The 56,688-nt window shown below is 28.0% G+C and carries 53 protein-coding genes; 44 read left to right on the top strand and 9 right to left on the bottom strand.

The window, feature by feature from the left end; translation table 11 throughout:
* Positions 1–324: 324 nt before the first annotated feature.
* Positions 325–1,686, top strand: coding sequence for an O-antigen ligase family protein (locus G534_RS0104230; RefSeq protein WP_027348022.1), 1,362 nt, complete (start codon positions 325–327; stop codon positions 1,684–1,686).
* A 24-nt stretch (positions 1,687–1,710) separates the two neighbouring features.
* On the opposite strand, the gene G534_RS0104235 is transcribed toward G534_RS0104230, so the two are convergent.
* Positions 1,711–2,487 (bottom strand): DeoR/GlpR family DNA-binding transcription regulator, encoded by a 777-nt coding sequence (locus G534_RS0104235; protein ID WP_027348023.1) that lies wholly within the window; start codon positions 2,485–2,487, stop codon positions 1,711–1,713.
* A gap of 254 nt (positions 2,488–2,741) precedes the next feature.
* Here G534_RS0104235 and G534_RS0104240 point away from each other — a divergent pair, with 254 nt between their 5' ends.
* The 5 genes from G534_RS0104240 to G534_RS0104260 are packed head-to-tail and all read left to right on the top strand — an operon-like array spanning position 2,742 to position 8,215.
* Positions 2,742–4,055 (top strand): Na+/H+ antiporter NhaC family protein, encoded by a 1,314-nt coding sequence (locus G534_RS0104240; protein WP_027348024.1) that lies wholly within the window; start codon positions 2,742–2,744, stop codon positions 4,053–4,055.
* Between the two features lie 15 nt (positions 4,056–4,070).
* Positions 4,071–5,273, top strand: coding sequence for an S-methyl-5-thioribose kinase (gene mtnK / locus G534_RS0104245; protein ID WP_027348025.1), 1,203 nt, complete (start codon positions 4,071–4,073; stop codon positions 5,271–5,273).
* A gap of 4 nt (positions 5,274–5,277) precedes the next feature.
* Positions 5,278–6,324, top strand: a complete 1,047-nt coding sequence (locus G534_RS0104250) for an S-methyl-5-thioribose-1-phosphate isomerase (RefSeq protein WP_027348026.1) — start codon at positions 5,278–5,280, stop codon at positions 6,322–6,324.
* Between the two features lie 30 nt (positions 6,325–6,354).
* Entirely contained in the window at positions 6,355–7,032 is a 678-nt protein-coding gene (locus G534_RS0104255; RefSeq protein ID WP_027348027.1) for a class II aldolase/adducin family protein, read from the top strand.
* A gap of 16 nt (positions 7,033–7,048) precedes the next feature.
* Positions 7,049–8,215: an iron-containing alcohol dehydrogenase gene (locus G534_RS0104260; protein ID WP_027348028.1), complete on the top strand. Its 1,167-nt coding sequence runs from the start codon at positions 7,049–7,051 to the stop codon at positions 8,213–8,215.
* Positions 8,216–8,273: 58 nt separating this feature from the next.
* On the opposite strand, the gene G534_RS08415 is transcribed toward G534_RS0104260, so the two are convergent.
* The gene (locus tag G534_RS08415) at positions 8,274–9,509 is read right to left on the bottom strand and encodes a CapA family protein (protein ID WP_027348029.1); all 1,236 of its coding nucleotides are present in this window, start codon (positions 9,507–9,509) and stop codon (positions 8,274–8,276) included.
* Between the two features lie 141 nt (positions 9,510–9,650).
* Here G534_RS08415 and G534_RS0104270 point away from each other — a divergent pair, with 141 nt between their 5' ends.
* The 14 genes from G534_RS0104270 (at position 9,651) to G534_RS0104335 (ending at position 23,197) form a co-directional block, all read left to right on the top strand.
* On the top strand, positions 9,651–10,691 hold the full coding sequence (locus tag G534_RS0104270; RefSeq protein ID WP_027348030.1) for a threonine aldolase family protein: 1,041 nt from the start codon (positions 9,651–9,653) through the stop codon (positions 10,689–10,691).
* Between the two features lie 117 nt (positions 10,692–10,808).
* Complete coding sequence (rpmE, locus tag G534_RS0104275) at positions 10,809–11,012, top strand: 50S ribosomal protein L31 (protein ID WP_027348031.1); 204 nt, start codon at positions 10,809–10,811, stop codon at positions 11,010–11,012.
* Between the two features lie 158 nt (positions 11,013–11,170).
* On the top strand, positions 11,171–11,737 hold the full coding sequence (ahpC, locus tag G534_RS0104280) for an alkyl hydroperoxide reductase subunit C (RefSeq protein ID WP_027348032.1): 567 nt from the start codon (positions 11,171–11,173) through the stop codon (positions 11,735–11,737).
* Positions 11,737–13,266 (top strand): alkyl hydroperoxide reductase subunit F, encoded by a 1,530-nt coding sequence (gene ahpF, locus G534_RS0104285; RefSeq protein WP_027348033.1) that lies wholly within the window; start codon positions 11,737–11,739, stop codon positions 13,264–13,266. The genes ahpC and ahpF overlap by 1 nt, the downstream gene beginning before the upstream one ends.
* 114 nt (positions 13,267–13,380) lie before the next feature.
* Positions 13,381–14,280: a DUF1385 domain-containing protein gene (locus tag G534_RS0104290; protein WP_051177419.1), complete on the top strand. Its 900-nt coding sequence runs from the start codon at positions 13,381–13,383 to the stop codon at positions 14,278–14,280.
* Positions 14,270–15,067 (top strand): peptide chain release factor N(5)-glutamine methyltransferase, encoded by a 798-nt coding sequence (prmC, locus tag G534_RS0104295; protein ID WP_034595973.1) that lies wholly within the window; start codon positions 14,270–14,272, stop codon positions 15,065–15,067. The genes G534_RS0104290 and prmC overlap by 11 nt, the downstream gene beginning before the upstream one ends.
* A gap of 121 nt (positions 15,068–15,188) precedes the next feature.
* The gene (gene prfA, locus G534_RS0104300; RefSeq protein WP_027348036.1) at positions 15,189–16,268 is read left to right on the top strand and encodes a peptide chain release factor 1; all 1,080 of its coding nucleotides are present in this window, start codon (positions 15,189–15,191) and stop codon (positions 16,266–16,268) included.
* A gap of 29 nt (positions 16,269–16,297) precedes the next feature.
* Complete coding sequence (locus tag G534_RS0104305; RefSeq protein ID WP_027348037.1) at positions 16,298–17,323, top strand: alpha-hydroxy-acid oxidizing protein; 1,026 nt, start codon at positions 16,298–16,300, stop codon at positions 17,321–17,323.
* Positions 17,304–18,110, top strand: coding sequence for an Mrp/NBP35 family ATP-binding protein (locus G534_RS0104310; RefSeq protein WP_027348038.1), 807 nt, complete (start codon positions 17,304–17,306; stop codon positions 18,108–18,110). Before G534_RS0104305 ends, G534_RS0104310 begins: the two co-directional genes overlap by 20 nt.
* Positions 18,100–18,393 carry a hypothetical protein gene (locus G534_RS0104315; protein ID WP_027348039.1) on the top strand — a complete coding sequence of 98 codons (294 nt, stop codon included), beginning with the start codon at positions 18,100–18,102 and terminating at the stop codon, positions 18,391–18,393. The genes G534_RS0104310 and G534_RS0104315 overlap by 11 nt, the downstream gene beginning before the upstream one ends.
* Before the next feature lie 405 nt (positions 18,394–18,798).
* Positions 18,799–19,671: a MurR/RpiR family transcriptional regulator gene (locus G534_RS0104320; protein ID WP_051177420.1), complete on the top strand. Its 873-nt coding sequence runs from the start codon at positions 18,799–18,801 to the stop codon at positions 19,669–19,671.
* On the top strand, positions 19,671–20,561 hold the full coding sequence (gene murQ / locus G534_RS0104325; protein WP_027348041.1) for an N-acetylmuramic acid 6-phosphate etherase: 891 nt from the start codon (positions 19,671–19,673) through the stop codon (positions 20,559–20,561). The genes G534_RS0104320 and murQ overlap by 1 nt, the downstream gene beginning before the upstream one ends.
* A gap of 12 nt (positions 20,562–20,573) precedes the next feature.
* Positions 20,574–21,992 carry a PTS transporter subunit EIIC gene (locus G534_RS0104330; protein ID WP_027348042.1) on the top strand — a complete coding sequence of 473 codons (1,419 nt, stop codon included), beginning with the start codon at positions 20,574–20,576 and terminating at the stop codon, positions 21,990–21,992.
* Between the two features lie 149 nt (positions 21,993–22,141).
* Entirely contained in the window at positions 22,142–23,197 is a 1,056-nt protein-coding gene (locus tag G534_RS0104335) for a MupG family TIM beta-alpha barrel fold protein (protein WP_027348043.1), read from the top strand.
* Between the two features lie 491 nt (positions 23,198–23,688).
* Here G534_RS0104335 and G534_RS0104340 read toward each other — a convergent pair whose 3' ends face one another.
* Entirely contained in the window at positions 23,689–24,009 is a 321-nt protein-coding gene (locus G534_RS0104340; protein ID WP_027348044.1) for an Asp23/Gls24 family envelope stress response protein, read from the bottom strand.
* 191 nt (positions 24,010–24,200) lie between these two features.
* On the opposite strand from G534_RS0104340, the gene G534_RS0104345 reads away from it, so the two are divergent.
* From G534_RS0104345 to G534_RS0104380, 8 genes are read left to right on the top strand one after another with little or no spacing between them, the layout of a single operon-like run.
* A complete protein-coding gene (locus G534_RS0104345; protein WP_027348045.1) occupies positions 24,201–26,162 on the top strand; it encodes an acyltransferase family protein in 1,962 nt (653 codons plus the stop codon).
* Positions 26,163–26,171: 9 nt separating this feature from the next.
* Entirely contained in the window at positions 26,172–26,924 is a 753-nt protein-coding gene (locus tag G534_RS0104350) for a hypothetical protein (protein WP_027348046.1), read from the top strand.
* A 47-nt stretch (positions 26,925–26,971) separates the two neighbouring features.
* Positions 26,972–27,721 carry a Fe-S cluster assembly ATPase SufC gene (gene sufC / locus G534_RS0104355; RefSeq protein ID WP_027348047.1) on the top strand — a complete coding sequence of 250 codons (750 nt, stop codon included), beginning with the start codon at positions 26,972–26,974 and terminating at the stop codon, positions 27,719–27,721.
* Positions 27,714–29,120 (top strand): Fe-S cluster assembly protein SufB, encoded by a 1,407-nt coding sequence (gene sufB, locus G534_RS0104360; protein ID WP_034595976.1) that lies wholly within the window; start codon positions 27,714–27,716, stop codon positions 29,118–29,120. The genes sufC and sufB overlap by 8 nt, the downstream gene beginning before the upstream one ends.
* Positions 29,121–29,128: 8 nt before the next feature.
* Positions 29,129–30,160, top strand: a complete 1,032-nt coding sequence (locus G534_RS08420) for a SufB/SufD family protein (RefSeq protein ID WP_051177421.1) — start codon at positions 29,129–29,131, stop codon at positions 30,158–30,160.
* Between the two features lie 9 nt (positions 30,161–30,169).
* Positions 30,170–31,381: a SufS family cysteine desulfurase gene (locus tag G534_RS0104370; RefSeq protein WP_034595977.1), complete on the top strand. Its 1,212-nt coding sequence runs from the start codon at positions 30,170–30,172 to the stop codon at positions 31,379–31,381.
* A complete protein-coding gene (gene sufU / locus G534_RS0104375; protein ID WP_027348050.1) occupies positions 31,371–31,799 on the top strand; it encodes a Fe-S cluster assembly sulfur transfer protein SufU in 429 nt (142 codons plus the stop codon). Before G534_RS0104370 ends, sufU begins: the two co-directional genes overlap by 11 nt.
* Before the next feature lie 10 nt (positions 31,800–31,809).
* Positions 31,810–34,158, top strand: coding sequence for a glycosyl hydrolase family 95 catalytic domain-containing protein (locus G534_RS0104380; protein ID WP_027348051.1), 2,349 nt, complete (start codon positions 31,810–31,812; stop codon positions 34,156–34,158).
* Between the two features lie 41 nt (positions 34,159–34,199).
* Here G534_RS0104380 and G534_RS0104385 read toward each other — a convergent pair whose 3' ends face one another.
* Together G534_RS0104385 and G534_RS07885 are read right to left on the bottom strand one after the other, a co-directional pair.
* Positions 34,200–34,577: a hypothetical protein gene (locus G534_RS0104385; RefSeq protein ID WP_156896574.1), complete on the bottom strand. Its 378-nt coding sequence runs from the start codon at positions 34,575–34,577 to the stop codon at positions 34,200–34,202.
* Between the two features lie 56 nt (positions 34,578–34,633).
* Positions 34,634–35,668 (bottom strand): polysaccharide deacetylase family protein, encoded by a 1,035-nt coding sequence (locus tag G534_RS07885; RefSeq protein ID WP_051177422.1) that lies wholly within the window; start codon positions 35,666–35,668, stop codon positions 34,634–34,636.
* Between the two features lie 203 nt (positions 35,669–35,871).
* Between G534_RS07885 and G534_RS0104395 the strand changes: the two genes are divergently transcribed.
* Both G534_RS0104395 and G534_RS0104400 read left to right on the top strand, forming a co-directional pair.
* The gene (locus G534_RS0104395) at positions 35,872–37,347 is read left to right on the top strand and encodes a helicase HerA-like domain-containing protein (RefSeq protein WP_034595978.1); all 1,476 of its coding nucleotides are present in this window, start codon (positions 35,872–35,874) and stop codon (positions 37,345–37,347) included.
* Between the two features lie 148 nt (positions 37,348–37,495).
* Complete coding sequence (locus G534_RS0104400) at positions 37,496–38,209, top strand: hypothetical protein (protein ID WP_027348054.1); 714 nt, start codon at positions 37,496–37,498, stop codon at positions 38,207–38,209.
* A gap of 136 nt (positions 38,210–38,345) precedes the next feature.
* Here G534_RS0104400 and G534_RS08805 read toward each other — a convergent pair whose 3' ends face one another.
* Positions 38,346–38,972: a hypothetical protein gene (locus tag G534_RS08805; RefSeq protein WP_051177423.1), complete on the bottom strand. Its 627-nt coding sequence runs from the start codon at positions 38,970–38,972 to the stop codon at positions 38,346–38,348.
* Positions 38,973–39,146: 174 nt separating this feature from the next.
* Positions 39,147–39,581 (bottom strand): hypothetical protein, encoded by a 435-nt coding sequence (locus tag G534_RS0104410; protein WP_027348056.1) that lies wholly within the window; start codon positions 39,579–39,581, stop codon positions 39,147–39,149.
* Between the two features lie 204 nt (positions 39,582–39,785).
* On the opposite strand from G534_RS0104410, the gene G534_RS0104415 reads away from it, so the two are divergent.
* A complete protein-coding gene (locus tag G534_RS0104415) occupies positions 39,786–39,998 on the top strand; it encodes a hypothetical protein (RefSeq protein ID WP_027348057.1) in 213 nt (70 codons plus the stop codon).
* Positions 39,999–40,120: 122 nt separating this feature from the next.
* On the opposite strand, the gene G534_RS0104420 is transcribed toward G534_RS0104415, so the two are convergent.
* Entirely contained in the window at positions 40,121–40,564 is a 444-nt protein-coding gene (locus G534_RS0104420) for a deoxycytidylate deaminase (protein ID WP_027348058.1), read from the bottom strand.
* Between the two features lie 291 nt (positions 40,565–40,855).
* Between G534_RS0104420 and G534_RS0104425 the strand changes: the two genes are divergently transcribed.
* The 5 genes from G534_RS0104425 to G534_RS07890 all read left to right on the top strand — a co-directional run bounded on the left by G534_RS0104425 (position 40,856) and on the right by G534_RS07890 (position 47,539).
* The gene (locus G534_RS0104425; protein WP_027348059.1) at positions 40,856–43,234 is read left to right on the top strand and encodes a glycogen/starch/alpha-glucan phosphorylase; all 2,379 of its coding nucleotides are present in this window, start codon (positions 40,856–40,858) and stop codon (positions 43,232–43,234) included.
* Between the two features lie 127 nt (positions 43,235–43,361).
* Entirely contained in the window at positions 43,362–44,228 is an 867-nt protein-coding gene (fba, locus tag G534_RS0104430; RefSeq protein ID WP_027348060.1) for a class II fructose-1,6-bisphosphate aldolase, read from the top strand.
* Between the two features lie 113 nt (positions 44,229–44,341).
* On the top strand, positions 44,342–45,718 hold the full coding sequence (gene rho / locus G534_RS0104435) for a transcription termination factor Rho (RefSeq protein ID WP_027348061.1): 1,377 nt from the start codon (positions 44,342–44,344) through the stop codon (positions 45,716–45,718).
* Positions 45,719–46,104: 386 nt separating this feature from the next.
* A complete protein-coding gene (locus tag G534_RS0104440) occupies positions 46,105–46,731 on the top strand; it encodes a redoxin family protein (RefSeq protein WP_027348062.1) in 627 nt (208 codons plus the stop codon).
* A gap of 121 nt (positions 46,732–46,852) precedes the next feature.
* Positions 46,853–47,539 (top strand): MgtC/SapB family protein, encoded by a 687-nt coding sequence (locus tag G534_RS07890; protein WP_051177424.1) that lies wholly within the window; start codon positions 46,853–46,855, stop codon positions 47,537–47,539.
* Positions 47,540–47,603: 64 nt separating this feature from the next.
* Here the strand turns inward: G534_RS07890 and G534_RS0104450 are convergent, their stop codons facing one another.
* Complete coding sequence (locus G534_RS0104450; RefSeq protein WP_027348063.1) at positions 47,604–48,248, bottom strand: HAD family hydrolase; 645 nt, start codon at positions 48,246–48,248, stop codon at positions 47,604–47,606.
* Positions 48,249–48,440: 192 nt separating this feature from the next.
* Between G534_RS0104450 and mreB the strand changes: the two genes are divergently transcribed.
* From mreB to G534_RS0104490, 8 genes are all read left to right on the top strand, one after another.
* Positions 48,441–49,490, top strand: coding sequence for a rod shape-determining protein (mreB, locus tag G534_RS0104455; RefSeq protein WP_027348064.1), 1,050 nt, complete (start codon positions 48,441–48,443; stop codon positions 49,488–49,490).
* Between the two features lie 176 nt (positions 49,491–49,666).
* Positions 49,667–50,734, top strand: coding sequence for an ArsR/SmtB family transcription factor (locus tag G534_RS0104460; RefSeq protein ID WP_027348065.1), 1,068 nt, complete (start codon positions 49,667–49,669; stop codon positions 50,732–50,734).
* Entirely contained in the window at positions 50,727–52,532 is a 1,806-nt protein-coding gene (locus G534_RS07895; RefSeq protein ID WP_051177425.1) for an ABC transporter ATP-binding protein, read from the top strand. The genes G534_RS0104460 and G534_RS07895 overlap by 8 nt, the downstream gene beginning before the upstream one ends.
* Positions 52,519–54,279: an ABC transporter ATP-binding protein gene (locus G534_RS0104470; RefSeq protein WP_027348066.1), complete on the top strand. Its 1,761-nt coding sequence runs from the start codon at positions 52,519–52,521 to the stop codon at positions 54,277–54,279. Before G534_RS07895 ends, G534_RS0104470 begins: the two co-directional genes overlap by 14 nt.
* A gap of 181 nt (positions 54,280–54,460) precedes the next feature.
* Positions 54,461–55,024, top strand: a complete 564-nt coding sequence (locus G534_RS0104475; RefSeq protein ID WP_027348067.1) for an RNA polymerase sigma factor — start codon at positions 54,461–54,463, stop codon at positions 55,022–55,024.
* A complete protein-coding gene (locus G534_RS0104480; protein WP_027348068.1) occupies positions 55,021–55,587 on the top strand; it encodes a hypothetical protein in 567 nt (188 codons plus the stop codon). Before G534_RS0104475 ends, G534_RS0104480 begins: the two co-directional genes overlap by 4 nt.
* A gap of 104 nt (positions 55,588–55,691) precedes the next feature.
* Positions 55,692–56,354, top strand: coding sequence for a hypothetical protein (locus G534_RS0104485; protein WP_027348069.1), 663 nt, complete (start codon positions 55,692–55,694; stop codon positions 56,352–56,354).
* Positions 56,355–56,428: 74 nt separating this feature from the next.
* Positions 56,429–56,688 (top strand): transposase (locus G534_RS0104490; protein ID WP_027347661.1); only part of this gene is annotated, 260 nt, incomplete at its 3' end.

A 56,688-nucleotide genomic window follows, 5' to 3' on the forward strand; every position in this document is an offset into this window, starting at 1 on the left:
TAAGCACATTACCCTCAGAATCACAAATAAAACAATCATGCTTATCTTTAGCAACATCGATACCAACAAGAAACATAAAAACCATCCTTTCAAATAAATTGGCTGTGGTTATCCACAAAAATCTATGTATCGTAACCTTGCTCGAGATAAAACGTCATAGCGTTATCTAACTCATAAACAAATAAACATAGAATTGTGGTTGGAGCCTTAATAAAATAGTCAAAGCTATAGGAGTGATAACCAATCCACAAGCCTATACTTATCATATAGTAAAAAGAAAAAAAGAACACTAATTACTATGTGTTCATTATACAAGGAGTATATATGTTAATTTCCATAAGGGAATATTTATCAAAAGTAAACAATGATAAAGAAGAATTATATAAATTATTAGCATGTATTGGATCTGTTTTATTTTTTGCTAATGATTTTAATACTGCATTATTTGTTAGAATTTTTAAGATGATTGGGTTTAACCATGATGCTTCTATAATGCTAAAATCAACTATGCCTCTTCTATTTGCATTACCATTGTCTATAAAGAGAGTAAATAAAATAAAACCATTTTTAATAATATATATATCTATGATAATATATTTTGGAATTACAATGATTTTTAATCCTAATATTATAAAATATTATTTTATAGATATGTATGGTGTAGATAGAGTTTTTCTACCATCAGGGGGAGTGTTTGCTATATTGTTCATAACTCTGCTTTATGATAAAAAAGATAAATCCTATTTGTATTATACTTTTTTATTTACGGCGATATTAATAGGTGGATTAAGCTTATTGCAGTATATAGCTGCATCTATCAGAGGTTATTGGACTACAACAAACTATATTGGGGAAGAAATCAAGATTAACTATAGTTTAACATTTGGATTCAATGTAGCTTTAATGGTAAATATTTTTTCTGCATTTTATATATTTACTAAGAAAAAAATATTTATTATACCAATTGTTCTAGGATATATGGGAATTATAGAGGCTGGGAATAGGATGTCTCTTGTACTACCACTGATGTTTGTATTTTTATATTTTATATATACTTTGATTAATATTATTAAAAATAAATCAAGACACGAAAATATAAAAGATATGAAAAGAGTAAGTTTTTTAGGTTTGATATTAACTCTAACATTTATTATTATATTTGTATTTCATTCTTTATATTATGAAAAATCAGGAGATATAAATATAGGAGGAGAGAATATACAATCTGAAGAGTCAAGAAATCTAAACTTATTTGAAACAGGTAATATTTTAGAAAAGAATGGAAGAGATAGAATAACTAAGGCGTCAATGAGATGCATAAGTTCTAGCCCTATATTAGGTTTGGGAGCATATGGCGACAGACAATGTGTATTTCCAGTTCATCATGTAGGATTTAGTCATAATTTCTTTTTAGAAGTATGGAGTAATCTTGGAATTATATTGGGGATTCCGCTAGCTATATATTTACTAAATACACTTATATTTATGTTAAATCAAAAGAAAAGTTTTATTTTAGTAATTTATTTCTCATTTTTAGCAACAGCAGCATTGCATATGACATCACTTTCGTTTTGGATGGCCTTTTATTTATGGACGTTAATAGGTATTTCAATTGTTTTGATGAATAAAGAAGATTATTGGTTTTATAAATTATATAGAAAATTAAAAAAAATAATGAACTGCTAGTTTTAGCGGTTCATTATTTTTTTTTTATTCATCAATCCATTTGACTTTAATATTTAATGAATTTAAGACATCAATCCACTCTTCATTAGGTTTTTTATTAGTGATTATTTCATTAATTACATTTAGAGGATTAATTATATAATCAGCAATATCATCAAATTTTGTGTGATCTATCAAGAGATAGCGTACTATAGAATGTTTTATAAAATATTTTCTAATTTGAGATTCAGCTTGACTATTATCTAATAATCCATGATTTTTACTAATGGCGGAACAGCTTATAAAGCTTTTGTCTGCTACATAATTAGATATTGCTTGTGTAGATTGATATCCGGTAAATGAGCAAGATCTATTTCTAAAGTCGCCACCTATTGAAATTAATTTGGTATTTGTATTTTTTTCTTCAAAAAGCATCATTATCTTTAGAGAGTTCGTAATTATTGTAATATTAAGGTCCTCTGCTAAGATCATTTTAGCTAGACTAACACAAGTTGTACTAGAATCTAGAATTATTGAATCTTTATCATTGATTAAATTTTTAATTACATATTTTGATATATTATTCTTAGTATTAGATAAGAAAGTTTCTCTAAGTTTAGAAGGCGCTCCTTTGTCCTCTATGTCAGGCAAATAAGCTCCTCCATGAATTCTTTTTAATACGTTTTTTTTCTCCATTTCTTTTAAGTCTCTACGTATAGTTTCCTCTGATACTCCTATTTTCTTACTTACTTCAGAAATTATAATACTTCCATATGTTTTTAATTCATTTTCTAAAAATTTTTGTCTATCTATTTTTAACATACAATATTCTCCTGATAAAATGTAATATTTTAAAATAATTTAACACTTTTTAATTATATATAATAAATAATTGTATTTCAAATAGATGCGGCAATATCAACAAAAAACAACATATTAAAACCACAAAATACAACAATTACTAACTTTTAATCTAAAAAGATATCGTTTTCTTATTGGAAAATGTTGAATAATGTTGTAATATAAACTTGAAACTTAGCTAAGTAAAATACATATAAAAAAATAGGAGAAATGCAATGAAGAAAGATGAAAACATTCAAAAAAAAGGTAGTTTTGTCGGATTTATACCATTATTATCATTTTTATTAATATATTTTGCGATGGGTATAGGAACAGGTAGTTTTGATAATTTTCCGTTATTAATAGGTATGTTTGTCGCCTCAGTAATTTCATTTGTAATTACAAGTCCAGTTGCTGAAAAGAAAACATTTGCAGAAAAGGTAGAAATTTTCTGTACAGGTGGTGGAGATAATACATTAATATTAATGGTTATAATATATATGCTAGCTGGAGCATTCTATGGAATTGCAGGAGCTATGCATGCAACTGATACTGTTACAAATTTAGGTATTTCTATTTTACCAGCACGACTGATTTTACCAGGTCTATTTATAATCGGATGTGTATTAAGTTTTTCAATGGGAACATCAATGGGTACAGTATCTGCGTTGATGCCAATAGCGATAAGTATTTCTCAAAAAACAGGAGTTAGCTTACCTTTAGTTGCAGGTATTGTAGTAGGTGGAGCTATGTTTGGAGACAATTTATCATTTATTTCTGATACAACAATTGCAGCTACAACAACACAAGGAGTTCCAATGAAAGATAAATTTAAAGCTAATATCATAATGGTTCTACCAGCATTTGTTATAACTGTTATCGGATTAATGTTTTGGCCAATTGATGCTGCAGCGATTACTGTTGAGGAATCAATAAATTTAATTAATCTTATTCCATATATTTTAATTATTACATTATCATTATTAGGATTGCATGTATTACCAGCTATGGGAATTTCAATTTTATCTGGAGTTGTGATAGGAATAGCGCATGGAGATTTTACATTTGTAGAATCTTTCGGGAAAATTCATGAAGGTATGACTTGGATGCAAGATATGGCTATAATAGCAATATTTGTAGGTGGTGTAATAGCAATGATGAAATACCTAGGTGGTATTGATTGGCTATTGAACAAATTATCCAAAAATACAAAATCCAAAAAAGGTGCTGAATTGAGTGTAGCAGCATTAGTATCACTTGTAGACGTTGCTACTACAAATAATACGCTAGCTATTATAGCGTCTGGACCAATTGCAAAAGATATATCTGAAAAATATGACATTCAACCAAGAAGAATGGCTAGTATACTAGATATTTTCTCATCAGCATTTAATGGATTAACACCTTATGCAGGGCAATTATTAGTAGCAGGTGCAATGGCTCAAATTTCACCAGTTTCAATAATTCCATATGTATGGTACTCAATTTTAATGATAGTATTTGGTGTATTATTTATAATATTAGGTGTAGGAAGTAAAAGTAAAAAGTAATAGAATGAGGGAAATATGAAAAAATATAGTGAACATTTTCTAATGGATACTAATACTGTTAAGCAATATATAATAGATTCTTTGGATTATTTTGAAGACGAGAATAATTTAGTAGCTGAAGAAATCGGTGATGGAAATATTAATTATGTATTTAAAGTATATGATAAATCGAATAATAAATCATTAGTAGTAAAACAAGCTGATAAGCTTCTAAGATCTTCAGGTAGACCTTTAGACTTGAATAGAAATAAAATAGAGGCCGAAATATTAAAGATAGAATCTGAACTTGCACCAGGTTTTGTTCCAGAAATTTATGACTATAACGAAAATATGTATGCATTAGTTATGGAAGATATTTCTGAATACAAAAATTTAAGAAAAGAGTTAAAGAATTCTAAAATATTTCCTAAATTGGCTGATGATATATCTACATTTTTAGTAAATACTTTATTATTAACTACAGATTTATACTATGATAGACATGAAAAGAAAAATAAGGTTAAAGAATTTGTTAATATAGACTTATGCGATATATCTGAAGACTTAGTATTTACAGAACCATATTATGATTATAAAAATAGAAATATTTTAACAGAAGGGATAGAAGAGTTCGTCAAAGAAAATTTATATAAAGATGAACAGTTAAAATGTGAAGTCGGTTTATTAAGAAATAATTTTATGAATAATGCTCAATCTTTAATTCATGGAGATTTACATTCTGGTTCTATTTTTATAAATGAAAATGGACTGAAAGTTATAGATCCTGAATTCGCGTTCTATGGACCTATGGGATATGATATAGGTAATGTAATTGGAAATCTATTTTTTAGTTTGGCTAATAAATATTATACAGAAAGTTATAATACTGATTTTATTTATTGGATAGAAAAAACAATAGTAGATATATATGATTTATTTAAGAAAAAATTTGAATTGACTTATAAAGAAAAAATTGATTTTCCAATATATAATGAATTATTCATGCATAAATATTTGAGTCAAGTTATGGCTGATTCGGCAGGTTATGCTGGAACTGAAATAATAAGAAGAACCGTTGGAGACTCTAAAGTAATGGAAATATCTGATGTTCATGATAAAAATATTAGAATAAAATTAGAACAAACATTGATAAATTTAGGCATTAAATTTATCAAGAACAGAGAATCTTACAGTACAGGATCTGAATTAATAGAAGAATTTAGAAAGGTGGCAAAATAATAAAATGCAACTTAACGATAGACAAGATTATGATTTAGCCTATATGCTAAAATTTGAAAATGTTGCTTGGTATGAAAATGGTAAAGTAAGAATATTAGATAGAAGAATTTATCCAATTAGAGTTGAACACGTTATATGTGATAGCTATAAAGATGTTGCAAAATCTATAAAAGATATGGTTACTCAGTCTGAAGGACCATATACTGCTGCAGCTATGGGAATGGTTTTGGCATATCATGAAACAGAGAATTTGAAAAAGGACGAGATTTATCCATTTATGGAAAATGCTGCATTTGAATTATCTAATGCTAGACCAACTACTTCTGCGCAGATGTCAGGTATAGTAAATGGTTCTCTTGATGTATTGAAAGAATGTATTAATTCTAGTTTAGAAAGACAAGAAACTGTAGATAAACTTTTTGAATATGCATATAACTATGTAAATAATAATTATAAAAAATATTCGATAATCGGTAAAAATTTAGCTGAAATTATACCCGATGAAGGTTCAATAATGACTCAATGTTTTGCAGGGACAGTTGTTGGAACTATGCTTAGAGAATGTAAAAAAATGAATAAACACATTAAACTTTATTGCGCTGAAACGAGACCATACTATCAAGGAGCTAGATTAACAGCAAGTGTAGCAAAGGATATGGGATTTGATGTTACAGTTATATCAGATAATATGCCTGCATATACAATGAAAACTAAAAAAATTGATTTATTTACTTCAGCATCTGATGTTATTACAATGGATGGATATGTAATAAATAAAGTTGGCACATTTCAGATAGCATTGGCTGCAAAACATTTTAATATTCCTTATTATGTAACAGGAACTCCTGATGAAAAGCATGAAACTATTGAGACGGTAACAATTGAGGAAAGAGATCCTAATCAAGTTTTAGAATCTTTGGGTCAAAGAATCACAATGGATGGAGTTAAAGGGTATTACCCAGCTTTTGATATTACATCACCTGATTTAATTACAGGAATAGTTACGGATAAGGGAATATTTACGCCATACAATTTATCAGAATATAATTAATATATTTTAAAAGAAAATAAGGAAATAATTATGATACTAGAAAAAGAAAGAAAAGAAATAGCAGATTACTTAAAAAAAATGTTAGAAAGTGGATTGACGAAGGGGACTTCAGGAAATATTAGTATATTTGATAGAAAAAATGGATATATTGCGATAAGTCCGTCAGGAATGAATTATGAAGAGATAATTCCTGAAGACGTAGTTGTAATAGATTTGGATAAAAATATTATAGAGGGTAATAGAAAACCGTCTAGCGAAAGTGATTTACATATAGCTATATATAAGTCAAAACCTGAAGCGAATTCTGTTGTTCATACACATTCTATGTTTTGTACAGTTCTTTCAACGTTAAATATGCCGATAAAATCAGTTCATTATGTCATTGCTGATTGTGGATCGGCAGAAGTTCCGGTCGCTCCTTATAGGATATATGGATCTGAAGATTTAGCTATATCCGTTGTTAATACAATAGGGAAAAGCAATGCTTGCTTATTAGCCAATCATGGTATGGTTGCATGTGGAGATAATCTAAAATCAGCATTTGGTTTGGCTTCAACATGTGAATGGGTTGCAGAAATTCAATGGAGGGCATTGAGTGTAGGAACTCCGAATTATTTATCTGATAATCAGATTATAGAGGTTGAAGAGAAATTTAAAACATATGGTCAAAATTCAGAACTTAACGAAAAAAATAGTTATTTTGGATAAAATGAAGGAGAAATAAGTGAAAGATTTTCAATACTATAATCCATCAAAAATAATTTTTGGTAATAATCCATATGAAGAAATAAAAAATATTCTGAAGGAAAAATCTATAAAATCCCTATTATTTATTTATGGTGGAGAATATGTAAAAAATTTAGGTATTTATGATAAAATAAAAAAAATGTGTGAAGAATTAAATATTAAATTCACAGAAAATGATGAAGTAGTCCCAAATCCAAGAATTGAACTGGTTAGGAAATTAATAAATATTTCTAGAGAAAATGAGATTGATTTTATACTTACTGTAGGTGGAGGAAGTGCTGTAGATACTGCAAAAGCAGTATCTATGGGGATTAATTATCACAATGATGTCTGGGATTTTTTTGAGGGTAAAGCTTCTCTGGATGAAGTTGTAGAAGTAGGAGTTATATCAACAATTCCTTCAAGCGGTTCTGAGACTTCAAATGCAACAATAATTAATAATGGTTTATTTAAGAAAGGATATGAGCATAATAAATTAATTCCAGTATTTGCTGTGATGAATCCTCAATACACATTAAATATACCAAAATACCATACATTTGTAGGTATTGCTGATATATCTACTCATTTACTTGAAAGATATTTTACTAATACTAAAAATGTCGATACTACAGATTATTTAATAGAAGGTGCATTAAAAGCATTGTTACTAAATGCGGATAAATTAATGAAAGACTTACATGATATCAATGCAAGAGCTGAAATACAATGGTTAGCATCTATCGCACACAATAATTTATTAGATACTGGAAGAGAATCTGATTGGGCTTCTCATAGGGTTGAACATGAATTAAGTGCTCAATATGATATTGTTCACGGGGAAGGAATGGCAACTGTAATTGTAGCTTATATGAGATATGTTTCTGATAAAAATCCAGAAAAATTAGCTCAATTGTCCAATAGATTATTTGGTATAGATTATTATAATTATAGTCTAGAAGAAATGGCTTCACTACTTGCTGATAAGTTTGAAGAATTTTATAAAAAATTAGGGTTAAGAACCAAATTAAGTGAATTTAATATTGGTGATGAACATTTTTATGAAATGGCTAAGAGAGCGACGAATGATGGAGAAACTACTGTAGGACATTATTATCCATTAGATATTGAAAAATTTGTAGAAGTGTTAAATATTGCAAGATAATAAATTAAAAGGTTCAACGATATTCTTAGGTATTTTCCTATTTCGTTGAACCTTTTTTTTACAATTTAAATTCTTCTAGTATTGGTAAATAATCATTTGGCACATCTTTATTATGAATTGTTTTATATAGTTTTTTAGAATCTTCTTCTAATTGCTCTCTTAAATCTTCTCTTTCATCCCATAGATCTTTAATATTGTATACATATACATATCTTCTCTCATCTGCAATCGCTCTTAATATTGAATATGTTACATCTGAGATTTCTTTGGTTTCTCTATCAATATATATATTTAACATCATTGAATAATATGGCATAAGTGGATTGTCCCTATATTCACCATCGGGAGTATGTGACACACTACCTATTGAAGCTGTATACAAGAAATCTCCATCATAAGAAGCTTCTTGGATTACATGAGGGTGATTAAATATGACATTTTTGGCTCCTATTCCTTTAAAAAAATCTTTTAAAAATTTTATATATGGACCAGGTTTTTCGTTTATTTGTCCACCAGCATGAGGAAATACCAAAGTTACATCACTATTTTTATTTGCATAATTAACTTCATCAGTTAGCATTTGAAGATATTTAGGGTCCTTATGTCTTTCTCTTAAAATATCTGTTCTTGACCCTAGTGAAACACCAACTTTTCTAATTCTATAAAGATCAATTTGAGTTTTTATTGGCATAAGAGGTTTTGTCTTGATTATTCTTCGTACATAGTATCTAATAGCACCTTTGATGCCTGTATACATAGATCTTTCATCTTGTCTAAATTCTCTCATTGTAGGTATTGGGGCAAGTAAATTAATATATTCGTCTATATTTATACCTTTAAAATCTTTTTGAGTTCTAAAATTTAGAGGTTCTGTATATGCTAACAATCCTATATTTACATCATTTACATTTAATATCATAGGTTTTCTATTATCCAGAGTACCAAAAACTTTAAATCCAATTTCTTCAAGTTTTTTCTTAGTACGTACAAGACCTTCAATTTCTTGATCCATAGCATGGTTATTTGCTGTAATCATTACATCTACACCAGCTTTTTTTGCGGAGATAGCAAATTCATCAGGTGTATTAAACTTTGCACTATATGCTCTATATGGCTCCTTACCGGTCATTACAGTTTCAAAGTTTGCTATTGTAAGATCTGCATTATCAAGATATTTTTTTATATTAATAAATACATCGGTGAAATCATAACCTGTTTCAGTTTTAGCAGCTTTTAGTAGTGCATTATCGCACATTAAATCTCCTAAAATATTTATTTTAATATTATCTTTCATTTATATCTCCTTTCAATTATTCTATCATATATTTACAATTCTAGTTACAATTAAATTCGGTTATGATAATTGAATCTTTGAAAAATATATATTATACTTTATTGAGAATAATTTCTAAGGAACTAAAGAAGGTAATAATAAATGATTAATTTTTTAAATGATTATAGTTTAACAGCATGTCCAGAGATTATGGAAGTATTGAATAATAGTGTAAATGAAAAATATCCAGGATATCTTAATGATAGGCATACAAAAAATGCAATAAAACTAATAAGAGAAAGAGTTAGAGATAATACAGCAGAAGTTCAATTTTTAATGGCTGGAACACAGACGAATTTAATAGCAATATCAGCTTTTTTGAGACCTCATGAAGCAGTGATTACTCCAGCAACTGGACATATCAATGTTCATGAAACTGGAGCTATTGAAGCAACAGGACATAAATGTATTGCGATAGATACTGCGGATGGTAAATTATATCCTGAGCATATCATCAATCAAATGGAAAAAGATTCATGGAGTAATGCAGGAATTTTAGAGGTCAAACCAAAGTTGATATATATTTCTCAAACTACTGAACTGGGTACTGCATATTCAAAGACTGAGATAATAGCCTTAAAAGAAGTTTGTGAAAAATATGGATTATATTTATTTGTAGATGGAGCAAGACTAGCAAGTGGTATAGCTTGCACAGATGCTGATTTAGAAGTTTATGGGAAATATACGGATGCATTTTATATAGGCGGAAATAAAAATGGAGCATTATTCGGTGAAGCCCTCGTTATATTAAACAATAAATTAAAAGAAGATATTGGATATATATCTAAACAAAGAGGTGGAATACTAGCTAAAGGATGGATATTAGGTATACAATTTGAAAGAATGTTTCAAGATGATTTATATGAAAGAAATGGTAGAAAAGCAAATGAAATGTCTGATTTATTAAGAGATGGACTTTCAAAACTGGGCGCTAAATTTTATACAGAATCACATTCTAATCAAACTTTTGTTTTAATGAGTAAAGATATATATAGTGGAATTAAAGAAAAAGTTATATTTGAAACTGTAAATGTAGTGGATGATAATTTTGTGATTAGATTGGTTACAAGCTGGGCTACGACTAAGGAAGAAGTTGAAGAATTCATTAAAGTATACAAAGATATAGTAAATAATTTGCAATAGAAGAACAATTATTGTATTATATATTTACTGAAAAAATCTTGATTATATTGATTTTATGCATTTTATATGCTATAATTACAAGGTTAAAACTAATAAAAAAGTGAAAGAGGTGAGAATATGAAAGCAGATTTACATCCAAAAACATATGAAGCAACAGTTACATGCCAATCATGTGGAACCACTTTTACTACTACATCAACAGTTGAAGAAATCAAAGTAGAAGTTTGTTCAAATTGTCATCCTTTCTATACAGGTAAACAAAGAACTGCAGAACGTGGTGGTAGAGTAGAAAAATTCAAACAAAAATACAACATCGACTAATTTATCGAAGTTTAATGCGAGCAGGGAACTGCTCGTTTTTTTGTTTGAAATAAATTTTAGTATGGATTATACTTAAATCACCGGGTATATTTATATATAACTATAAAATATACAAAATGGTAATTTAAAATTAAGTGATATTAATAAAAGGGGGAATTATGTCATTAGTAGGAAAAGAAATGCAAGAATTTAATTTAGATGCATATAATCCAAAAGAAGAAAAGTTTGTAAAAGTAACAAACGAAGATTTTAAGGGACAATGGACAGTATTATGCTTTTATCCAGCAGACTTTTCATTTGTATGTCCTACAGAATTAGAAGATTTACAAGAACATTATAGTGAATTAAAAGATTTAGGAGTTGAAGTTTATTCAGCTTCTACAGATACTCATTTTGTACACAAAGCATGGCATGATCATTCAGACGCAATTAGTAAAATTGAATACACAATGATTGCTGATCCAGGTCATTTACTAAGCACACAATTTGATGTATTAGATGAAAATGGATTATCTCAAAGAGGAACATTTATTATAGATCCAGACGGAGTTATCCAAGCTTTAGAAATTAATGCAGATGGTATTGGTAGAGATGCTTCAGCTTTAATTCCAAAGATTAAAGCAGCACAATATGTAAGAAAAAACCCAGGTGAAGCATGTCCTGCTAAATGGAAAGAAACAGGAGAAACATTAACACCAGGATTAGACTTAGTAGGTAAAATTTAATGTTAAATGAACAACTAAAAGGACAACTTTCTCAATACATGGCTCTTTTAGAAAATCCAGTAACGTTTCTACTTTCTATTGATGAAAGTGAGAAATCAAAAGAGTTAAAAGAATTTGTATCAGATGTACAATCACTTTCAGATAAAATTATAGTAAAAGAAGATAAATTGGATTTGATACCATCATTTTCACTTGTATCTCAAGATAGACAAGGAGTGACATTTGCTGGTACACCAATGGGTCATGAATTTGAGTCATTTGTAATCGCTCTTTTACAAATAGGCGGAAGAGCTCCAAAAATCGATGACAAATTAAGAGATAGAATAAAATCAATAGATAAAGAACTTTCATTTGAAACCTTTGTATCTTTGACATGCCATAATTGTCCAGAAGTGGTTCAATCATTAAATATAATGTCAGTTTTGAATCCTAAAATTCAAAACACAATGATTGAAGGTGGTACCTTCCAAGAATTAACTGAAAAAAGAGGAATAATGGCTGTGCCAACAGTATTCCTAAATGGTGAAGAATTCTTTGGTGGTAAAAAAACAATAGAAGAAATCGTTGATTTAGTTAAAGGTGAAGATTCAAGAGAAAGTCTATCAGATAAGGGAGTATTTGACTCATTAGTAATAGGTGGAGGTCCAGCTGCTATGATGGCTGCTATTTATTCCGTACGTAAAGGAATAAAGACAGCTCTACTTGCTGATAAATTTGGTGGTCAAGTAAATGATACTCTAGAAATTAATAATATTTTGAGTCTTCAATCAACTGAAGGTCCAAAATTTATGGAAGAAGCAAAAGCCCATGTGCTATCCTATCCTGTTGAAGTGTTTGAAAAATACACAGCAACTAAAATTGATAGAGTCGACAATCTTGTAGAAGTTACACTAGATAATGGAGATACTATAAAAGCTAAGACAGTAGTAATAGCTACAGGTGCAAGTTGGAGACTAATTGGAATTCCTGGAGAAACTGAATTCAAAAACAAGGGTGTCGCTTATTGTGTTCACTGTGATGGACCTCTATTCAAAGATAAAACTGTAGCAGTAATTGGAGGAGGTAATTCAGGTGTTGAATCAGCACTTGATTTAGCAGGGATAGCTAAGAAAGTTATACTAATACAATACGGACCAAAATTAACAGCAGATGAAGTTCTCCAAGATAGATTAAGAGAGCTTGACAATGTAGAAATATTATTAAATACAAATACTAAAGCATTGCTAGGCTCAGATCATCTTGAACAAATTCAATATATTAATATGGAAAATGATGAAGAAAGCATAAGAGATATTCAAGGTTGCTTTATTCAAGTTGGATTAGTTCCAAATACAAAATGGATTGGAGATAAAATTGAAACCAATAAACGTGGCGAAATAGTTATTGACAATCAAGGAGCTACAAATATTGAAGGTATATATGCTGCAGGAGACTGTACAGATGTATATTTCAAACAAATAGTTATAGCTTCAGGTTCTGGAGCGACAGCTGCATTAGGAGCTTATAATTATTTACTGAGAGCAGAATAAAAAATAATGAAATGATGTTTTAGGATAATTCCTTTAACATCATTTTTTTTAATAAAAATCTTAATTGCCATAATTCCTACAAATAGCTATAATATTCTTTATTAGAGGTGAATTATGAATAAAGAAATAAAGAAAACTTCTATTGGTGGACAAGCTTTATTTGAAGGGATTTTGATGAAGGGACCTTATCAAACTTCAATAGTTGTCAGAAAACCAAATGGAGAATTACAAGAAAAAATAATTGATAGAATTGAGTTAAGTAAAAAATATAAAATATTTAAATTGCCATTTTTCAGAGGAATTGGTGCACTTTATGATGCTTTTAGAAATGGTACTAAAGCAATCGACTATTCACTTAGTTTTCAAGAAGAAGATGAAAAAAAAGAAACTAAATTACAATCAATCTTTTATAGTATAGTTTCATTTTTTATAATCGTTTTGTTTTTTGTTGCGTTTTTCTATATTCCTACATGGTTTTCAAATTTGTTTAGAGAAAATATAAAATCAATATTTGCATTGAATTTAATAGAAGGTCTAGTAAGAGTTATATTTTTCCTAATATATGTAATGTCAATATCTCAAATTAAAGATATAAAAAGAGTTTTTGAATATCATGGAGCAGAACATAAAACTATTGCTTGTTATGAACATGGAGAAGAATTGACTGTAGAAAATGTTAAGAAACATTCAAAATTACATCCAAGATGTGGAACAAGTTTTATGTTTAATATGGTTATATTGTCAGCATTAGCACTATCGTTATTTGGATGGCCAAATCCTATAGTTAGAGTAATTACAAGAATTCTAATAATCCCAATATTAGTTGGAATTACTTATGAATTAAATAGATGGATGGGGGGATCAGATTCAGTTTTATCAAAAATACTTGCTAAGCCAGGACTTTTTGTTCAATATATAGGAACAGTTAAAGAACCGACAGATGATATGATTGAAGTAGCTATTGAAGCTATGAAGATGGTAATACCTGAAGATGAGGATGCAGATGAGTGGTAAAAAAATAAAAGATTTATTAAATAGGCCATTTGCAAAAATTATTTTTCAATATATGTTTGATTATACTAATAGTCAAATATTTTTGAATCAAAATAGAGAATTAAATCATGAGGAATACAATAAATTTAATGAAATTCAAGAAAAAATAGAAATAGGAATTCCGATTCAATACGCTATTGGTAAATGGAATTTTTATGGAAGAGATTTTAGCATAGATGGAAATGTATTGATTCCAAGACCAGAAACAGAATTACTTGTAGATGAAGTTTTAACATTAGATTTGGAAAATAAAAGTATTTTGGATATAGGAACCGGAAGTGGAGCTATTGCTATTACACTTGCACTTGAATCAAAGGCTATGATTTATGCTAGTGATATTTCAAAAGAAGCTTTAAATATTGCAAAAAGAAATTGCGAAAAATTTGGTGCTAAAATTAATTTTTATTTATCAGATATATTCAATGAAATCCCGGAGCAAAAAAAGTTTGACATAATAGTTTCAAATCCTCCATATTTAACAGAAAAAGAATATTTAGAAGTCGATAAACTCCTTTATCATGAGCCTAAGAATGCACTTGTATCAGGTGTCAAAGGATATGAAATATATGAAAGAATTATTCAAGATTCAAAATATAGACTTAATAAAAATGGATTTTTAATTTTTGAGATAGGATTTGAACAAGGGAATATATTAAAAGAGTTATTAGAAAAAAACGGATTTAGTAATATTGAAATAAAAAAAGACTATGGAAATAAAGATAGGATAGTAATTGCGAGATTGAGTTAGATTTTACATAGTCCTTATAATATGCATGAAATACACGCTTTATAAATGAATGCAAAAATGATATAATTAACATGAAGTTTTTTGCTCTTAAATAAAGAGTTATTATAGATGGAAGGTAAATATGTTTGAACAATTAGAAACGACTAAACAAAATTATTATGAACTAGAAGAAAGACTAGCAAGTCCAGAACTTTTAGCTGATATGGATAATTGGCAAAAAGTAAATAGAGAATATAATGATATTAAACCGATAGTTATGGCTTATGAAGATTATAGAAGAAATGAAAATACGATTAAAGAAAATGAAGAACTATTGGAAATGGCTGAAGACCAAGAAATGAAAGAAATGCTTCAAGAAGAAATCGATGAAGCTAATGACAATTTAGGAAAATTAGAAGAAAAAATTAAATTTTTATTAATACCAAAAGATCCAAATGATCATAAAAATGTATATGTAGAAATAAGATCAGGAGCAGGTGGAGATGAAGCAGGTCTATTTGCTCAAGAGCTATATAGAATGTATCAAATGTATGCATCTCAAAATGGATTTAAGACAGAAGAAGTAGAACTTTCTGAACAAGGTATTGGTGGAATTAAAGAAGTAATATTCATGGTAAAAGGTGAAGGAGCGTATTCAAAATTAAAATATGAATCAGGTGTGCATAGAGTACAAAGAGTTCCACAAACTGAAACATCAGGACGTATTCATACATCTACAGCAACAGTTGCCGTTTTACCAGAAGCAGAAGAAGTTGATGTAAATATTAATGAATCAACAGATTTAAGAATAGATTATTACAGATCTTCAGGAGCAGGTGGACAACACGTAAATACTACTGACTCAGCGGTACGTATTACGCATTTACCAACGGGAATAGTTGTATCTTGTCAAGATGAGAAATCACAACATAAAAATAAAGATAAGGCTATGAAAGTTTTAATGGCTAAACTTTACGAACATGAACTTGAAGAACAACAAAAAAATCTATCAGCAGATAGAAAATCACAAGTGGGGACTGGAGATAGATCTGAAAAGATTAGAACATATAATTTCCCACAATCAAGAGTAACAGATCACAGAATAAATAAAACAATTCATCAACTTCAAGATTTCCTAGACGGTAATATTGAAGAAATGATAGAAGATTTAATTTTAGAAGATCAATCTAAGAAACTTGCATTATCAGAAGAAGCACAATAGATTATTAAGAAAAAGAAAGATGGATGTATATGACTCGTAATATAGATTTATATGTAGATAATTCATTAGTTGGAAACTATGATGGTGAAACTTTGTTTGATGATATTTACATTGAAAGCAACTCATTACCAGAGATTGATTTTGATGAAATAGACACAAAAACAAGCTTTATGGGTAAAGAGATTTCATTTCCGCTTATTATACCATCTATTACAGGTGGAACAGAAAAAGGTTTAGAAATTAATGATATCTTAATTACAGTTGCTAAAGAATTAAATTTACCTATTGCTCTTGGAAGTCAAGAAGAAAATAATGATGAAGAATATAAACATCTTTTTTTAGAAAGTATTGATGATGATATCGTTGATGAAGTAATGATGTTGTCTAATTTTAGTGCTAGAGCAAGTCTCGACTTTATTGAGTCTACAATGAGAGAGATGAATAGTTCCGGATTTTGTGTACATCTTAACTCAGCACAAGTTTCAGTAAGCTATGACTTAGAAAAAAAATTTAGAGGAATTACAGATAATATAAAATTATTTGCTTCTAAATATTCTGACAACATGATAGTTAAAGAAAAGGGAATGGGAATGTCTAAAAAAACTATTCAAACCCTTGTAGATTGTGGAGTTAAATATATCGATGTATCTGGTCATGGAGGAACAAACTTCATTGAATTAGAAAATTTAAGAAATTATAGAAAAGATTTTTCTGAATTATATGGATTTGGTATTCCTACAGCAAAATCCATTTTAAACGCAAAAAGTGTAGAAGGCGATTTTAAAATTATCGCAAGTGGTGGAATAAAAAATGGATTAGATATTGCAAAAGCTTTAATACTTGGAGCGGACTATGTTTCAGTTGCTGGTGAGTTGGTAAAATATCTATTGCATGGTGGTTTTGATCAAGCTAAATATTTTTTAGAAGATATTATATATAAAACAAAAGTAGTTATGCTTTTACTTGGAGTTAAAAATATAGAAGAACTCAAAAAGGTTGATTATAAAGTAATTGGTAAATTAAAGGAAATGGTAGATGAAGAATCTAGAAGATAGAGAAAAAAGAGCTACATTTAGACTTGAAACAAATCAATATTCAAATGTAAAGAATGTTATTGCAGTGGTATCTGGAAAGGGAGGAGTTGGCAAATCTCTTGTCACATCACTTTTAGCAATAGAAATGGCAAATAGAGGATATAAAACAGCTATTCTTGACGCTGATATTACGGGACCATCAATTCCTAAATCATTTGGTTTGAATGGTAAACTTTCTAGTGGAGAACACGGTATAGAAGCAATGTCAACTAATAAAGGTATTAAGATAATATCAACAAATCTTTTGATAGATACAGAGACATCTGCTGTTGTATGGAGAGCTCCAATGCTCACAGGAGCTATAAGACAATTTTGGCAAGATATTACTTGGGGAGAGATAGACTATATGTTTGTTGATTTACCTCCAGGAACTTCAGATGCACAATTAACTATTTTTCAATCGATTCCACTTATGGGAATTGTAATAGTAACTTCTCCACAAGAACTAGTTTCAATGATAGTTGAGAAAGCTATGGATATGGCGACAAGAGTAGGAATTCCAGTAATTGGTGTAGTAGAAAATTTCTCATACTTTTTAGCACCAGATACAGGGAAGAAATATGAGATATTTGGTAAGAGTAAAACTCATAAAATACTTGATAAGTACAATTTAAATCTTTTAGCAAATATTCCTATAAAACCAGAAATAGCAGAAAAGATAGATGAAGGGAAAATAGAAGAAATAGATACATCATTTATGAAAGATGCAGTTGAGAAAATATTGGAGTTTGAAGAGAATGAATTCTAAATTAAATGATACAGTTGTTACAAAGGGACAATTAAAATTTATAATCGCAACAGATATATTTATATTTATAACAATTGGAATAATACTCTACGAAAAATTTAAAGTTGGACAAATTAAATACGCTTTCTTTGCATTAGGATTAATATTCATGTTGATGGCAGCGAATCAGCATATTTATATAAAAAATAATCCTAAAGTAAAAAAATATAAAATAATGAGACTAATATATTTCATATTTGGACTATTGATAATTTTAATGGCGATATTTAATTTATTTAAATAAAAGATTTATGAGATCCTATAAAAGCTTATTCATTGATGAACAAAGCTTTTATAGGATTTTTATTTTACTAATCGAAAGATGATTAGGTAATATATCAAAACGGTTTTAATCTAAAATAGTGCTCTAAAAGAAAGATATGATTACGTTTACAAAAGTGAAACTTTGTTTCAATATAAAGTAAAACTATTGAAAATTTTTAAATACTATATTAGTATGTAGTTAAGATGATATAAATTAGCCAAATAAAATTTAAAAACATTAAAGGTAAATTTTAGATTTTATTAAATATATGAATTATTTGCGAAATTTATAAGAAAAATAATATAAAATGAAAACGAATGCACGATTTATATTTTCTTTTTTATGCTATTTAATAGGAAATTTGTTTTAAGAAGGAAAGTCAAGATGAAAAAGGTATTGTATAGATTGCAATCTTACTATAATGATCAAGCAACAGAGACTGAAAAATCAGTTCTTAGATATATTTTAGACAATACTGCTGATGTAGTTTCTATGGATATATACACATTAGCAAAAAAGGGATATTGCAGTCCGGCTACAATAGTAAGAATTTGTAAAAAAAATCATTTTAATGGATTTAAAGATTTAAAAATAGCTTTATTAAATGACTTAAATTTTAATGATCAATTATTGAAGGATAGTGGAATAAATATTAGACAAGAGGATCCAAACTCATTTATAAGAGATATTTTAAATGAGAATGTAACAGCTATTAACAATACTTATAATTTAGTTGATTATACAGAAGTAGAAGAGATTATAAAATTATTAAAAAAATCAAGGATTATTAGACTTTTTGGAATAGGGGCAAGTTTTTTAGTTGCAAAAGATTTTCAATTAAAACTTGAAAGAATAAATAAAACTACAATTCTTTTTGAAGATACACATATGCAAATAATAAGCTCAAATAACTCAAAAGCAGATGAGATTGCGTTTATGATATCCTATTCTGGAAAAACAAAAGAAATCAATGAAATGGCTAAAAATATAAAGGAAAATGGTGGAACTATAATTTCATTAACTCAATATTCAAACAATAATTTAATGCAAATTGCAGATTATAATTTATTTGTTCCTAAAATTGAAAAACCTTTAAGAGCTGGAGCAACATCAAGTAGAATTTCACAATTATCAGTAATTGACTATATATTTAGAATGTATATGGAAAATGATAGTGAAGAAGTGATGCAAAAAATATTAAGTACTAAGAAATTGTTAGAAAAAGAAGAATATAACGATAAGGAAGGAGGCGAGTAGTGATTGATTTAAGTAAAATCAATACTGAGAAAGTCAATCCGAATACTGTAAATTTTAGTGAAGTAAGTATACTTGATGCGGTAAAAATGATGAATCAAGAAGATATAAATGCTGTAAAATGCATAGAAAGTCAATATTCTGAAATATCTAAATTGATTGAAGCAACAAGTGAAGCACTAAAAAAAGGAGCAAGAATAATATATATGGGAGCTGGAACAAGTGGAAGGCTCGGAGTCCTAGATGCTGTAGAGTGTCCACCAACATTTGGTGTTGATTATAATACTGTAGTTGGACTAATAGCTGGAGGAGAGAATGCATTTGTAAAGGCTAAAGAAGGTGCTGAAGATGATCCTGAGCTTGGAAAACAAGATTTAGTGAATATCAATTTAACTAAAGATGATGTTGTAATTGGGATTGCAGCTAGTGGAAGAACACCATATGTAATAGGAGGATTAAACTATGCAAACTCTATAGGAGCCAATACGGGTTCTATAGCTTGTACAACCGGTAGTGAAATAGGAAAAATAAGTAAATATCCAATAGAAGTGGTACCTGGTCCTGAAGTTCTTACAGGCTCTACGAGACTTAAAGCTGGTACTTCTACAAAATTAGTTCTAAATATGATATCTACTATTAGCATGAAGATGGTAGGAAAAACATATAAAAATTATATGGTTGATTTGAAATTATCAAATAAAAAATTAAATGTTCGTGGATTAAATATTTTGAAGGAAGTTACAGGTACTGATGAAGAAACGGCTCTAAAAGCTTTAGAAGAATCAAATGGACATGTAAAACTTGCTATTGTGATGGTATTACTTAATATGAACAGTAAGGAAGCACAAGAAGTATTGGATAAGGCGGAAGGCAATATCCAAAATATTATATAAAAAGGAGAGAATATGAATAATCGAGATTTAGCTAAGAAAATAGTTGAATATCTAGGCGGAAAAGAAAATATTATTAACAGCTATAATTGTATGACTAGAATGCGTTCACAAGTTAAAGATAAATCAAAAGTTAACGAAGAAGCATTGAAAAATATAGATGGTGTCTTAGGTTTAGTTACAGAAGGTAACAGTTTCCAAGTAGTTCTTGGACCAGGTAAAGCTAAAAAGGTTACAGATGAAGCTATAGAATTATTTGGATTAGTTAGAGATCAAAAACAAGAAGATTGGCAAGCGAATAAACAAGCAGTTAAAGAAAATCAAAAATCAAATCCATTTAAGAGAGGATTGAAATTAATAGCGGATATATTCATTCCATTGATTCCAGCTATTGTTGCTGCAGGTTTATTCCAAGGTTTAGCAAGTTTATGTGGACAATTAATAGATCAAGGAACTTTAGCAGAATCTTGGAAGATAGTTAATCTAGTACTTGGATTAATGGGTGGGGCATTCTTAGGTTACTTCGCAATATACACAGGTATTAGATCAGCTGAAGTATTTGGCGCTACACCAGCACTTGGTGGTATGATTGGTGCTATGAGTATTGGTGCAAACATCAATTTAATTTCAGAATATTTAGGATTATTTAATGCAGAAGTTCCACTAGAATCAGTTCTTACAACAGGTAAAGGTGGTATTATTGGTGTAATTTTAGCTGTTTGGATACTATCTAAAGTTGAAAAAGCAGTTAGAAGATCAGTTCCTGATGTTCTAGATATTATAGTAACACCATTTGTATCATTATTATTCACAGGTTTACTATATGTATTAGTTATCATGCCTGTTACAGGATATCTATCAGATTTATTAGTATCTGCTTTATCAGTAATAATTAACTCACCAAGTCCAGTAGTAAGAGTAATAAGTGGTTTTGTACTATCAGCTTTATTCTTACCAATGGTATTATTAGGATTACACCATGGTTTAATTCCTATATATGCAATTCAATTAGAAACTTTAGGTGGAGTTACATTATTCCCAGTACTTGCAATGGCAGGTGCAGGACAAGTAGGAGCAGCTATAGCTATTTATCTAAAAGCTAAAAAAGTTGGAAATCAAAGATTAATTAAAGTAATAGCTGGAGCATTGCCAGCAGGATTCTTAGGAGTTGGTGAACCATTAATATACGGTGTTACACTTCCAATGTTTAAACCATTTATAACAGCAGGTTTAGGGGCAGGATTTGGTGGTGCATTTGTAATGTTAATGGGAGTAATGTCAACAGCTTGGGGTCCATCAGGATTAGTAGCTATTCCATTGATGCAAACTGGTCAACAAATGCTTTATTACTTCGGTGGTCTTGTGATTTCTTATATAGCAGGATTCATAATTACAAGTATTGCTATAAATAACAATGATGTAGCTAATGCTTAAAATTTATAAATATCATAAAAATATAAAAAAAGCAGAATAAATTCTGCTTTTTTATATATATTAATTTAAACATATTAGAATTGGGCTTTTTGGGATGAACAAATAAAATCCATTTTAGAAAATGATATATAAAAAATAGAGGAATAAAAATGTTTGGTATTTCAACATATTTAAATGAAAATATAGAAGATGTAAATAAATATTTTGAAAGATTATCTAAATTTAATATAAATACTGTATTTACTTCAATGCATATAAATGAAGAAGATAGAGATACAGTTTTATCTATGATGGAGAAAGTTTCAAAGATAGCCAAAAATAAAAAATTTGATTTAATGATAGATATTTCTTCAAACACATTATCAAAATTTAATATGACACTTGATGAAATGATTGATTATTATCATAATTTAGGGGTTAAGACTTTAAGAGTAGATTTTGGAATAGGTATTGATGAAATAAAAAAACTTTCAGAGAATTTTAATATAGTTTTAAATGCCTCTACAATAGATGACGATTATTGCAATGAGTTAATTAAAAATGGTATAAATTTAAAAGGTTTAACTGTTTGTCATAATTTCTATCCAAGACCTGATACTGGACTTGGAGAAAATTTATTCAGAAACAAAAACAAATACTTTAAGGAGAAAGGATTTAAAATTCAGGCTTTTATTCCTGGGGATCAAGTTTTAAGAGGACCAATATATGAAGGATTACCAACACTTGAAAAACATAGAAAAAGTAATCTTCTTTGCGCTTATATTGAACTTGTGAAAAAATTTGATGTAGATGAGGTAATAGTTGGAGATACTGAAATTTCTGATTATTATGCAAATGCTATAAATGAATATATTAATTCGAATCGTATAAATTTAAGATTAAAAGAATACAATTTAGATCCGATTTCTGAAAAAGTATTTTGGAATATCCATAAAAATAGAAAAGATTATTCGGAAAGAATAATTAGAGTTTCTGAAACTAGACTTGCTGTAAAAGCGAAAATACCAAGGATGAATACAGTAAATAGGCCAAAAGGCACAGTTACAATAGATAATGAAAATTATAAAAGATATAATGGAGAACTTCAAATAACTCTAATTGATTTAGATTCAGATGATAGAGTGAATGTTTTAGGTTATATAGAAGATGAAGATATTTGTTTATTGAAATATATAACAGAAGAAACTGAGTTTAGATTTATATGAATATAGTTTTAAAATAAAATTAATAAAAAGATGGTCTTACAGATTAGTTAAATCTAGTTTACACACCATCTTTTTTTTTATGAATTTAGACATTACAGTCTATTCTAAAATTTTTAATTTTTAAAAGTTTTTTGTGAGTGCTCCTAAAAATGGGAACTTAATAAAGCTAAGATTTTTTACAAGTATTTTTCTAAGCAGCTTTATATTTTATGATTTTTAATCTCCTACAAGCTTATATATCGATAAAAACGCAGAAAAATTTTCTGCGTTTTTTTATCATTGTTAACATGTGATATACATTTTTTATGAAGTTATAATATAAATATTGCTGTTAAAAAACCAGCTATTGCAACAATAGAGTACCATAATACTTTTTTATTTTTCATAAAAACTCCTTTTTAATTACAAGGTTGTCCTGGAGAATATCCACATCGATATTTAATTCTAATAGTATTCCCTGAATAAGTATCGTTTCTATATATCATCTTTTTTTAAGCTAAATCTTTTACAAAAACATTTACTTCAAGTACTTTAATACCAAGCATTGTTTCAATTTGTTCAGAAATTGATTTTTGTACATTTTCAGCTACTTTTTGAAGCTCTGCTCCTGATTTTAGTATAACAGTTAAACCTACTTTAATAGTATTGTCTTTAACTACTGCAACTATACCTTCTTTTTTATTCTTTTCTATTTTTTTATTTTTATATCCAATAACATCTTCAACGCCTTCAACTTGTAAAGCAGATTCTGCAATTAATTGATCGATAATGTCGTTTGAGATTCTTACTGAACCATTATTAAAATCGGTCATTATAACCTCCTTACCTTTTTATTATTATATGAAATATGAATATATTATGCAAATATTTGAAATATAAACTTTGCTTTTTAAAGATTATTTCATAATAAGTAAAAAACGATAAAAATATAAAATTTAATACTCCTGAACATTGTTTACATCCCTATCCATTTATAATATAATTTATAAGTAGGAGAAATTTTATGAAAAGAAAAAATATTATCGGAATTGACTTTTTAAGAGCGATAGCTATAATCGCTGTAATTATTTATCATATAAGCGTTAAAATTCTACCTGGAGGTTTTATCGGGGTGGATTTATTTTTCGTTATATCAGGTTATCTTCTAGCAAATTCGCTAGTTGGACAAGTGGCAAAAAAGGGAGATATAAAACTTTTCGATAATATAAAAAAACGTATAAAAACTCTTTGGCCATTACTTTTTTTAGTTATATTTGTAGTTACAATATATTTAACTATTTTTAATAAACCAGTTTTGGAAGTATCACATAAGGATATTATACCAGGACTTGGATTTATGAGTAACTGGTGGTTGATATTTAATAAAGTCGGATATTTTGATAGTTTTATTGCGAATCCATTTAAGCATTTATGGTATATTTCAGTTCTTGTTCAATCTACTATAATTATTATGATTTTATTTAAATTATCATATGTAATTTCTAAAGATAATAAGTTTTCATTATTTAAGGTCTTAATGATTGGATTGATAATTACAAGCTTTGTATTATCACAAATATTTTATGACCCGCAAAATGTTTCAAGAGTATATTATGGAACTGATACTAGAATATATGAAATAGCATTAGGTGTATTGGGGTATTTATTTTATCCTATTGGAAAATTATCAAGACCTGAGAAAATTAATAGAAAAGAAAAAAGAAAATTTGCGAAAACGAGAGAAATATCAACAATTGCTTCAATAATTTCAGTCAGCATATTTATATACTGTATATTAAATGTATATGAATTTTATCCATGGATATATAGATTTGGGTTTATATTGTTTGCGATTAATTCACTTGTTTTATTATTAAGTATTGGTAATGAAAATAATTATTTATATAGTATAATTCGATTTATACCTATTGGTATATTAGGGAAAATGTCATACAGTTTATATCTATGGCATTATCCAATACTATTACTATCTATCACCAAAAAAGAAGCAAATTCATCACCTAATTTGACTTATACTATAATTAGACTTGTATTCATACTTATTATTTCATCTTTAACATATATATTTATTGAACAAAGAAATAAAGTACAATTTGAAGATAGAAATGATAGAAGAGCAAGACAAAATAGAAAAAATAAAAAGAGTATATTTAGTAACAAATTGATGATACCTTTTATGGCGATATTTGCGCTTGGAGTGTTTGGGGTAGCGATTCCATTTACATCAACTGCTTTTGTAGAAACATCATCTAATATCGCAGAAAACAAAAATAGTAATCAATCAAATGAATCATCAAATGAAGCTAATGAAGAAAATGTTAATATAGACAAAAATGATCCAAATACTATTATTTTGGATGGAAAAGAAAAGAAAAAAGAAGTAGAAAATAAAGAGAATAAAGACAAAGAAAAAGAAGAAAGTTCAGAAGAAAATAAAGAGAATAAAGACAAAGAAAAAGAAGAAAGTTCAGAAGAAAATAATAGTGAATCTAAACCAAATTTAAAATATTCTCAGTTGGTATTAGTTGGAGATTCTCTAGGTGTAAATGTTGGTAATAGATTAAAAGAGTTATATCCTAATTCAATTACGGATGCTAAAATTAGTAGACAATTATATGATTCTATTGGAATTGTTGAATCTTATAGTGGATATGATTCAGAGAATACAGCCCTTATTATAATGCTGGGAACAAATGGATATTTTTCTGAAAGCAATTTGGAAGAATTAGTATCTTCATTTCCAAAATCCAAAAAATTAATTGTCAACATTAAATCGCAAATTGCATGGGAAGATTCATCAAATAAAATTATTGCTGATTTTGCACAAAAAAATAAAAATACTGTTCTAATTGATTGGAATAGTTTGGCAACCCAACATCCAGAATATTTAGAGCCGGATAATACACATCTAAATTATATGGGAGTTGATGCATTAATAAAGATGTTTGAAGAAGAACTTAGATAGGAGTAAGAATTGATAGAAAATAAAATGATTGAAGAATATATTCAAGAAAAATCGGAATATATTTTTAATAAATATATTTATTCTAAATTTCTTATGACAAAATATTATAAAAATTTTGGAACTCTAGAAGTTGAAAAAATAAAAAAAGCATATGACTTATTTACTCTAGACAAAAAAATAGAATATAAATTCATATCTGAAGCTGTGGGAGAAAGGCTCAATGAGAGCTTTGCCCAGGCTGAGGCTGCATATGAATATAAGGATGCTATGAGACAAATAAAAAGATTAAATATTAGAAATAGATTTTCTGAAAAGAATTTTGAAATATTAAATCACATAATAGATCAGGATATAAGAGACAAGATTAAGAAAATTATAAGGAATATTGATCCTATATTAAATTTAAATACTGATACTAGTTCTGAATATAATGATTTTATAGCAGATATGAAAGATTCTAAATTTGATAATATCGAAGAATATATAAAGACATCAGAGCTTTATGAAGAAGAAAATAGTAAAGATATTGCAGAAAATATAGACTATAAAGAATTAGAAAAGCATATAAAGAAATTATCATTAAAAAATAGTAAGATGAAATCAGAATTTCCATTTACTTTTGAAGAAGTATTAATGTCACAAGAAAAAATCGATTTTAAGAAGGAAGAGCTTAAGAAACAAATAGATGTAACAAATAAAGCTTTTGATAGATTAAATCAATATTATATAATGACTAAAGACGAAGGAAATTGGATAAGTTAAAATTTTATACAAATCCATACTAAATTAGTAAAGATTAAGGAGAGGAAATGTTAGAAATAAAAAATTTACACGCTAGTGTTGAAGATAGAGAAATACTAAAAGGGATTAATCTTAAGATTAATAAGGGAGAGATTCATGTAATTATGGGACCAAATGGTTCAGGTAAATCTACACTTACAAAAGTAATTATGGACCATCCAGATTATGAGGTTACAGAGGGTGAGATTATTTTTGAGGGTCAAGATATATCTGATGAATCAACAGATAAAAGAGCGAAACTTGGATTATTCCTTTCATTCCAAAATCCAGAAGAGGTAGAAGGTGTAAGTGTCGAAAATTTCCTACGTACAGCTCAAATTAATCTTACTGGTGAAAAGCCAAAATTATTAGAATTTAGAAGAAATTTAAATAAGGAATTAGAAGAATTAGAATTCGATAAAGATTATGCAAATAGATATTTAAATGTAGGATTTTCAGGTGGAGAAAAGAAAAAAAGCGAAATTCTACAGATGAAAATGTTAGATCCTAAATTAATTATGCTTGATGAAACAGATTCAGGACTTGATGTGGATGCTACAAAGATTGTATCAAGAGAAGTAGAAGCATTTTTAAATGAAGAAAAATCAGCGATTATAATTACACATCATAGCTCAATACTTGAATCAATTAAACCTGATTATGTACACATAATGATTGATGGAAATCTAATAAAGACTGGAGATGCATCTTTAATTGATGAAATTGAAAGAGATGGTTATAAAAACTATAGAAACTCAGAAGAGGTAAATAATGACTAGAGAAAAAACACATGTAGAAGATATTGATAGAGGTGTTTTTGATAAGAAAAATGCATTTGAGTATTCAAAAATTTCAGAAAAAGGATTGACAGAGTCTATTGTAAGAATGATTTCTGAAGAAAAAAATGAACCAGAATGGATGCTACAAAAGAGACTTGAAGCTATGAAACTATTTTATGAGATAGATAATCCAATTTGGGGACCGGATTTATCTGAAGTAGTTATCGATGATATTACTCTATATGTAAAGCCGAAATCTAAAGAGGAAAATAATTGGGATAATTTACCAGACGACATAAAGCAGACTTTTTATGATTTAGGATTACCAGATGCAGAAATCAAGGCGTTAGCAGGTATTTCAGCTCAATATGATTCTGAAGTGGTATATCATAGTGTAAAAAACTATCTAAAAGAAATGGGTGTTATATATATTAATATGGATGAAGCTGTCCATAAATATCAACATTTAGTAAAAAAATGGTTTGGTACAGCAGTTGAACCAACATTACACAAATATTCAGCATTACATTATGCCGTTTGGTCAGGGGGATCATTTGTATATGTTCCTAAGGGACAATATGTAGATATTCCAATACAATCATATTTTAGATTAAATGCACCAGGAGCAGGTCAATTTGAACATACATTCATTTATGTAGAAGAAGGAGCTTATGTTCACTATATAGAAGGTTGTTCTGCACCAAAATACAATGTAGTTAATGTACATGCTGGAGCAGTAGAACTATTTGTAAGAGAAGGGGCTCATTTAAGATATTCTACGATAGAAAACTGGTCAAAGAATATGTACAATCTAAATACAAAAAGAGGAATAGTTTGGAAAGATGCACATCTTGAATGGGTATCAGGCTCATTTGGATCAAGAGTTTCCATGCTTTATCCTGCTTCTATTCTTATTGGAGAGAATGCAAAATCTGATTTTACTGGTATTTCATTTGCTAATGATGGACAAATACTAGACAATGGAGCTAAATCAATTCATGCAGCTCCAAATACTTATTCTACAATCAATGCAAGATCCATTTCCAAAGGTGGTGGAGAATGTGTATATAGAGGACTAGTTCATTTTAAAGAGAATTCAAAAGGGTCAAAAGCAAATGTAAACTGTGAATCACTTATGATTGATAGTGAATCAGTATCAGATACTATACCTGTTATGATTATAGAAAATGATGATGTTGATTTAGGTCATGAAGCTAAGATAGGAAGAATCGATGATACAAAGATTTTCTATTTGATGAGTAGAGGGATTTCGGAAGAAGATGCTAAAGCTATGCTTGTTCGTGGTTTTGCAGAACCTATTGCTAAAGAACTTCCTATGGAATATGCAGTTGAAATGAATAATTTAATCAATTTAGAACTAATTGGATCTATAGGTTAGGAGGGGAAATGACTAGTGTAAATAGATTGCCTCATCTGACTTGGAGAGAAACGGGAGCAAATGAGGTCTTTATAGACGATATTAAAATTGAGAAAATAATTTTCAAATCAGATGAAAGATTAAAGACAAGTAAAGAATTTATTGAACAGTTTGATGAAGAATTTGGTGTATCAAAAGAAATTATTGAATTAAATAAAGAATATCAAAATTATGATGAATATTTTGAATTTTCTGGAAATGAAGAAGTAAAGAGAGAATTTCATTTAGTTGAAAATCAAAATATTTTAAATGATGCACAAAATATATTTGTAAAAGAAGGAGCGGATGCGACTTTAATTTTAGATTATAAATCAGATGAAGAGATAGAAGCTTTTAGAAATTCAGTAATAAGAATAAAAGCTCAAAAGAATTCTAAACTACAAATTGTACTTGTTCAAAGATTAAATCATAAATCAAAATCATTTATTTCTATGGTTTCAGAATTGGAAGAAGATGCACATGTTCAACTTGTACAAGTAGAAATTGGATCTTTAAAATCATATTTGAACTATAAAGCATTTATAAATGGTGAAAAAGCAGAATCAGATATTAAAACGGCATATTTTGTAGATGATGAAAGATATTTAGATATCAACTATTTAATAGTTCATAGAGATAGAGAAACAAGATCGGATATGCTTGTAAATGGTGTGCTTAAAGATAAGGCTGAAAAAAGATTTGCTGGAACTCTTGATTTTAAGAGAGGAAGTACATTGTCTGAAGGTAGTGAAGAAGAGTTTGTGACAATGTTAGATCCTACTGTAAAAAATAGAGCGATACCTATTTTACTTGCAAGAGAAGATAATATTGTAGGCCTTCATGCTGCTTCTGCTGGAAGAATTGATAAAGATATGTTATTTTATATTACATCAAGAGGATTTAATCAAAACGAAGCTAAGAGAATAATTATAGAATCAAAAATAAAGCCTATATTAGATTATATAGATGATGAAAAACTAGCAAATGAAATTCTTGAAGAAATAAGAGAAAGGATTAATTAATACATTATTATGGATATATCACGAATAAGAGAAGACTTTCCATTTTTTAAAAATAATAAAGATATTGTATATTTAGATACTGCAGCAACATCTCAAAAACCTAAGTCTGTAATTGAATCGCAAAATGAATATTATACTTATTTTAATGCGAATGCTAATCGTGGTATATACAATCTTTCTATGAAATCTACAGAAGCTTTAGAAAATACTAGAAAAAAAGTAGCGAAATTTATAAATGCAGAAAGTGAAAAAAATATAGTATTTACAAAATCAGCTACAGAAGCATTAAATATAATTGCTTATAGTTATGGTTTAAATAATCTAAAAGAAGGCGATGAAATTTTGATTTCTATAGCTGAGCATCATGCAAATTTAGTTACTTGGCAGTATGTAGCAAAAAAAACTAAAGCAAAATTAAGATATTTTTATTTAGATGAAAATTTAAATATTGATATTGAAGATTACAAATCAAAAATAAATGAAAATACTAAAATAGTTGCATTTACTGGAGCTTCAAATGTACTTTCATTTAAAGTAGATATAGATAAAATGGTGAAGATAGCAAAAAAAGTTGGAGCAATCACAGTAGTTGACGGTGCCCAATTAATATCGCATAAAAAAGTGAATGTAAAATCTTTTGGTTGTGATTTCTTTGTATTTTCAGGACATAAGATGTATTCTCTTCAAGGTGTAGGAGTTTTATATGGAAAAGATGCTCTATTAAATGGAATGAATCCATTTTTATATGGAGGAGATATAATAGAATACGTACATGAAAATTATACGAGTTTTATTAAAAGTCCACACAAATTTGAAGCGGGAACACAAAATATTTCTGCTATTAGATCTTTATCTAAAGCGATAGACTATATAGAAGAAATAGGAATTGAAAATATTGAAAAAAGAGAACAAATTTTAGTAGACTATCTACTAGAAAAGATAAAAGAATTAGATTTTATAGAAATTTATTATCCGGAGGATGGCGATGGTACAAATATTCCATTCAATATAAAAAGTGTGCATCCTCATGATGTAGCACAGATACTTGATTTTCATAATATTGATATCAGGGTTGGTCATCATTGTGCTCAACCGCTTCATAGATATTTAGGATTAAATAGTTCGTGTAGAGCGTCAATCGCCTTTTACAATACTTATGAAGAAATAGATAAATTTATAGATTCTCTATATAAAGTAAAGGAAGTTTTCTATGGAAATTAATCAAATATATACAGAGCTCATTCGTGAACATAGCATGGAGTCTGAAAATAAAAAGGAATTAAAAGATAGGACAGATCATCATATGGGAATAAATCCATCATGTGGTGATGAGCTTGAAATAAGTATTAAATTAAATGGTGATATAATAGAAGATGCTTCATATACAGGAATGGGATGTGCAATTTCACAAGCGTCAGCATCCATGATGATTGATGTAATCAAAGGTAAGACAGTAAAAGAAGCAAAAGAAGCAATAGAAGTTTTTTTGAAGATGATAAAAAGTGAAATAGAAGATGAAGATGATTTATTGATATTAGAAGACGCAGCTATTTTAGAGAGTATTTCAAAACTTCCACAAAGAGTAAAATGTGCAGTACTTTCTTGGAGAACTTTAGAAGAGATTTTATCAAATAAATAAAGAGAATAAAATGAAAAAAAATAAGGATTATCTATTAAAATATAATTTACCAGCAGAAAAGTCATATAAGGGATGGGAAAGTCAAGCTTTACCACTTGGAAATGGCGAAATTGGAAATATGATTTATGGTTTAATTGGAGAAGAAATTATTCAATTTAACGAAAAATCATTGTGGTCTGGAGGACCTAGACCTGATGAAACTGATTATAATGGTGGTAATTATAAAAATAGATATCCTTTTTTATTTGAAATTAGAAAAAAACTTTCAGAAGGAAATTATGAAGATGCTAAAGATTTAGCAGAGGAGAAATTAATTGGTCCAAATAGTGAAAAATTTGGAAAATATTTGTCATTTGGAGAATTAAAAATTGATTTTATTAATCAATTTAAAATTATTGAAGAAACAGAAAAGTTTTTACGAGTGTTAAATATTAGTGAAGCGATCCATAAAACTAGTTATATTCAGAAAAGTATAGAATACATAAGAGAAAGTTTTGTTTCATATGTAGATGATGTTTCCGTAACAAAAATAGAGTCTTTGTATAATGGGGAAAAGATAAAAAAATTAGATTTTGATTTAGATTTTGAAATAACAAATAGAATTCTTATAAATGAAAATTATGAAAAATCAGATTATAAAATATATACAAAGATAGTTAATAGAGATTCAATATATTTATCAGGTTATGTTAAAGATAATGAACTAAAGTTTGGAACATTAGTGAAGATTAAAACTGATGGAAAAATTAATATTATAAATGAAAAATTAAGAATTACAGATGCTTCAACAGCTGTATTAGTGTTTACAGCTAAGACAGATTACGCATTAAACCCTAGTACAAATTATAGGAAAAAGAATTTTGATATTGAAAAAGAAGTTTTTGAAATAGTTGGAAAAGCTTTTGAATATAGTTATGAAGCTCTTAAAAATAGACATATTGAAGATTATAAGAAGCTATTTAATAGAGTAAAATTAGAGATTCCTGAAGGAAGTTATTTACAAGAATTATTATTCCAATATGGAAGATATCTATTGATTTCTTCATCAAGACCTGGAGAAAATCATCTTCCAGCAAATTTACAAGGAGTATGGAATTCTATAGATAATCCAGCATGGAATAGTGATTACCATTTAAATGTAAATTTACAGATGAATTATTGGCCAGCATATATTACAAATCTAGTAGAAACAGTTGAGCCATTGAATCAATACATTGATAGTCTTAGATATTATGGAAGAATCGCAGCAAAAGAATATGCGAATATTGTATCTGAACAAGGTGAAGAAAATGGTTGGCTTGTACACACTCAAAATAATATATTTGGTTGGACTGCACCTGGATGGGATTTTTACTGGGGTTGGGCACACACATCGAATGCTTGGATAATGCAAAATATATATGATGGATATAATTTTACTTTAGATAAAATATATCTTAAAGAAAAAATTTATCCTATATTAAAAGAAACTGTAAAATTCTGGAACTCATATTTAATTTATGATGAAAACTCTGATAGATATGTTGCAACACCTTCTTACTCTCCAGAGCATGGTGGAATATCTATTGGAAATACTTATGATCAAAGTCTTGTTTATCAACTATTTAAAGATTTTATAGAAGCTTATGAAATCGTAGAGGATAGTGATTATATAATTGAGGAAGTGAAAGATAAATTTATAAAATTAAAACCTTTATCAATCACTAAAGATGGGAAGATAAAAGAATGGTATGAAGAAGATGAGATTTCATTTGATAAATCTAAAATTGAGAAAGAACATCGACATGCTTCTCATCTAGTTGGTCTATATCCTGGAGAAATTTTTACGGAAGATGAACATTTTGAAGCTGCAAAAAATTCATTAAATGATAGGGGAGATTTTGGAACGGGATGGTCAAAGGCTAATAAGATTAATCTTTGGGCTAGGCTCTATGATGGGAATAGAGCATTTATACTTATTCAAAATATGATTAAAGAATCTATACTTGAAAATTTATTTGATACACATCCACCATTTCAAATTGACGGAAATTTTGGTCTTACAAGTGCCATAGCAGAAATGCTTATTCAATCACATAATAATAAAATTATATTACTTCCTGCACTTCCTGATAAATGGCATACAGGTGAGTTTAGAGGTTTGCGTGCAAGAGGAGGTTTTATAGCTTCTTGTAAATGGGAAAATAATAAAGTAAATTATGTTAAAATTGAATCTACTAAGGATTCAAAATTAAATTTATTATTAGAAGATATAGAATCATTTGTGATAAATTTAAATAGTAAATTGATAGAGAATAATTTTGAAGATATAAAAATTAGTTTAAAAAAATACGATATATTAGAATTTTATAAAAAATAAAATCATACGATTTATAATTTAATAAATCGTATGATTTTTTATTAATTTAAATATGTGTGTGGATCTTTAATTTTTATGATATCACCGACTTTTACATTTTTATCTACTTCCATTTTTACGATATGAGTATGATCATCGTGTTCAACTAAATATCCATCTTCGAATATTTCTAAAACCTTAACCTCGATATCATCTTTTGTAGAGGTATATTGATGTAAAATTGGATTTCGCTTTGTTTTATCAATTAATATATATTGATCGTCAACTACAAGTATAGTGTAGTCTTTATTGTCAGACAGTATTAAAGATTTATTTTCTACTTTTTTAATCTCTTCACCGAACACTTCAGATATTTTTTCTTTTGCTTCATTTTCTGTAAGTTTGTGATGATTTCTACTATTAAAATAGAAATACGTCATAATAAGCAATATTGAAAAAATAACTAGAATAATAATTTTATTTAAGTGTTTTTTGATCATTTTAAAGTACCAAATTCATATCCTAAATCTCTAAGATGATCAATAAGAGCTGGTAGAGATTCTAAAGTTAAATGTTTATCTGGAGCATCATGCATTAATACTACTGCGATATCAGGATTTGAAGTAAATCTTGTTGATTTATCAAAGTTATTTACGGCTTCAGAAACATTTGTTGGTCTGATAACTTCTATTGGATTATCTGAAGATTCCATTTGTGCATCTCCATTCATTGTGTTCCAATCTATCCAAGTTACTCCTAATTTTTCTAATGCTGCATCTGTTTTTTCTAAGCCATCTTGATTCCAAGATAAATGTCCGCCTGGATATCTAAAAACTTTTGTATCAAAATTGTCACCAAGTATATTTTTTAATGCACTGATACTTTGGTTGTATTCTTCAATTACTGCATCTGGATTTGGATTTCTATTTGGATACAGATAGTCATAGTCGTGGCTATAGCTATGGGTTGCGACAGAATGCCCTTCATCTACTACTCTTTTTATTATATCAGCTGTATCAGAGCCAATGCTGTTACCAACCATGAAAAATGTTGCGTGTACACCTTCTGACTTTAACACATCTAAAACTCCAGGAGTTATTTCATGATTTGGACCATCGTCAAATGTTAAAAATGCAATTTTTTTACCATTGTAATTTGATGCTTCAGAAAGCTCTCTAATTTCTTTGGCTGAATATTCGTAGTCTTTTCCTACTGGTGTAGGAGTACTATGAGATATTTCGCTATCTTTATCTGATTCTTCTGGTTCATCCTGAGTTTCTGTTTCAGTTTCCTTAAGTTTTTCAATAACTTCATTTAATGATTCTACTTTCTTAGATAAATCATTTACTTGTTCTTTGTAACTTTCAGATTCTTTAATTTTTTCATCTTCTTTATTTTTTAGAAGTTGAATTTCTTTTTTTGCCGATGTTGATTCTAAAAAGAAGAAAGCTGTACTTATCAAAGATATTATTAAAAGTAAAATTAAAATTATAGATTTGGTGTTTCTTTTATTTTCTACATTATCATTCATATTAAATCCTTCCATATATAAAAGTCGAACTTATTAACATATAAGATTATATCATATAGTCATTAAAATCAAATTACAATTCTGTTATAAAAATTATACTTTTTTGTAAAAAATATAAAACAAATATATAAATTTATGTAAATATAAAAGATTTAAGATATAATATAAGTTAAGTAGATAGAGTAAGGAGCAAGTGATTAATTATGGAAAATAAACTATTAATAGGGAAAGATACCTATTTCGATATTTCAAAATTAAATAGACATGGATTCATAACCGGATCTACAGGTTCAGGAAAAACAGTAACATTAAAAGTAATAGTTGAGCAATTATCTAAAAATGGTATTCCGGTATTCTTATCAGATATAAAAGGTGATTTATCAAGCTTCATCGAACCAATAGAAATAGATGATAAAATTTCTGAAAGAGTTGAACTGACTGGAGTTGAAGATTATGAACCGAGAACTTTTAGCACTGAATTTTTTGATGTGTTTGGTGAAAATGGTATTCCACTTAGAACGACAATTTCGGAAATGGGACCATTACTATTATCAAAAATACTTGGACTCAATGATATACAAGAAGGAATACTAAATATTGCATTTAGCTTAGCAGATGAAAGAAATTTACTATTAATAGATATAAAAGATTTAAGAGCTGTTTTAAACTTTATAAATGAAAATAAAAAAGAATTACAAGAGCATTATGGAAATATTTCAACAGCTTCTATCGGAGCTATTTTAAGATCTCTACTAGTAATCGAAAAACAAGGTGGAGATAAATTCTTTGGTGAACCTGATTTTGAAATAAAAGATTTACTTAGAACAAATCAAAATGGTGAAGGAATAATTAATATTTTAAATAGTGAAAAACTTCATCAATCACCGGATTTATACGCAATATTTCTACTTTGGTTATTAAGTGAAATATTTGAAAATTTAGAAGAGGTTGGAGATCAAGATAAACCAAAAATGGTGTTTTTCTTCGATGAATCACATTTGTTGTTTAATAATGGTTCAAAAGCGCTATTAGAAAAAATTGAACTTATAGTAAGACTTATTCGTTCAAAAGGTGTTGGGGTATTTTTCATAACTCAAAAAGCTACGGATATTCCAGATGGAGTATTATCTCAATTGAGTAATAGGGTTCAACATTCTTTAAGAGCTTTTACTCCTAAGGAACAAAAAGAAGTAAAAGCTATAGCAGATTCATTTAGACAAGACGGAAGTATGGATTTAGTAGAAGAAATTTTAAACTTAAAGACAGGAGAAGCAATAGTTTCTGTTTTAGATGAAAATTCTACACCAACATTAGCGAAAAAAGTTATTATATGTCCACCTTTATCTAAAATAGGTAAAGCAAATCAAATGTCTGTTCAAAGAACTATCAATAATTCCGCTTTATTAAATAAATATTTAGAAGATATTGATAATGTATCTGCGTTTGAAATGTTGAAATCTGAAAAGGAAGAAAGATTAAAAAGATTAGAAATTGAAGCTCAAGAAAAAGAATTATTAAAGCAAGAAGAAAAGAAACAAAAAGAAATTGCTAAAGAAGAGCGAAGAAAGAAAAATAAAACTTCGATTTTTGAAAGATTTACAAATAATGTGGTTGGTTCAATAGGACGTACGATTGGTAGGGAAATAACTAGAGGTATGTTTGGAACAAAGAGAAGATAGTATATATAAAAATAGAAAAAATTTATAATTTAAGTCTTTTTCTTATAGATTAGGAAAAAGACTTAAATTATATTTAAAAACTTATTTAAATTGGATAAAATATAAAAAAGATTTTATTTGTTTTATTAATAAATCAAAAGGAGTGATTATGAAAAAAATAAAAGTATTATTACTATTGTTATTTATAATGATAGTAGCTGTGTCTTGCAACAAAATGCAAGAAAGTGATATAGATGGTGAAAATAAATTTACTTATGTAAATAATGGTGGAGTTTTTATTGATAATAAGGGTCATGCAGTTCCAACATCTGAAATAGAAGGAAAAAAGATTGTAAAATGGTATACGGAACCACTTTGTCCTTATTGTTTAAAGCTTGAAGATAGAACTAGAGAATATATAAGAGAAGTACAAGGAGATAATACTTTAATCAAATATATCCCATTATCATTTTTAGGTAGTAGAGGTGTTGAAGATGAGATAACTTATTCGGATGTAATATCATCCATGGTTTTATCAATTGCTGAAAATGACCCTGAAGTAGTTGGAGACTTTGTGCATACAGTAATGTCAACAGAATTTGTCAATGCAATACAAAAAGAATCTAATCAAAATGAATTTATAAAAAATGCGTATATAAATGCTGGAGGAACTAAATTTAATGAAGTTCAAAAAGATTTACAAGTATTTATGGAAGTTGTAAAAAGAAGTACTGAATATACAAGAACAGACAAAGAACTAGCTAAAAGAACTCCGGAAGGAAAGCTTACTACACCAATGATTTGGGTAGAAGGTGAAGAAAAAACAATAGATGTATCATTAGATCAAGATTTCAGATCTTTATTTGAAGAAAAGTTGAAATAATAAGATATTTATATGTAGAATGTAAAAACACCAGATTTTGTGTTCAAGTCAAAATCTGGTGTTTTTATGAATCTGTATATTTTATATAGATATTGAATTAAAAATAATAATATTAAAATGTCAATTGATATTATTATTAATTTGTAATTTTAATTCCATATGGAGTTATAACACCATGTTGCTGTGCTTCGTACATAGTTCTAATAGCTACACCAGCTATACTACTTGTTTCATAATTTAAATCTTTTGAAAAATCGTACTTATCTATTATAGTTACGTTTCCGTAATTATGTTTACTCCAGTGAAACTCATGAATTGAATAGAATAAGTCTCTTTGTACTACTGTGCCTGAATTTGGAAAAACTCCTTTACTGCTTGTAGACGATTGTTGTACTATATTTTTATACACTGGTGATTGAATAACTCTTCTTCCGTTATAAGGGACATATAAAGAGTTGTAGGAGGTATTGTCTCTAGCGTGAGTTAATAATTCTGCAGACAATACATATCCTTGTGCGTTAAACCAAGAAATTACAGCACTTACGGCTGTAGAATAGATAGCATTGGAAACAGCTCGTGTGTTATTTTGTAAAGAATAATTTTCTTGGTTACTGTAGTTTTTATATTTGTTGATTTGCTCATTTAAATTTTTAATAATAGAATTGATTTGAACAATTTTTTTATTGTTTAAGTCTTCTGAAACTAGTATATTTTCGTAATAGTCTATAGATTTATTCAATTCATTTATTACGTTTGTACCCATATTTGTTAGTTCATCTTCAATTCTTTTAATATTATCTATTATATTTATTGTATTTGTTGCCTGTTTATCAGTTGATGCAAAAGCTGATGAAGATAAAATAAATATAAAAACTAAAGTATAAATAAGAGTATTTCTTATATTTCTATTAAATTTTTTTAAATCATTATTTCTCCTTTATAAATTCTCTTCAAATAGATAGTAACAGTTTTCTTTTTCGTTATAGGTAAAGATTAAAGTTCTTGCTTCTTGTCCATTTTCTTGTGTACCTATATACTGTAAATCATTTTTATTAGTATCTAATTTAGATTTTTCTAATATTTGATTTGCTAGTTCTTGAAATCTTTCTTCGCCTTTTTGATAATTGGAGAACTTGAATCCTAGTTTTTCTACATCATTTTCATCAGTTTCCAATTTAATTATTCTATATCCTTCCCCGAAAAATCCGATATCAGAATATATTTTATTTACTTTTGTATTTCTAGGAAGTTCAATATCCCATCTATCTTCAAAAGTATTTTTGTCGCTATTTATTATGCTTAATGCAAAATAAGTTATAATAAATGCGGTTAAAGAAATTATGATAATAGATAGTATTTTTTTCTTTTTCATGTATCCTCCTAATAGAATATTTTATTACTGAGAATATCTATACAAATTAATAACGATTTCATTATTATCGTATAATATATTCTAAGGTATTACAAATGTTAATATATTTACTAATATATTTTTCAAATTAATCGTGTAAACGTTGATAAATGTGAAACGTAATAATAGATTATAAATATAATAATCAAATTAGGAGGTTACAAAATGAAAAATAGATGGTTTAGATATAGTGCTTTATTTTTAATGACCTTACTGATTATTTCTATAAGTTCTTGTGACAAAGAAGAATGTGATGTAGTTAATTCATATATTATCGAAAATTTAGAAGGTCAATCTGAGAGCATTGAACTATTTAAATTTACTAGTGATGTGAATCAAATTGTAATGAAAAATCATAATATTAATGAAAAATCATAATATTAATGACAATGATAAATCTTTTGACGATAAGAAAGCTTATTATAAACTTACTTTAAACATTAAATACGAGTAAAAGTGTGCTATAATTTGCACACTTTTACTAAAATAAATACTATTTTTTAGATCTCTATCGTACTATGTATCTGTATATATTCAATATTATTTCTATCTAATAATTTTACAGCATAGTCATCAATTCTATAACCATTTTCATAATATATTTTTGAGATACCGGCTTGTATTAAAGCTTTAGTACAATTTAAGCATGGGAAGTGTGTTACATAACACACACTGTCTTTAACGGAAATACCTTCTTTAGCACAATATAAAAGTGCATTCATTTCAGCGTGAATAGTAGCGATACAATGGCCGTCACGCATAGTATGTCCAACTTCATCACATTGAGGATTCCCAGAAATAGATCCATTATATCCGGTAGAGACAATTCTATTGTCTTTATTTACCAATACACAACCGACATATGCTCGGTCACATGTGCTTCTTTCAGAAACTATTTTTGCAATATTCATAAAATATGCTTGCCATGATATTCTTGATTTCATATTGTACTCCTTTGATTTAATTTTATCACGAAGAGATTAAAATACAATAATATATAGTCATTAATATTTTTAAATAAAGCCTAAATTTGATTTATGTTTAACTGTCTAATTAAGAAAAAGCACATTAAATACGCAATTGTTAAGAAAATTTAACAATAGAATGTGCTAAAAACGGCATAAAATACTTAAAATATAAAAAAGTTGATAATTTATGCAAGCGTTTTAGTATTTAATAAAAAATTATGATATAATGATTTTGTAAATTACCTGAATGGTTTTAATGGAGGATAAATGAAAGAATTTAATAGGGATCAATTTAAACAAGATTTTAAGAATAATGTAGTCACATTGTATGCTAAATCCTTTGATGAAGCATCAAGATTTGAAAAGTATCACGCATTGTCCAAAACTATTATGGACCAAATTTCAAAAGATTGGGTAAGCACAACAGAAAAAAATAAAAACGAAAGAAATGCATATTATCTATCAGCAGAATTTTTAATTGGTAGATCAATGGGAAATAATCTATTAAATTTAGGGATTATTGACCAAATAAAAGAAATATTAAAAGACTTAGATATTGATTTTGATGAAATAGAAGATGAAGAAGACGATGCAGCACTTGGAAATGGTGGTCTTGGAAGACTTGCAGCTTGCTTTGTTGAATCAGGTGCTACAGAAGGATTAAACTTACATGGTTATGGAGTAAGATATTCACAAGGTATATTTAAACAAAGATTTGAAGATGGATTCCAAATTGAAGAAGGAGACTCTTGGACTGAAAGAGGAGACTTTTGGTCTATAAGAAAAGAAAGTGAATCTCAAATAGTTGATTTTAGAAATTTCAGTGTAAGAGCTGTACCATATGATGTTCCAATAGTTGGATTTAACAATGGTGTAGTTAATACCCTTAGATTATGGCAATCTGAAGCTATAGATAATGGAGGATTTAGTTTCACTGATTTTAATGATTTTAGATATGACGAATCAGTTTCTGAAAAAAATAGAGCAGAAGATATAACAAGAGTTCTATATCCAAATGATAATGTCAGAGTTGGAAAATTACTTAGATTATTACAACAATATTTCTTTGTATCAGCTTCAATGAAAGAATTAATTCAAAAACATAAAGCAAACCATCCTGAAGATAAGAACTTTAGTCAATTCCACAAATATAATATATTACAATTAAATGATACTCATCCAGTAATAGCAATTCCTGAACTTATAAGAATTCTATTAGATGAAGAAAATCAATCATGGGATGATGCATTTGCAGTAGCTACAAAGGTATTTGCATTTACAAACCATACAGTACTTCAAGAAGCTCTTGAAAAATGGGATTTAGAATTAATTCATGAAGTATCACCAAGAGTCGTTGATATTATTAAAGAAATTGATTTAAGATTATTAGAAGACTTAAGATCTAAGGGTTACACTGAAGATGAAATTGAACCTTACAGAATAGTAAGAGGAGAATTAGTAGAAATGGCATTTTTAGCAACATATGTGTCAACCTCTATAAATGGTGTAGCTGAAATTCATACAAATATATTAAAGAAAGATACATTAAATCAATGGTATGAATTATATCCTGAAAAGTTCAACAATAAAACAAATGGTGTAACTCCAAGAAGATGGTTACAATATTCAAATCCTGAATTAACAGCTTATGTAGATTCTTTAATTGGCGAAGATTGGAAAAAAGATATAACCAAATTAGAAGAACTTGAAAAATTTGCTGATGATGAAGAAGTGTTAGATAAATTTAATGAAATTAAACATGAAAAGAAAGTTCAATTAGCAAAATATATTAAAAAACATGAAGGGATAGAAATTGATCCAAACTCAATATTTGATATTCAAATTAAGAGACTTCACGAATACAAGAGACAATTATTAAATGCTCTTCACATTTTACACTTATACTATGAGTTAAAAGAAAATCCAGATTTAGATATGCATCCACGTACATTCATATTTGGTGCAAAAGCTGCTCCTGGATACTTTAGAGCTAAAGGTATAATTAAATTTATAAATGAACTTTCAAAATTAATTAACAATGATCCAGAAGTAAATGGTAAATTGAAAGTAGTATTTGTTCAAAACTATAGAGTTTCATATGCAGAATACCTATTCCCTGCAGCTGATGTTTCAGAACAAATATCTACAGCGGGTAAAGAAGCTTCAGGAACAGGAAATATGAAATTCATGATGAATGCTACACCAACATTAGGTACAATGGATGGAGCAAATGTTGAAATCTTTAGAGAAGCTGGTCTTGAAAACAATTATCTATTCGGAAGAAAAGAAGAAGAATTAGCAGAAATTGTAGATAGCTATGATCCTGTAAAAGTATATGAATCAAATAAAGATTTAAAGAAAGTAGTTGATGCATTATTAAAAGAAGAAAAAATTTCTGATAATGGAACAAATCACTTCTTAGATATATACAATTCATTAATAGATCCTAAGGATGGAAATAGAGCAGACGTATACTTTGTACTAGAAGATTTCCAATCATATGTAGAAGCACAACAAAAAATTGATAAAGACTACAGAGATAGAAGAGCATGGGCTAGAAAAGGTCTAATAAATATGGCAAATAGTGGATTCTTCTCATCTGATAGAACAATTAAAAACTACGCAGAAGATATTTGGAAAATTTAATTGAAATAAAACAAATAAGAAATGGATTTATGGTCCGTTTCTTATTTTTTTGTATAAATGTAGTTTTGACACTGACTTAATTAAGGAGTATAATATAATTATTAAAAAAGAATTTTAGGAGGGAATTATGCCACTAGTAGAAGGCGGAAAAGTATTAAACAAAGCTTTAGAAGGACATTATGCAGTAGGGCAATTCAATATCAATAATTTAGAATGGACAAAATCAATTTTATTAGCATGTGAAGAAGTAAAATCACCAGTTATTTTAGGTGTATCTGAAGGTGCAAATAAATATATGGGTGGATTCAACACAGTAGTAGGAATGGTAAAAGGTTTAATCGAAGATTTAAATATTACAGTTCCAGTGATATTACACTTAGACCACGGTTCATTTGAAGGAGCTAAAAAAGCTATAGAAGCAGGGTTTACATCAGTTATGTTTGATGGATCACACTATGATTTAGAAGAAAACTTAGCTAAAACAAAAGAAATTGTTGAATTAGCTCATTCAAAAGGAATTTCAGTAGAAGCTGAAGTTGGTTCTATAGGTGGTGAAGAAGATGGTGTTATTGGTAAAGGAGAACTTGCTGATCCTAAAGAATGTAAAATGTTAGTAGATACAGGAATTGATTTCTTAGCAGCAGGTATTGGTAATATCCATGGTGCTTATCCAGAAAACTGGGAAGGACTAGATTTAGACGTTCTTGAAGAAATTCAACACACAATAGGAAATATTCCAATGGTATTACACGGTGGTACAGGAATTCCAGCAGAAATGGTTCAAGATGCAATTAGATTAGGTGTTTCAAAAGTAAATGTAAACACTGAATTACAATGGGCATTCCAAAAATCTTTAAGAAAATATATTGAAGCAGGAAAAGATTTAGAAGGTAAAGGTTTTGACCCAAGAAAAATTTTAGCAGATCCAGCAAAAGCAATTATAGATATGGTAAAAGAAAAAATTGAAATTTTTGGTAGTGCAAACAAAGCTTAAAACTATAAAACAGCTATATCCTTTTTCAGGGTATAGCTGTTATTTAAAATAATATAATTATATTTGTTGATATAAAGAAAACAGATATTTTAATTTTTAATATATGAGGAAATATGAATATTGATAATTTATCAGATTTGAAGCTTAATGAATTGAAAGAGATAGCAAAAGATTTAGGCATAAAATCAATTTCAAAGTATAATAAAGAAAATCTAATTGAATTAATAAAATTTACACATTCAGAAAAATCTAAACAAAATCAATCATCAGAAAATATCCAAGAAAAATCCCAAGAAACAAGTAAAGAATCTCCAAAAATGAATCAAAATAAAAATCATGAAAATAATGATACAGAAGAAATAGAAGGATTACTGGAAGTTTTACCAGATGGATTTGGATTTATACGTACAGAAGATTTTGATTCTGGAGAAAGTGATGTATTTGTTTCACCAACACAGATAAGAAGATTCAGACTTAAGACTGGTGACAATATAAAAGGATTAATACGTCCTGCAAATGATGAAAAAGAAAAATATCCTCCTTTAATATATGTTCTCGGAATAAATAATCATTCCCCAGAAAACGCATATAAAAGAAGAGATTTTGAGGATTTAAAACCTATTTATCCTACACAAAAATTAAATTTAATAGATGATGAAAAAAATATTACTAATAGAATGATTGATTTATTTTCACCTATTGGAAAAGGACAAAGAGGACTTATAGTTGCACCTCCTAAAACAGGTAAGACAACTATAATTAAATCAATTGCAAATGCTATTGAAAAAAATCATCCAGAAGTAAAAATATTTATATTATTAATTGACGAAAGACCTGAAGAAGTAACAGATATTGAGAGATCGGTAAATAAATATACTGATAATAGAGATAAATTTTTAAGGACAGAGATTGTTGCGTCAACATTTGACGAACAACTTGAAAACCATGCTCGTAGTTCAGAGATGACATTGGAAAGAGCCAAGAGATTAGTTGAGGAAGGAAAGGATGTTGTTATACTTTTAGATTCTATAACAAGAATGGCAAGAGCATATAATATATTGACTCCATCTTCTGGTAAGACATTATCGGGAGGTTTAGATCCATTAGCGCTTTATAAGCCTAAAAGATTTTTTGGAGCAGCTAGAAATATAGAAGGTGGTGGATCATTGACTATTTTAGCTACTGCACTTGTCGATACAGGCTCAAGAATGGATGATATGATTTTTGAAGAATTCAAAGGAACAGGTAATATGGAGTTAAATCTTGATAGAGATCTTCAAGAATTAAGAATATTCCCAGCGATTGATATAATAAAATCTGGTACAAGAAGAGATGATTTATTACTTTCAAAACAAGCTAGAGAGGCGGTAATGAAAATAAGTCGAATGAACAAAAATATTAGAATTGATCAGGGAATGATGCAATTAATAAAAATTATGAATAACAGTAAAAATAATGAAGAATTCATAAAAGTTATTAAAAATATTTAATAAAACCAAATGATTATGTTTTCATTTAAAAGTAAGTTAAAAGCTTGGTTTATAACTAATTATAAATCAAGCTTTTATTATTTCAAAGTTTTAGATGCAATTTTTATATACTTTAAAATTAATTATCTATGAAAACGTTGACAAAACATTTAAATAGTTGTATTATAAGAGTGTAAAAGATAGAAACTTTTTAAGACTGGCACAAAATTGTTTATTCTTTTTCATCATAATTAACTCCAAAAGAAAAGCAGAGAAATCTGCTTTTTATTTTTTTATTATAAGAATATTGTCTATATTGGGTATAATTGTATAAAATATACTAAATAGAATTCATATAAAAAAACGATATCGTTTTATAGAAAATTTATTTTTTATAGGAGAAATTTATGAAAAAAAGATTATTTTTAGTAATTATAGGATTCATATTTGTACTTAGTGCATGTACAAATAGTGAAAAACAAACAATTAATGAAACTAAGAGTGAAACAAAAGTTGAAATAGAAAGAGAAACAGAAAAAGAAACAATGGAGGAGTCAATTTTAGAATCAAATTCTGAAGTTAAAGAAACATCTGATGAAAAAGAAGAAGAGAATATGTCAATGTCTGAAGAAGGAGTATTTGAACTTTTAGGTGGTGGAAAATTCAATTTAAATGAACAAAAAGGTAAAAAGGTGTATATAAAGTACTGGGCTTCTTGGTGTTCTATTTGTTTGTCATCACTTGAAGAGTTCGATGAATTTTCAAAGGAAGAAAATGATTTTGAAGTAGTTTCTCTTGTTGCGCCAAATTTCTTTGGTGAAAAAACTAGAGAAGATTTTAAAGAATGGTTTGATGGTCTTGATTATAAGAATATGAAAGTATTAATAGATGAAAATGGTAAATATGTTTCACAATTTGGTGTAAATGCTACGCCTGTAAATATAATAATCGACTCACATGGAGAGGTTATTCAAGTTATTCCAGGGCAACTTCCTAAAGATCAAATTAAGCAAATTCTAGATATAATTGATTAATTAGATAATATGAACAATAAAATATACACTATGATATTTTTTATAATTAAATTTAATAAAGTTAAATAGAAATATAAATGATGATAATTTACAATATAAAAAGGAGAAAATAAGAATAACTATGTATAATTTAAGTATAAGTGAAATTTTTGTAAGGCTATTGTTAAGTATTATTTTCTCTGGCCTTATTGGACTTGAGAGGGAGAGAAATAATAGTAGTGCGGGCTTAAAAACACATATACTCGTTAGTATGGGATCCACTATAATTGCTCTTATACAAATCGAAGTGATAAGTTTTGTCGCAAATAATCCAGAACCCAATGTTAGAGTAGATGCTGTAAGATTAATTGCTCAAGTTGTAAGTGGTATCGGTTTTTTAGGTGCAGGTGCAATAATGACAACTAAAAGAACAATAGTAGGTCTTACTACTGCTGCCTCTATATGGGGAGTCTCAGGTATTGGTTTAGCTTTAGGTATGGGTTTTTATGAAATATCTATTGTAGGTTCTTTATTGATTTTAACTGTATTAATCGTATTTAAAAGAATATTTGTTGTACATGGACCTCAACAAGTTCTCGTAAAATTTTTCCAAGAAAAAGAAGCAGAAGACGAAATTAAAAGCTTAATAAGATCTGTAGATAAAAATTTTGAAATACTAAGTATAAAAACTGAAGTACTTAAGGATAAGTTAGTGAAGACACAAATATATAGACTTAAATTAAACAAAAAAATGCAATTTTCTGATATAGTAAAACTTTTATCTTCTGTAGATGAAGTTTTAACAGTAGAACCTACAGAGGTTTCATAAAAACACCCTCTTTACTGGTTTGTCCAGTAAAGAGGGTATTTTTATGTTCGAATTTTTTATTGTTTTATTTTAGCCATTCATCATCTATTCCTGAAAAATCATTTACAAAATAGTTGGCTACTTCTTTATTGTTTTCATTGCTATCATAAGTTTCTTCATATATACCAATCGTTGTGAAACCAACTTCATTTGCAAGTCTATTTGCATATGTCGCATCATCAAAAAATATAATATTTTCAGGATTAGCTCCTATATTTTTATGAGTTAGATTAAAATATTCTAATTCATTTTTAAAATATCCTAAAGTGTCGGGAGTATATATTTCTGTAATATATTTATCTAAATTATTTGCTTTCAATGCGATTTCAGCATATTTATAATCGGTTGCTGTTGCAACATACATTTTATAACCTTTATTGCTTAATCTTTCTAAAGTATCAAGAACAAATGGTTTAGCTAAATTTTCATTGTTATAATAATTTTTAAGAAAATTATCAATTAGTCTAAAAACTTTTTTTTCTGGAATATTAGGATAAAACTCTTGAATTAAACTATAAGTATAGTAAAGCATTGAATTATCAGTAGGTGTAAAATCTTCTAAATCATCAATTTCATGATTAGCATTAGTGATGTAGTTTTTAAAGTCGCTCCACATTACCATAGAATCTAACAATGTACCATCCATATCAAAAACAAGTGTCTTTTTCATATAACCTCCAAATTTAAAATATGTATTGATTATATACTATATATTTATAATAATCTAATATAATTGTTTTTAATCTTATGATATAATTAATATAAGATATGTCTATGAATACTAGTGTTTTCAAGAGATATTATTTTTATGCAATTTTAGCATAGGCATATATGATACTAGAGATAAGAAATAGGGGAAATTATGAATTTTAGAAAAAGAATTGCAATTGATTTAGGTACAACATCTATTTTAGTTTATTCAAGATCAAAGGGAGTTGTTTTAAACGAACCCTCAGTAGTTGCTGTAGATAGATATACAGATAAAGTTATTGCTGTTGGAGATGAAGCAAAAAAGATGCTTGGTCGTACACCAGGAAATATAGTGGCAGAAAAACCTTTAAAACATGGAGTTATTTCAAACTATAACTACACTGAACAAATGCTTAAATATTTCATAAAGGCTTCAGTAGGTAGTAGTCTATTCAAACCAGATTTAATTATTTGTGTACCTTCAGGAGCAAATCAAGTTCAAAAAAGAGCGGTAAGACAAGCTGGATTAAAATCAGGAGCAAATGATGTATTTCTTATAGAAGAGCCTTTAGCGGCAGCAATAGGTTCAGGAATTGATATTTCTGAAAATTCTGGACACATGATAATAGATATCGGAGGTGGTACAACTGATATTGCTGTAATTTCAAAAGGTGGAATAGTAGTTTCTGATTCTATAAAAATAGCAGGAGATGAAACCGATAAAGCCATTATAGAATATGTTAGACAAAACTTTAATGTAATAATAGGTGAAAAAATGGCCGAGGATATAAAATTATCAATAGGTACATTAGACGCTGTCCAAGAGGAGTTTGAAGCCAAAGGTAGAAATCTATATACCGGTCTTCCTGAAATAATTACATTAACACAAGAAGATATTTCTAAAGCCTTAGAAGGAATAATTTTGAAAATTGCAAATGCTACAAAAAGAGTGATTTCTAAGACTCCACCTGAATTAGTAGCTGATTTATATGAAAATGGGGCAATGTTAACAGGTGGCGGAGCATTAATTAGAGATATGAGAGATACTATTCAAGATGTAATAAAAATTAATGTGTTTATTCCAGAAAATCCAATATCATCAGTAGTTATTGGAACAGGTAAATCATTAAATTGGATATCAAAAATGGATCCATTTGAAAATAATAGATTAGAAATGACTCGTAAATATGTTGAACAAAGAGAAAATTTAAGAAGAAGATAATAAGGATTTTCGATTAGAGAGGGGGTTTGCCTCTCTTTTTTTATACAATTTTATTGACATCAAACAACTGTTCCGCTATAATGAAACAAATGGTTAAACGAACACTAAACTGTAGGTTGAGTTAGTAAACTACAAGTAGAATTAAACTAAACTATTGGTTGAATTAGGAGTGAATTATGAATGTAATCAAAGAAATTCAATATATAAATGAATCATTATTATTAGGAGTATTTATTTTTTCTTTAGAAAATAAAATCTTAGACGAAGTAGATTTTACAAATTTGAATATTTCAAAAGAGGAATACTATTTTAAATATAAAAAATTAGACCAGTATTATAAAAATATTGTGGATAGGGCCTATACTTTGAAGGAAAAGTATAGCAATATAAAAGATTTGTTTATAGTGAAAAAAGGCAAAACTTCTATATTTTCTACTCTTATATATTCAAAGAGAAAAGAATCTATAGCCGACTATACTTATGAAGAATTTAGAGATATGGTTAAAAAGGTTATATTGGAAAATACTAAGAATAGACTAGAAGAAACAGAAAAAGACTTATCTGAAATCGACCTAATAGACAAGATAGATTATTTAGATGGAAGTCAGAAATTTTCTCTAGTTAAACTTTTTGATGAAACTAGGACTGATATGAAAGATTTATATAATTTATTAAAAGATTTGGAAGTTATCATAAAGGAAGAAATTCAGGAAATTACAGGTCTCATAGGAGAACAAGTAAAGAAAATAAATATTGATTTTTTAAGAAAATATAAAAACTTTCAAACTTTTGAACAAGGAAAAATGTTTGCTAAATTTGACACTCTCAATGTTTTCCCTTTAATTAATAATTTTCATGATATTGGAATTTCAGCTGAGTTGGATGATGACGGTCAATACCATGCCTACATAATCTTAGGATTTTCCTGGATCATCCTACAAGACTACAAATATAACTTTAAAAATAAATATAATGATATGCAAGAAACTTTATCAGTAATAGCAGAGGCAAATAGGTTTAAGATTATCCATCTATTAGCTAAAAAAACTATGTTTGGCCAGGAAATAGCAGATGAATTAAATTTATCAAAAGGAAGTGTAAGTCAACATTTAAGCCAATTGCAAGAAAAAAATATAGTGGATTTTTCTATAGATGGAAGAAAGATATACTATGACTTAAATAAGTCTAGTATAAAGGAGATTGTAAACTATTTTAATGATTTAATAGGAGTTAAAGATGAATAAGAATTTCAAAGATAGGATGGCCTTTTATTTCGAAGAGCTATTTCCAAATCTCTTTAGAAAGGATACTTGGCTAAAAACAATTGTAAATATGATAATGGCAGTTATTCATCCTTTGATGTCAGTCTTGGTTTTAAAATATATTTTAGAGCTAATAAAAAATGGAGAGATGGATGTATTCCAATTATTAACAGTAGCTGGGATGTATACCCTTGTATTTATAATAAGCAAATCTCTAAACTTATACCTTGAAGGTAAGATTCAATACATTTTTATGCTAGATAGAAATAATATAATGATTGAAATGGTTGACAAAGTCATGACCATGGACTTTGAATACTTTGAAGACTCAGAATTTGAGCTTAAAGTAAATCAAGCATTTATGGGGGTTGGAGGGGACAATAGGGGTTATCAAAATGTTCTAATGAGGACCTTTAGACTTTTTCCAAATCTGCTATTGATAATAATTTTTTCAATTTTGTTATTAAAGGAATCATATATAGTTTTTATTGTAAGCATGGTATCTATGTTAATAAATTTATTTTTAGCTACAAAAACAGCTGAATATGCTAATAAGGCTAGACCAGGAATTCAAGATGAATCTAGAAAATATGAAAAATACAAGGAAGTTGTAGAAGATTTTAAATATGGTAAAGATATTAGAATATTTTCCTTAAAAAATAGGTTGTTGGCAAATATCAAAAACTTTATGAATAGGATGCTTGATAAACAACATAAGGTTGATGGATATAGGTTTAAGATTTCCTTTTTAGAAAACCTATCTATTTACCTAGGGCAATTTGCAGCTTTGCTTGTCTTTACTTATATGGCGGTAAATGGGCAAATGACTATAGCGACTTTGATAGCTTCTTTGACCATTCTTACTATTTTGTCTAATATAATCCAAACTGTAAACCAAGATGTCACAAATGTATACGAAAATATCCAGTATGTAATTTTAACCTATGATTTTCTAGATTCTAATTTAATAAAGAGTAGGGATGGAAAAGACCATAAATTCCAAGGACCTATATCCATCAAATTTGATAGGGTTTCATTTAAATATCCGGGATCTGATAAATATGTATTTAAGGACTTATCTTTTGAAATAGATGCTGATAAAAATGTGGCCCTAGTTGGGGTAAATGGAGCAGGTAAAACTACCATAGTCAAACTTTTAGTTGGTTTATACAAGCCTACAGAAGGAACCATCTATTTAGATGGCATAAATGCAGATGACTTAAGCATGGAAGCAAGATTTAGAATATTTTCCGTTGTCTTCCAAGAAACAGAACCCCTAGCCCTTACAGTTGCAGAAAATATAGCAGGTGTAGAAGATGGAATAAATAGGGAAAGAGTCAAAGAAACTTTAGAAAAAGTGGGTCTTTGGGATAAGATATCATCACTAGAAAATGGTATAGATCAAAATGCCTTAAAAGTTATATATGAAGATGGGGTCATTTTATCAGGTGGAGAAAATCAAAAACTAATGATAGCTAGAGCTCTGTATAAAAAGGATACATCGGTAATGATCATGGATGAACCAACATCAGCCCTAGATGCCCTAGCAGAAGAGAAGATATATAAAGAATTTGATTCATATATGGGAAATAAGACCGGTATATTCATATCCCATAGGCTGGCTTCAACAAGATTTTGTGATGAAATTTTATTCTTGGATGGGGGTGAAATCTCAGCAAAGGGTAGTCACCAATATCTAATGGAAAATTCTAAAGAATATAGAGAAATGTTTGAAACTCAAGGTAAATACTATAAGGAGGTTGAAAATGAAAGCTTATAAAACTATATCAAGATTGATAAAAGAAGCTTGGAAGATAGATAAGACTTACTTTGTCTTATTGGCCATATTAGCTATATTTGAAAGTTTAATCTCCATAGCAAGTATGTATTTACCAGCAAGTGTAATAGCTTACTTAGAAAAAGGAGAATCCTTTAAGTCTATTTTATATCTTATACTTGCCTTTGTAGGAGGAATTTATTTATTAAAACAAATAAGTGAATTTATAAAGCTTAAATACCAAAAGAGGGCTAACTACCAAAGTGAAATGTTGGCGGTTAAATTATCTGAAAAAACTATGGACCTATCTTATGATAATCTTGAAGATCCAAAAGTTTTAGACTTTATACAAAGGGCTAAGATGCCAATAAGTTGGGGATTTATCGAATTAACTTTAGAGGAAATTAAAGATCTTTTAGTAGCTTTAACCACCATATTTGGTTTATTAGTTATATTATTTACCCATAGTATCATATATACTCTTGCGATATTGGTTATTTTAACTCTTTCAACTATAACAACCATCCATATGCAAAAGAAGAATGATAGTTTGATGCAAGAAAATGTTCCTTTAAATAGGAAGTATGGATATTTTCTAGATGAAGCTGCTGGTCCTACTAGTCAAAAAGAATATAGAATATATGGAATAAGTAAAATATGGATTTCTAAAATACTTGGATATAGAGACTTTGTATTTAAATGGGTTGAAGACTTGATCGGTATTGCAACTAGTTTAGAAGTTTTTAGAACTATATTTGCTAGCTTAATTACCTTTATAGCTATAGCCTATAATGGTACAAGGCTTATAAGCGATATATGGGGTCCGGTGATTAGCATAGCTACTTTTACCCTAGTATTTAATTCTACAGATAAATTGGTAAACTTAATTCAAGCCGTGTCAAAATCAATCTCTGGGCTTAATACTGCCAATGCCCACTTAAGTCCATGGAAAGACTATATAGATTTAAAAGAATTTAAAAATACAGGAAATAGAAAAGCAGACGAGTTAGAAAGTCTTGAATTTAGAAATGTTTACTTCTCTTATCCAAATACAGATAGGCTGATACTAGAAGATGTATCATTTAAAATAGATAAAGGGGAAAAAATATCTATAGTTGGCTTAAATAATGCTGGTAAATCTACCATAGTAAAATTGATATCTAGGTTTTATGAGCCAGACAAGGGTCAAATTTTATGGAATGGTGTTGATATAAGAGAATACGATATAAATTCTTATATAGAACAAATTTCAGCAGTCTTCCAAGACTTTACCCTCATGCCCTATACAATATTTGAAAATATAATGCCGGGATCTGATGATAGGAAAGAAGCGGAAGAATCCTTGAAAGGTGTAAATATGTATGATTATATTGAAAGCTTGCCTAAGAAAATGGATACCTATCTTGACAAGTCTTTAGAAAAAGATGCTACGCATTTTTCAGGTGGCCAAGCTCAAAAACTTGCTATAGCAAGAGCTATAAACAAGGGAGGATCACTCATGATCATGGATGAACCTACAGCTGCCTTAGATCCTATAGCGGAGTCTGAAATATTTGAAAAGTTCGCCGAGTTAACAAAAAATAAAACTTCTATATTTATATCCCATAGGATGTCATCATCAACCTTCTCTGACAAGGTCCTATTGATAGATGGGGGTAAGGTTGCCGCTTATGACCACCATAGTAAATTGATGAAAGGACATAATTTATATAGAGAACTATTTGAAACTCAAGCTAAAAATTATATATAGAGAAACTAAAATAAATTTTTAATAGAAGGGTCATTGTCTTTTCAATGATTCTTTTATTTATTTAGAATAAAAAAGCGGTTAATATATAAATCATATGTGATGAAAATGGATATAATAAATATATATCATAATAAAAGTGACGTACTGAGTTTTTTTACGTCTTTATTATTGGAGGATGAATATGGATGATAAAAAAATAGTCGACTTATTTTTTGAAAGAGATCAAAAAGCTATAAATGAAGTGTCAAATAAATATTTCAATTATCTTTTTGTAATATCAAATAATATAATCAACAGTTTTGAAGATGCAAAAGAAATAGTTAATGATACAATGCTAAAATTATGGGATAGTATCCCTCCTAATAAACCTGAAAATCTTAAATCCTACTCCGCAAAGATAGCTAGAAACTTAACTATAGATAAATATAGAAAAGAGAATGCAGAAAAAAGAGGCTCTAACAATTATGATCTAGCATTAGATGAACTAGATAAATATATTCCCAGTGATAAAACTGATATTAATGAAGCAATAGATAATATATATTTTAAAGAAAAAATAGAAGAGTTTTTAGATGGGTTAAAAAAAGAAGAAAGACTAATATTTATTTATAGATATTGGTACTTTTATTCCATAGATGAAATATCAAAAAAATATAATTTTACAAATTCTAAAGTAAAGATGACACTTTTAAGAACAAGGGATAAATTAAAAAAATATTTAGTGGAGGAAGGTATTAATTTATGAAAGCGAATGAAAAATTCTTAAAACTATTGAATGAAATAGATGATAAATATCTTGAAGAAGCAGAAGAATATACAAATAATCATGTAATTAATTTTGAAGAAAAAGAGAATAAAAAAGAAAAAAAATCGAATATATTCAATATTAAATATTTATCTTTAGCTGCCTCCATGTTTTTAATTCCAGTTTTAATATTTAGCTTAATAAATAGAAACAATGAAGGTAATGATATACATAGACAAGAAGAAATATCTATATATAATGAAACAGATGATTCCTATAATTACAAAACTATAGAATATATTAAAGTAAGGTCTAAAGATAAGGATAAGTTAGATATTAAATATATAAATGAATTAAAAAAAGAAAAAGAATTATATTTAAAGTTAAACTCATTAGAGAAATCCAATCCAGATAAATTAAAAGATATAAATGATTATTATATTGATTTAGATGAAAAGAAACTTGTAATACTTACTTTAACAAATAATGATAAATTTATAAAAGATATAAATAAATTAAATTATAATCATGCAAATATATCTATATTGGAAATTAAAGAATAAAAAATGTGACCAAAAAAAATATATCACGTCTATAATATTGAGATGGTTAAAAAACATATCTCAAAAAAAATAAAAAATAAAACAAAAAAAGAAAGAAGGATATTATGAAAAAATCAAGAAAATTTATATTACCAGCTTTAGCACTAGTATTAATATTATCACTAGCAGCATGTGGAAAAAAAGATGCAGGCTCTAATGAAAAACCAAAAGAAACTGCTACAGAAACTATAAACGAAAATGATGAGGAAAAAGATATGCCTGAAGATGATTATAAAGGTGAAATGCATCAAGGAATTTATTTAGGAAATGGATTATTCTTAGGAAAAATGAAAAATGAAAAACAAAATGGTTATGATTTAATGTATGTTACAACACCAGATAATTCAAAATTAGAAATTGGTAAAACATATGAATACAATGTACATGCAGTTTTAGAATCTATGCCTGGTCAAACTACTGTTAAAGAAATTAAAGAAGTTGAAAATAATGAAATTACAAAAATTGATGAGATAACAGCTTCTTTATTACTAAAATATGTAGATACTGAAAAGACAAGTGTAAACTTAATGTATCAATCATCAGATAAAATTGTAAAAGATTCATTAGAATATAACAAAGAAAACACAGAAAAATTAGATAAAAATGGTGTATTAATGGTTTATGGTAAAGATAGTGAAAAATTAGCAAAAATGCTTAAAGAAGAAGGGTTCAAACTTGTATTTGACTTAGGAGAACTTAAAGAAGTTAAAGAATTAGAATTACAATAAAAGAGACTGTGTAAAATTTTGTGTATAGAAACCTCCTGATTAGGGTAAAGAAAAACTAATTAGGAGGAATTTTTATGCCAAGAAAAAGACCAGAAACAAGACTAAATAAAATAACTAAAATGTTACTAGAAGAATATCAACCAGAAACTGCTCAGGATTTACAAAATGCACTTAAAGACCTTTTAGGTGATGCAATAGAACAAATGCTTAAATCTGAACTTGATGAGCATCTAGACTATGAATATGGACAAGCTCCATTATCACTAAACACTAGAAATGGATCAAGTAAAAAGACTGTTAAATCTTCATATGGAAATATAGATCTTAATATACC

Source organism: Helcococcus sueciensis DSM 17243 (assembly GCF_000423145.1).
Classification (GTDB): domain Bacteria; phylum Bacillota; class Clostridia; order Tissierellales; family Peptoniphilaceae; genus Helcococcus; species Helcococcus sueciensis.

What these genes read in the sequence shown, in the direction of transcription:
- G534_RS0104230 (WP_027348022.1), top strand. Translation starts at nt 325, where the DNA reads ATGTTAATTTCCATAAGGGAATATTTATCAAAAGTAAACAATGATAAA.
- G534_RS0104235 (WP_027348023.1), bottom strand. Translation starts at nt 2,487, where the DNA reads ATGTTAAAAATAGATAGACAAAAATTTTTAGAAAATGAATTAAAAACA.
- G534_RS0104240 (WP_027348024.1), top strand. Translation starts at nt 2,742, where the DNA reads ATGAAGAAAGATGAAAACATTCAAAAAAAAGGTAGTTTTGTCGGATTT.
- mtnK (WP_027348025.1), top strand. Translation starts at nt 4,071, where the DNA reads ATGAAAAAATATAGTGAACATTTTCTAATGGATACTAATACTGTTAAG.
- G534_RS0104250 (WP_027348026.1), top strand. Translation starts at nt 5,278, where the DNA reads ATGCAACTTAACGATAGACAAGATTATGATTTAGCCTATATGCTAAAA.
- G534_RS0104255 (WP_027348027.1), top strand. Translation starts at nt 6,355, where the DNA reads ATGATACTAGAAAAAGAAAGAAAAGAAATAGCAGATTACTTAAAAAAA.
- G534_RS08415 (WP_027348029.1), bottom strand. Translation starts at nt 9,509, where the DNA reads ATGAAAGATAATATTAAAATAAATATTTTAGGAGATTTAATGTGCGAT.
- G534_RS0104270 (WP_027348030.1), top strand. Translation starts at nt 9,651, where the DNA reads ATGATTAATTTTTTAAATGATTATAGTTTAACAGCATGTCCAGAGATT.
- rpmE (WP_027348031.1), top strand. Translation starts at nt 10,809, where the DNA reads ATGAAAGCAGATTTACATCCAAAAACATATGAAGCAACAGTTACATGC.
- ahpC (WP_027348032.1), top strand. Translation starts at nt 11,171, where the DNA reads ATGTCATTAGTAGGAAAAGAAATGCAAGAATTTAATTTAGATGCATAT.
- ahpF (WP_027348033.1), top strand. Translation starts at nt 11,737, where the DNA reads ATGTTAAATGAACAACTAAAAGGACAACTTTCTCAATACATGGCTCTT.
- G534_RS0104290 (WP_051177419.1), top strand. Translation starts at nt 13,381, where the DNA reads ATGAATAAAGAAATAAAGAAAACTTCTATTGGTGGACAAGCTTTATTT.
- prmC (WP_034595973.1), top strand. Translation starts at nt 14,270, where the DNA reads ATGAGTGGTAAAAAAATAAAAGATTTATTAAATAGGCCATTTGCAAAA.
- prfA (WP_027348036.1), top strand. Translation starts at nt 15,189, where the DNA reads ATGTTTGAACAATTAGAAACGACTAAACAAAATTATTATGAACTAGAA.
- G534_RS0104305 (WP_027348037.1), top strand. Translation starts at nt 16,298, where the DNA reads ATGACTCGTAATATAGATTTATATGTAGATAATTCATTAGTTGGAAAC.
- G534_RS0104310 (WP_027348038.1), top strand. Translation starts at nt 17,304, where the DNA reads ATGAAGAATCTAGAAGATAGAGAAAAAAGAGCTACATTTAGACTTGAA.
- G534_RS0104315 (WP_027348039.1), top strand. Translation starts at nt 18,100, where the DNA reads ATGAATTCTAAATTAAATGATACAGTTGTTACAAAGGGACAATTAAAA.
- G534_RS0104320 (WP_051177420.1), top strand. Translation starts at nt 18,799, where the DNA reads ATGAAAAAGGTATTGTATAGATTGCAATCTTACTATAATGATCAAGCA.
- G534_RS0104330 (WP_027348042.1), top strand. Translation starts at nt 20,574, where the DNA reads ATGAATAATCGAGATTTAGCTAAGAAAATAGTTGAATATCTAGGCGGA.
- G534_RS0104335 (WP_027348043.1), top strand. Translation starts at nt 22,142, where the DNA reads ATGTTTGGTATTTCAACATATTTAAATGAAAATATAGAAGATGTAAAT.
- G534_RS0104340 (WP_027348044.1), bottom strand. Translation starts at nt 24,009, where the DNA reads ATGACCGATTTTAATAATGGTTCAGTAAGAATCTCAAACGACATTATC.
- G534_RS0104345 (WP_027348045.1), top strand. Translation starts at nt 24,201, where the DNA reads ATGAAAAGAAAAAATATTATCGGAATTGACTTTTTAAGAGCGATAGCT.
- sufC (WP_027348047.1), top strand. Translation starts at nt 26,972, where the DNA reads ATGTTAGAAATAAAAAATTTACACGCTAGTGTTGAAGATAGAGAAATA.
- sufB (WP_034595976.1), top strand. Translation starts at nt 27,714, where the DNA reads ATGACTAGAGAAAAAACACATGTAGAAGATATTGATAGAGGTGTTTTT.
- G534_RS08420 (WP_051177421.1), top strand. Translation starts at nt 29,129, where the DNA reads ATGACTAGTGTAAATAGATTGCCTCATCTGACTTGGAGAGAAACGGGA.
- G534_RS0104370 (WP_034595977.1), top strand. Translation starts at nt 30,170, where the DNA reads ATGGATATATCACGAATAAGAGAAGACTTTCCATTTTTTAAAAATAAT.
- sufU (WP_027348050.1), top strand. Translation starts at nt 31,371, where the DNA reads ATGGAAATTAATCAAATATATACAGAGCTCATTCGTGAACATAGCATG.
- G534_RS0104380 (WP_027348051.1), top strand. Translation starts at nt 31,810, where the DNA reads ATGAAAAAAAATAAGGATTATCTATTAAAATATAATTTACCAGCAGAA.
- G534_RS0104385 (WP_156896574.1), bottom strand. Translation starts at nt 34,577, where the DNA reads ATGACGTATTTCTATTTTAATAGTAGAAATCATCACAAACTTACAGAA.
- G534_RS07885 (WP_051177422.1), bottom strand. Translation starts at nt 35,668, where the DNA reads ATGAATGATAATGTAGAAAATAAAAGAAACACCAAATCTATAATTTTA.
- G534_RS0104395 (WP_034595978.1), top strand. Translation starts at nt 35,872, where the DNA reads ATGGAAAATAAACTATTAATAGGGAAAGATACCTATTTCGATATTTCA.
- G534_RS0104400 (WP_027348054.1), top strand. Translation starts at nt 37,496, where the DNA reads ATGAAAAAAATAAAAGTATTATTACTATTGTTATTTATAATGATAGTA.
- G534_RS08805 (WP_051177423.1), bottom strand. Translation starts at nt 38,972, where the DNA reads ATGGGTACAAACGTAATAAATGAATTGAATAAATCTATAGACTATTAC.
- G534_RS0104410 (WP_027348056.1), bottom strand. Translation starts at nt 39,581, where the DNA reads ATGAAAAAGAAAAAAATACTATCTATTATCATAATTTCTTTAACCGCA.
- G534_RS0104415 (WP_027348057.1), top strand. Translation starts at nt 39,786, where the DNA reads ATGAAAAATAGATGGTTTAGATATAGTGCTTTATTTTTAATGACCTTA.
- G534_RS0104420 (WP_027348058.1), bottom strand. Translation starts at nt 40,564, where the DNA reads ATGAAATCAAGAATATCATGGCAAGCATATTTTATGAATATTGCAAAA.
- G534_RS0104425 (WP_027348059.1), top strand. Translation starts at nt 40,856, where the DNA reads ATGAAAGAATTTAATAGGGATCAATTTAAACAAGATTTTAAGAATAAT.
- fba (WP_027348060.1), top strand. Translation starts at nt 43,362, where the DNA reads ATGCCACTAGTAGAAGGCGGAAAAGTATTAAACAAAGCTTTAGAAGGA.
- rho (WP_027348061.1), top strand. Translation starts at nt 44,342, where the DNA reads ATGAATATTGATAATTTATCAGATTTGAAGCTTAATGAATTGAAAGAG.
- G534_RS0104440 (WP_027348062.1), top strand. Translation starts at nt 46,105, where the DNA reads ATGAAAAAAAGATTATTTTTAGTAATTATAGGATTCATATTTGTACTT.
- G534_RS07890 (WP_051177424.1), top strand. Translation starts at nt 46,853, where the DNA reads ATGTATAATTTAAGTATAAGTGAAATTTTTGTAAGGCTATTGTTAAGT.
- G534_RS0104450 (WP_027348063.1), bottom strand. Translation starts at nt 48,248, where the DNA reads ATGAAAAAGACACTTGTTTTTGATATGGATGGTACATTGTTAGATTCT.
- mreB (WP_027348064.1), top strand. Translation starts at nt 48,441, where the DNA reads ATGAATTTTAGAAAAAGAATTGCAATTGATTTAGGTACAACATCTATT.
- G534_RS0104460 (WP_027348065.1), top strand. Translation starts at nt 49,667, where the DNA reads ATGAATGTAATCAAAGAAATTCAATATATAAATGAATCATTATTATTA.
- G534_RS07895 (WP_051177425.1), top strand. Translation starts at nt 50,727, where the DNA reads ATGAATAAGAATTTCAAAGATAGGATGGCCTTTTATTTCGAAGAGCTA.
- G534_RS0104470 (WP_027348066.1), top strand. Translation starts at nt 52,519, where the DNA reads ATGAAAGCTTATAAAACTATATCAAGATTGATAAAAGAAGCTTGGAAG.
- G534_RS0104475 (WP_027348067.1), top strand. Translation starts at nt 54,461, where the DNA reads ATGGATGATAAAAAAATAGTCGACTTATTTTTTGAAAGAGATCAAAAA.
- G534_RS0104480 (WP_027348068.1), top strand. Translation starts at nt 55,021, where the DNA reads ATGAAAGCGAATGAAAAATTCTTAAAACTATTGAATGAAATAGATGAT.
- G534_RS0104485 (WP_027348069.1), top strand. Translation starts at nt 55,692, where the DNA reads ATGAAAAAATCAAGAAAATTTATATTACCAGCTTTAGCACTAGTATTA.